Raw genomic sequence first — 55,386 nt, 5'->3', positions numbered from 1 at the left:
CCCGGATCCCCAGCCGCACGATGCCGATCACCGCATTCGACAGCCACGTCAGCAAGCGCGGCATGTCGCGCCGGCGGATATCGAGCAGCAGAACGATCCGCACTTCGTCGCTGTCGTTCCACACCTCGTGCACGAAGGTATCGTCCCACAGCAGGAAGCGACCTTCGTCGAGCCGGTATTCACGGCCGTCGACCTTCAGCACGGCGGCCGGCGTGCCGTCCGCGCGCTTCGGCATCGACAGCACCAGATAGCCGCGCAGGATGCCGCGGAACGGCCCGCGATGCGGCGGGATGTGTTTGCCGGGCGCGAGGAACGACAGCGACGCGGACAGCACGTCCGGCGAAGCCGCGACGATCGATTCGACGGTCGGGCAGCGCGACAGGTTGCGCGGGAACGGCTGGCCGTAAGCCTGCATGATGAACATCCGCCAGTCGCGCGCATCGTTGGCCGAGATGTCGTGCTGCTCGCGCATGATCTCGTGAAAGCGCGGGATGCGCGGCAGGTCGCGCGCGACGACCAGCGCTTCCGCACGGATGGCCGGCCACGCACGGACGAACCGCTCGGCGTCGGGAAACACGGCCGTGTCGAGTACGGCGCCGCCGTCGATATGGCGGTCGTACAGCGTGCGAAGCAGGCCGGCTGCATAGTCGTAAGCGACGGACATGATCGAGGGCCGATCCACAAGGTGTCGTCAGTCTGCCCCACGCGCGGTGGGGCCTGCGTTACGTCAGGTTACGCCGGCTGACGAAAGAATGACAGCGCGATGAACGTCCGGTGCACGCGGCCCGGGATTCCGGGAATAAACGACCACCCTGCGTCGTCATACGGGGTGTAGCACGTCGTCTCGTTGACTTCACAAGGAGTGGAACATGAATAAGCATTGGCTGGTGGCCGCTACGGTAGCGGCGATGTCCGTCGCGGGTGTGGCGTCGCCTGCGTCGGCACAGGCACTGACGCGCGCGCAGGTCAGGCAGCAACTGATCGACGCTGAAAACAACGGGCTGCGCTTCGTGACCGACACGTCGTATCCGGACGTGAGCCCGCTGTTCCAGCGGCAGGCCGAACAGATGCCGCAGCATCAGGCCGAGACCGCGGTCGGCAGCGATCCGGCGGGGACGTCCGACGCGGGCAGGCCGGCGGCGCAGCCGACCCGTCCGCGCCCGGCCGCGTGCGTGGGTCCCGAGAGCTTCTGCACGCCGTATTTCGGAAGCTGACGTAGCAGACCGCTGCGGCGGGCTCGACATTCACGAAGGTTGATCGGCACGAAACATTGAAGGAGTTCATGATGAAAACTTGTATCGCACTACTGATGATCGGTGTAATCTCCGGTCAGTCCGCATTCGCCCAAGCGAATGCGCCGCTTACACGTGCACAGGTTCGCGAGGAGCTGATTCGTCTGGAAGCGGCCGGGTACGACCCGTCGAAGGGTGACGACGGCGAATATCCGGCGGACATTCAGGCCGCGCAGGCAAAGCTTGCCGAGCAGGATCGGGCGAGGATGGCGGCTTCGGCCGCAGCGCCGGCGCCGGCTCCTGCCATGCCGGCACAGACTGACAACTAGGTGCCGACATGATCGTGTGTGTCTTCAGGCCGTCGTGTTCGCGGTACGGCAAACCGCATGCCGTTCGCGGCACGCGACCGGGTCGAACCGCGCGGACGGCCATGCCGTCGATCGCGCGCCGCTTCGCGCGGCGCCGCGATCATCTCGTTGCCCGATTCCGGTGGGCGGGCAGGTTGGTCGCAGGGTGAGCCGCGATGCAGACGAAATCGCGATCCGTCAATGCCGGACGCCTGCCCGCGATGGCGTGCCCGGATGCGGGTGGCCGGATTACCAGGGCATCATCCGTTGCATGACCTGGTCGCGCAGGACGAAACGATGCGCGACCGCGGCCGCGACGTGAAGGCAGATGCCGCCGAACAGTACCCACGCGAGGATGCCGTGCACGTCGCCCATCGCGTGCCCGAATCCCGAGCCGGCCGCCGACAGCGCCGGCAGCGGGACGACGCCGAACAGCGTCACGGCCCATGCACGCGACGACGCATTGATCCAGCCGAGCAACGGCACGGCGATCATCAGGGCATAGAGCCCGAAGTGCGTTGTGCCGGACACGGCGCGCATCGTGGGCGACAGTTCGTCGGCGGGCGGACGATGCGTCACGCGCCAGAGCACGCGACAAGCCATCGCGGCAAGCAGCGCGGTGCCCACGATCAGGTGCGCGGCGATCAGCCCGACCGGTTGCGTATCGCGATGGACGTCGGGCATCGTCCAGCCGATCGCATACTGCGCGACGACAAGCGCCACGATCAGCCAGTGAAGAAGGCGTGCGACTCCGTCATATCGGGCGGGTGTAGACATGAAAGCTCCTGGCAAGCGGTGGGGACCGTATCTTCCGGCGGATTCTACGGACGAATTCTTAACGAAACGTTAAGCGTGCGGTCGCGCAACGGATTTGTCCGGCAAAGCCTGCGCGCCGTCGACCCGAACGGATTCGGCCGACAGCAACGCGATCGCGACGGCGATCCTGTCGATCCGTAAGGTTGCCGGCGCGGCATGCACGGCCGCGCTCGCCCGCGGCCATGCGCGCATGACCGGGATCGATCGCCGCATGGTAGTCGTGTCATCTGATTGCGCGTAACGTCTGGGGATCATCCTTCACAGCCGGCTCGATGGAGATCGGTTCGGCCGCGTGCACGGGTGAACCCGGGCGCGCGGGGCCGGTCCCCGGCATCGCGGTCGTACGGGAAACCACAGGGGAGAAGCATGGTTTTGCTGCATGTGGTGCACGCGCTGGCGCGGGCAATGGCGCTCGTTTGCGGGCTGGGCGTGCTGCTGGGCATGGCCTACACGATCTCGGCCAGCGTGCTGGTCGGCCGGTTCTTTTCCCGCGCGGCGCCGAAGCCGCGCGATTTTCCGGGCGTCACCGTCGCGAAGCCGTTACACGGCGACGAATGGCAGCTCGGACAGCATCTCGAAAGCTTCTTCGTCCAGGATTATCCGGGGCCGGTTCAGCACCTGTTCGGCGTGCATGACGCGGACGACGCCGCGCTCGAAGCCGTCGAGACGCTGCGTGCGCGCTATCCGGATGCCAACATCACGGTCGTCGCCGATGCACGGCTGTACGGGCCCAACCGCAAGATCGCCAATCTCGTGAACATGCTCGAACACGCGGAGCATGCGGTGCTCTGCCTGGCCGACAGCGACGTGGTGGTCGACCGCGATTATCTGCGCGCCGTCGTCGGCGCGCTGCAGGAGCCGGAGGTCGGCATCGTGACGAGCGTGTACCGCGGCGTCGCGTCGCCGGGTTTCTGGCCCGGTGTCGCCGTCGCGATGACGAACTACCATTTCTTGCCGGGCGTGATTACCGGGCTCTGCATCGGTCGCGCGCGTCCGTGCTTCGGCCAGACGATCGCGATCACGCGCGCGACGCTCGAACGCATCGGCGGCCTGGCGCGTTTCGCGCATCACCTCGCCGAGGATCACGCGCTTGGCGAAGCGGTGCGGCAGATCGGGGCACGGGTCGTGGTTCCGCCGTTCGTCGTCGGGCATGCGTGTGTCGACGACACGTTCGCGACGCTGTACGCGCACGAATTGCGCTGGAGTTGCACCATCCGGGCGGCGGACCGGATCGGTCATGCCGGTTCGGTGCTGATGCATCCGGTGCCGCTGGCGCTGCTGGCGCTGCTGCTGTCAGGCGGCTCGGCCGCGGCCTGCGGGCTGACGGTGGCCGCGCTTGCCGCGCGGGCGCTGCTGATGGTGAAAACCGCGCACGCGATCGGCGCGAGCCTGCGCGGCGCGCTCTGGCTGCCGTTCGTCGATCTGCTGCAGTTCCTGATCTTCGTGTCGAGCTTCTTCTCGTCGCACGTCGTCTGGCGCGGCACGCGCTTTCGCGTCGACCGCGAGGGCTTGCTGTCGCCGGCGGGGAAACCATGACGCACGACACGCATTTCGATGACGAAGGCGCGGACCGGCTGTCCGTGCGTCGCGACGCGCGGCTCCGGCATGCGGGACGCCTGGCTGCGCTCGCCGGGCTGGCGATCGCGGTGTGGCTGATCTGGCGCGAGCATCCGCTGGAGATCCTGCACCGGCTGCAGGCCGCGGGCGTCGGGCTGCTGGTCGCGGCGCTGGCCCATGTCCTGCCGATGCTTGCCAATGCGTGGGACTGGCGGATGCTGATCCGGGGCCGGCGCCGGCCGTCGTTTGCGACGATGCTGCGGCTCGTCTGGATCCGCGAATCGATCAACGGATTGTTGCCGGTCGCGCGGATCGGCGGCGAAATCGTGTCGTTCGGCCTGCTGCGGCGGGCGGGCGTGCGGCCGGCCACCGCCGTGGCGAGCCTCGTCGCCGACATGCAGCTGACGCTGATCAGCCAGCTCGTGTTCGCGCTGGTCGCGATCGGCTACGTGCTCGAGCGCGTGTCGTCCGATGCCGCCCGCGTGGCCGCGCAGCTCGCCATCGGCATGGCGGCGCTGGTGCCGGTGCTGCTGCTGTTCGCGCTGGTGCAGCATGCGCGGCCGTTCGAGCGCGCGATGCGCGCGCTCAACCGCATCACGAGCGGGAAGGTGGTTGCGCTGGTCGGCGAATCGGCGCGCACCGATCAGTCGATCCGGATGATCTGGCGGAAGACGGGCATCGTCGTCCGCTATCTGGCGATCTGGCAGACGCTGCAGTTTGCCGGCTATGCGCTGGAAATCTGGCTCGCGCTGCATTTCCTCGGCGCCGATCCGACGTTCGCCCAGGCGCTCGCGATCGAAGCGTTGATCCAGCTGCTGAGCAGCATCACGTTCCTGATGCCGGGCGGGCTGGGCGTGCAGGAGGGCGGGTTCGTGCTGATCGGCGGGCTGCTCGGGTTCGACGCGCCGACCTGTCTGGCGCTGGCCGGTGCGCGGCGCGTGCGCGATCTGCTGTTCTATCTGCCGGGCTTGCTGGCGTGGCAGCACGCGGCCGGCGCTTCGCGCCTGCCGTCCGGCGCGAAGCGCGCGTCGCTGCCTGTCGGGGAATCCGCCGGGCAGCGCTGATGCGGCCCGACGTTGCCGGCCTGCCGGGCCGGCAGCGGCGGTGCCGACACGGCCGCTTGCCCGCCGGGCTGCGCGGCCATCAACGCCGTTCGTCGGCGATATGGTTGCGGATCACGTCCGCGAACGACGTGTCGCCCTTCAGCCCGAGTGCTTCCGCGCGCGTCGTGTCCCAGCGGCCCGGCCAGCTGCCGACGATCTTCTCGACGCGTTCGTCCGGCGCATGGCGGATCAGCTTCACGACGTCGTCGCCGGCGACCTCGCGCAGCGCCGCGATCATCTCGTCGACCGATACCGACAGGCCCGGCAGGTTGATCACGCGCTTGTTGCCGAGCTTTTCGCTGTCGAGCTCGCAACCGGCGACGAGCGCCTCGATCGCACCGCGCGGCGACAGCAGCCACAGCCGCGTCGAACCCGGCACCGGGCACACGCTTTCCTCGCCGTTCAGCGGCTCGCGGATGATGCCGCTCGCGAACGACGACGCGGCCGCGTTCGGGCGGCCCGGCCGCACGCTGATGGTCGGCAGCCGCAGCACGCGGCCGTCGACGAAGCCGCGCCGCGCGTAGTCGCACAGCAGCAGCTCGGCGATCGCCTTCTCCGCGCCGTACGACGATTGCGGATTCAGCGCGGTGTCGTCCTGCACGACGTCGGGCAGCACGCCGCCGTAGACGGCCACCGAGCTCGTGAACACGACGCGCGGACGATGGCCGCGCGCGCGGCACACTTCGAGCAGCGTGCGCGATGCGTCGAGGTTGATCCGCATGCCGAGATCGAAATCGGCCTCGGCCTGCCCACTGACGATCGCCGCGAGGTGGAAGATCGCGCCCGTCTGCGTGTCGATCGCGCTTTCGAGCACGGCACGATCGGCGATGTCGCCGACGATCGACGTCACGCGCGCATCGCCGAAATCGCTGCCCTTGACGACGTCGAGCAGCACCAACTCGTCGAACTTCTCGCTCCGGCCGTCGGGGCCGGTCAGTTCGCCGCGCTCGAGCAGCTTGCGCGCGAGACGCTGGCCGAGAAAGCCGGCGCCGCCGGTGATCAGTACTTTCATGTTGGTAGCCCTCTTGGGAATGCTTGAATCACAGGTACGGCTTGAGCCAGCCGAGGCCCTCGGACGTGCCGGCCTTCGGGCGATATTCGCAGCCGATCCAGCCGTCGTAGCCGAGCGCGTCGATCAGCGCGAACAGGTACGGGTAGTTGAGTTCGCCGATGTCCGGCTCGTGACGCTCGGGCACGCCGGCGATCTGGATGTGGCCGATGCCCGCGAAATCGCGCTTGAGCTTCATCGCGAGGTCGCCCTCGACGATCTGGCAGTGATAGCAGTCGAACTGCACCTTCAGGTTCGGCGCGCCGACTTCCGCGCAAATCGCGTGCGCGTCGTCCTGGCGGCTCAGGAAATAGCCGGGCATGTCGCGCTGGTTGATCGGCTCGATCAGGACCGTGATGCCGTGCGCGAAGGCGGCCTGCGCCGCATGCCGCAGGTTCGCCACGTAGGTGTCGCGATGGCGCGCGCGATCGGCGCCCGGCGCGACCATCCCGGCCATCACGTGCAGCTTCTTGTTGCCGAGCACGCGCGCATAGTCGAGTGCCTGGTCGATGCCGCGCCGGAATTCGTCCTCGCGGCCCGGCAGCGACGCGATCCCGCGTTCGCCGGCGGCCCAGTCGCCGGGCGGCGCGTTGAACAGCGCCTGCTCGAGATTGTGCGCGTCGAGGCGCGCGCGGATGTCCTCGGCGGCGAAGTCGTACGGGAACAGGTACTCGACGGCCTTGAAGCCGTCGTACGAGGCAGCGGCGAAGCGTTCCAGGAACGCATGCTCGGTGTACATCATCGAGAGGTTGGCGGCGAAGCGGGGCATGGCAGCGGGTCCTGTGAATGAATGGGGCGGGGCGCACGGCGCCCCGCGTCGAATGATGAATCAGCGGTTCACGAGTTTCGCGGGCGTGAGCCACACGGCGATCGCGCCGATCACGAGCATCGCCGCGAGCACGTACATGCCGGACGACGTGCTGTGCGTGGTGTCCTTCAGGTAGCCGATCACGTACGGGCTCGCGAATCCGGCGAGGTTGCCGACCGAGTTGATGATCGCGATCCCGGCAGCTGCCGCGGAGCCCGCGAGGAACGCGGTCGGCAGCGACCAGAACAGCGGCGCGCAGGTCAGCACGCCGCCCGCCGCGAGCGACAGGAACACGATCGACACCGCCGTATTGTGCGAGTACGACGCGGCGACCGCAAACCCGACCGCGCCCATCAGCGCCGGCACGATCAGGTGCCAGCGGCGTTCGCGGCGCTTGTCCGCGCTGTGGCCGAACAGGTTCATCACGACGATCGCGACGACGAACGGGATCGCCGACAGCAGGCCGATCTGGAACGTATCGGTGATGCCGGTGGACTTGACGAGCGTCGGCATCCAGAACGTGAGGCCATACTGGCCGGTGACGAACGCGAAGTAGATCAGCGACATCCACCACATGCGCGGGTCGGAGAACACGGCCTTCAGCGAATGGCCGTGCTGCTGCTGTTCCTGCGGCTGCGCGGCGATTTCGTCCTCGAGCAACTGCTTCTCGCGCGCGTCGAGCCACTTCGCGCTGCGGATGCCGTTGTCGAGATACAGGATCGTCGCGATGCCGATGAGCAGGGCCGGCACGGCTTCGATCACGAACATCCATTGCCAGCCGTGAAAGCCCGAGCCGCCGTGAAAGCGCTCCATGATCCAGCCCGACAGCGGGTTCCCGAAGATGCCCGACACCGGAATCGCGGACATGAACACAGCGATGATCTTCGCGCGGCGATGCGACGGGAACCAGTACGTGAGGTACAGGATCACGCCGGGATAGAAACCGGCTTCCGCGAGGCCGAGCAAAAAGCGCAGTACGTAGAACTGCGTCGGCGTCTTCACGAACGCGAACACCGCGGAAAGCAGTCCCCACGTGATCATGATCCGCGCGATCCAGATGCGCGCGCCGATGCGGTGCATCAGCAGGTTGCTTGGGAGTTCGAACAGGAAGTAGCCGAGGAAGAAGATGCCGGCGCCGAGGCCGAACACGGTTTCGCTGAACGCGAGATCCTGCGACATCTGCAGCTTCGCGAAGCCGACGTTCACGCGGTCGAGATACGCGACCACGTAGCAGAGCATCAGGAACGGCACGATGCGCCAGAAAACTTTCTTGTAGGTGCGGTCGAGCTCGCCCGATTGGGCGGGCGCGGCGGGCGAGCGGCTTGCGGCCGCGTCGAGAGCAGTCATCGTCGTCTCCAGGGATATTGTGTGCCGGCGGCGCGTACGCCGCCGGATCATGTGTGTGCTGACGGAAGGGCCCGCGCACACGGCGGGCATGAAAATCGGTGCGTAGTCCTGCGTGATTCGTGCGCGACGCGTTGCGTTACCAGCGCGCGCCGAAGGTCTGGCGCAGTTCGTCGAGCGCGGCGTCGGACAGCGGATCCGGCTTCGGGTTCGTCATCAGCCACAACCGCGCGGTTTCCTCGAGTTCCTCGAGCGCATACGACGCGTGCGACACCGACGGCCCCCACATCACCGGGCCGAGGCGGTCGAGCAGCACGCCGCGCACCTGGTCGGCGAGCGCCGCGACTTCGGCCGCGACGGCCGGGTCGCCGGGTCGGCGATAGCGGATCAGCGGAATGTGGCCGACCTTCATCACGTAGTACGGCGTGATCGGCGGCAGCACGTCGGTGTCGCGCCACACGCCCGCGAGCGTCAGCGCGACGAGGTGCGTCGAATGCGTATGGACGACGCCGTGCGCTTCCGCGTTGCGCGCGTAGATCCCGCGATGCAGCGCGAGCGTCTTCGACGGCTTGCCGCCCGATACCGGCTGGCCGTCGAGGCCGACCTTCGCGATGTCGTTCGGGTCGAGGCGGCCGAGGCACGCGTCGGTCGGCGTGATGAGCCAACCGTCGTTCAGACGCGCGCTGATGTTGCCGGCGCTGCCGACCGCGTGGCCGCGCGCATACAGGCTCGCGCCGACGACGCAGATCTCTTCGCGCAGTTTCGCTTCGTGGCTCATCATGCAGCTCCGTCGAGTGCGCGCAGCGCCTTGTCGAAAAAGTCCACCGTGCCGAAGTTGCCGGATTTCAGCGCGAGGCCGAGCGGCCGCGCGTCGATGGTGGCCGTTGCCGGCACGCCGGGATCGATCTGCGCGCCGATCTGCAGCGACTTCACGTCGAGCGCCTGCACGACCGCGCCGGACGTCTCGCCGCCGGCCACGACGAACTTGCGCACGCCGAGGTCGCGCAGGCCGCGAGCAATCGCCGCGAGCGTGCCTTCGACGAGGTGGCCGGCCGCTTCGACGCCGAGCGCCTGCTGGACGGCCTTCACTTCGTCAGGGGTCGCGGTCGCATAGATCAGCACGGGCTGCGGCAGGTGCGAGCGTGCGAATGCGAGTGCTTCGTCGACGACAGGTTCGCCACGCGAGGCCGCGAGCGGATCGATGCGGAAGCTCGGCCGGCTTTCGCGCCATGCGGCGACCTGTGCGTTGGTCGCCTTCGACGCGCTGCCGGCGAGCACCGCCGACAATCCGTCGATGCGCGGCAGCGAGGCCGCGTTGTCGCGCTGGGGCAGCAATTCCGCGCGACGGAAATTCTCCGGCAGGCCGAGCGCGACACCCGAGCCGCCGGTGACGAGCGGCAGGTTCGCGCACGCTTCACCGAGCACGTGGAGGTCGCGATCCGACAGCGCGTCGGCGATCGCGAAGCGTGCACCTTCCGCGCGCAGCTGCTCGATCCGCGCGCGTACGGCCGCCGCGCCGAGTGCGATCGTGTCGTAGCGGATCAGGCCGACTGGCGACTTCGTCTGCCGCTGCAGCACGCGTACCAGGTTCGCGTCCTTCATCGGCGTGAGCGGGTGGTTCTCCATCCCCGATTCGTTCAGCAGCACGTCGCCGACGAACAGGTGGCCGCGGAAGATCGTGCGGCCGTTCTCCGGGAACGCCGGGCAGGCGATCGTGAAGCCGCCGCCGGCCGCATCGAGCAGCGCGTCGGCGACGGGCCCGATGTTGCCCGCGTCGGTCGAGTCGAACGTCGAGCAGTACTTGAAGAAGAACTGGCGGCAACCCTGCGCGCGCAGCCATTCGTAGGCGGCGAGCGATTGCGCGACGGCGTCGGCGGCGGGAATCGTGCGCGACTTCAGCGCGACGACGATCGCGTCGGCGTCGACTGAGGCGCCGCCGGCGGGCACGCCGATCGTCTGCACGGTACGCATGCCGCTCTTGACGAGCATGTTCGCGAGATCGGTCGCGCCGGTGAAATCGTCGGCGATGCAGCCGAGCAGGGGACGGGAAGCGGAAGCGGTCATGGCAGGAACGTCGTTCGAATCAGCGGGCGGGCGGCAGCGTGATGCCGGGGAAAGTCTTGATCACGGCGGAATCGTCCTCGCCGCCGTGGCCGGCGCTCGATGCGCTCATGAACATCTGGTGCGCGGTGGCCGACAGCGGCAGCGGGAACTTGCTGCGGCGCGCGGTATCGAGCACGAGGCCGAGATCCTTCACGAAGATGTCGACGGCCGACAGCGGCGTGTAGTCGCCGTTCAGGATGTGCGGCACCCGGTTCTCGAACATCCACGAATTGCCGGCGCTGTGCGTGATCACGTCGTACAGCGCGTCGGCATCGACGCCTTCGCGCAGGCCAAGCGCCATCGCCTCGGCGGCCGCCGCGATATGCACGCCGGCCAGCAGCTGGTTGATGATCTTCACCTTCGAGCCGATGCCGTGCGCGTCGCCGAGCCGGTACACCTTGCCGGCGATCGCGGCGAGCACATCGTCGCAGGCCGCATACGCGGCGGCGGGGCCCGACGTCATCATCGTCATCTCGCCCGACGCCGCGCGCGCGGCGCCGCCCGACACCGGCGCGTCGAGCATCTGCAGGCCCGCGGCCTCGATGCGCGCGCCGAGCGCGACCGCGAAGTCGGGTGCGACGGTCGCGCTCGCGATCACGACGCCGCCCGGCTTCATCGCCGCGACCGCGCCGTGCTCGCCGAACAGCACCGTTTCAGTCTGTGCGGCATTGACGACGAGCGTGACGACGACGTCGCACTGCGCGCCGAGTTCGGCCGGGCTCGCGCAGGCGACGCCGCCTTCGGCCGCGAACGCCTGCAGCACGGTGTCGCGCACGTCGCATGCGTGCACGCGGAATCCCGCGCGCAGCAGCGAGCGGGCGACGCCGAGGCCCATCGCGCCGAGGCCGATGACTCCAACATTTCGTGACATGGTCAACCTTGATCGATTCGGGAAAGGTTCGGGACAACGACGGCGCCGGTTCGGCCCGGGCCGCCGCATTCAGCATTCAGCAACCGGTCATCAGCAGATGCCGGCTTCCGCGAGACGGCGGGCCGCGTTGTACATGTGCGTGCGTGCCGCGTTGCGCGCCGCCATCGGATCGCGCGCGCGGATCGCGTCGGCGATCGCCGCGTGTTCCTCCCGCACCTGCCGCGAGAAATCCTCGCGCGTCGCTTCGTTGCGCCGCGTGACCTTCACGCCGGCCTCGAGGTACTGGTTCAGGAACTGCAGCGTCTTCAGGAAATACGGGTTGCCGGTGACGGCCGCGATCGTGCGGTGGAACGCGACGTCTTCCGCGACGCCGTCGCGCCCTTCGGCCACCGCGTCGTCGATCTTGCGCAGCGCGTCGTCGATGTCGGCCATGTCGTCGGCGGTGTGGTGCAGCGCGGCTTCGGCCGCGACTTCAGCCTCGATCGCGCGGCGCACCGCGAGCAGGTGCGGCAGCGAACTCGCCTCGACGGCTTCCGCGTAGTCGATCCGCAGCGGCCGGATCGCGCCGTGCTGGTTCACGTACACGCCGCTGCCCTGGCGCGGCTCGACCACGCCTTCGTTCTTCAAGCGCGAGATCGCTTCGCGGATCACGGTACGGCTCACGCCGAATTCCTGCGCGAGCACGGCTTCCGTCGGCAGCTTGCCGGTGGCCGAGAAACTGCCGACTTCGATCTGCTTGAGCAACTGCTGCGCGACGTGGTCGCTCATCGCACGGGCGGGAATTTTCTCGAACATGGCGCTCTGGTTTGTAAGGTGATGTGGTCATCATACAAATTTGAGTGTGCGTCAGCATCCGGGATAACCCTCGATTAACGAGCGACAACATCGGTTAAGTTGGCTGGAACCGGTTCCAATCGCCGTGAAAATGTGGCGATCGTGCGGGGTTCAACGCGTGGCAGGAGGAGGGAGGCGCGCGCCGGCGGCGGCGCGCGATCGTCGTCAGTCGGCGATGTCTTCGACGGGATCGGGATCGGCCGTCACCGGCACACCGGCTTCCGTGACTTCCCCGCCGCGCTCGCGATAGGTCGCCGGCGGCACGCCGAACTGCTTGCGGAATTCGCGCCCGAGGTGCGACGCGTCGGCGAACCCGCAGCTCGACGCGATATCGGCGACGGTGCGGTCGGAGCTGGTCAGCAGCCACGCGGCCGTGCGCAGCCGCACCTGCTTCGCGAACGCCTGCGGGCTCTTGCCCGTCTCGGCCTTGAACAGCCGCTCGAGCTGGCGGGTCGACATGTCGAGCTTGCACGCGAGCTCCTCGAGCGGCAGCGCGCGCCCGACATGCTGTTCCATCAGGAGAATCGCGCGCTTGACCTTCGGGTGCGTGGCCGGCTCGAGGCCCGGCGGATGCGGCTGCGGCGCATTGCCTTTCTGCATCTCGCCGACGAGCAGGATGCGCAGTGCCTTCTGCACGGTCGCATGGTCGAAGTGGCGCAGCAGGATCGCGGCGGCGACGTCGATCGACGCGCGGCCGCCCGAGCAGGTGATCCGGCGCCGGTCGATCACGAACAGGCGATCGGCGATCAGCAGGTCGGGATCGGCGCTCGGGAAGCGTTCGATGAAATCCCAGTAGTGGAACCAGCTCACGCAGGTGCGGTAGCCGTCGAGCACGTTCGCGCGCATCAGCGTAAACACCCCCGTGCAGATCCCGACGACCGTGGCGCCGCCCGCCGCCGCGCGGCGGACGAACTCGAGCGTTTCGGGGCCGGCTTGCGGCCCCGAATGCAGCAGCCCGCCGACCACGACCACGTAGTCGAATGGTTCGGCCCCATCGAAGGTTTCCCACGGCGTGATCTGGATTCCGCAGCTCGCGCGCACCGGCGCGAGCGTCTCGCCGATCACGCTCCACGCGCAGCGCACCGGCTTGCTGTAGTCGCCGTCGTCGGCCGACAGCCGCAGCATGTCGACGAAACCCGAGAAGGCCGTGAGCGTGAAGTTCGGCAGCAGCACGATGCCGAAGCGGATGCGCCGCGGCGCCGGTTCGGCGAGGGGGGAAGCGGGTACGTCGGGTGTCATCGCGGTCAATCTCGTCACGCCGGGAAGGCGGGTATCACTCGTTTCACACTGCTTGCGGGCACGGCTGCCGGCTGGCGAGGACGCCGGCCGACTTGTGGTTTTTCGTCGCCAACCATCGTCAAAACGCACTTTCCGGCCGTCCTGCGCGGGGCTTGGCGCCGGTATCCCACGCCGATGCCGTTTTTGTTCTATCGGCCAATTTTACGCTTTGATGTACTGATGCCAACGACATTTCACGTACGCCCACCCAGAGGAAGCCAGATGAACGTCAGCGCGTTCGACCTGTTCAAGATCGGTATCGGCCCGTCCAGTTCGCATACGGTCGGCCCGATGATCGCCGCATGCCGCTTCGCGTCGCACATCGAGGACGCGAACCTGCTCGGCTTCGTGCGCCGCGTGCGGGTCGAACTATACGGCTCGCTCGGTGCAACGGGCAAGGGCCACGGCACCGACAAGGCGGTGCTGCTCGGCCTCGAGGGCCACCTGCCGGACACGATCGATCCGGACCTGATCGAGCCGCGGCTCGCCGAGATCCGCGCGGAGAAGTCGCTGACGCTGCTCGGCAAGCAGGCGATCCGCTTCGACGAGAAGGAAAACATCGGCTTCTATCGCAAGTTGATGAGCGGCACCAGCATCGTGCATCCGAACGGGATGCGCTTCCAGGCGTTCGACGAGCACGGCCAGCTGCTCGTCGAGAAAGAGTATTACTCGGTCGGCGGCGGCTTCGTCGTGAACCGCGACGGCGATCGCGTGAACGGCGTGCGCGCGGCGGTCGAGGTGCCGTATCCGTTCCGCACCGGTGACGACCTGATGCGCCAGTGCCGCGAACACGGGCTGTCGATCGCCGAACTGATGCTGCGCAACGAATGCGCGCTGCGCCCCGAGGATGAAGTGCGCGCCGGGCTGCTCGCGATCTGGCGCACGATGGCCGCGTGCGTCGAGCGCGGCTGCAAGGTCGAGGGCGAACTGCCGGGCCCGATGCGCGTGAAGCGCCGCGCGGCCGAACTGAACGGGCACCTGCGTGCGCGTTCGGAGGAGTCGCTGCGCGACCCGCTGTCGATGCTGGACTGGGTCAACCTGTATGCGATGGCCGTCAACGAAGAAAACGCGGCGGGCGGCCGGGTCGTCACCGCGCCCACCAACGGCGCGGCCGGCGTGATTCCCGCGGTGCTGCACTACTACGTGAAATTCGTGCCGGGCTCGAACGAAGCCGGCATCGTCGAATTCCTGCTGACGGCCGCGGCGATCGGGATCATCTACAAGGAAACGGCGTCGATTTCCGGCGCGGAAGTCGGCTGCCAGGGCGAGGTGGGCGTCGCGTGCTCGATGGCTGCCGCCGCACTCGCCGCGGTGATGGGCGGCACGCCCGACCAGGTCGAGAACGCGGCCGAGATCGGCATGGAACACAACCTCGGCATGACCTGCGACCCGGTCGGCGGGCTCGTGCAGATCCCGTGCATCGAACGCAACGCAATGGGCGCGATCAAGGCGCTGAACGCGTCGCGGATGGCGCTCAAGGGTAACGGCCAGCACTACGTCTCGCTTGATTCGGTGATCAAGACGATGCGCGAGACGGGTGCCGACATGAAGACGAAATACAAGGAAACGTCGCGCGGCGGTCTTGCCGTGAACGTCATCGAATGCTAACGAAGGATCACTAACATGAGCCGCTACTCGATATTCAGCCTGTTCCGCAACGGCCTCTCGTATCACGAGAACTGGGAAAAGCAGTGGAAGAGCCCGGAACCGAAGAAGGAATACGACGTCGTGATCGTCGGCGGCGGCGGCCACGGCCTCGCGACCGCCTACTACCTCGCGAAGGAGCACGGGATCACGAACGTCGCGATCCTCGAGAAGGGCTGGATCGGCGGCGGCAACACCGCTCGCAACACGACGATCGTGCGCTCGAACTACCTGTGGGACGAATCGGCCGCGCTGTACGAGAAGGCGATGAAGCTGTGGGAAGGCCTGTCGCAGGACCTGAACTACAACGTGATGTTCAGCCAGCGCGGCGTGATGAACCTCGCGCACACGCTGCAGGACGTGCGTGACACCGAGCGTCGCGTGAACGCGAACCGGCTGAACGGCGTCGACGCCGAATTCCTGACGCCCGAGCAGATCAAGGAAATCGAGCCGACGATCAACCTGAACAGCCGCTACCCGGTGCTCGGCGCATCGATCCAGCGCCGTGCGGGCGTCGCGCGTCACGACGCGGTGGCCTGGGGCTTCGCGCGCGGCGCCGACCGCGCCGGTGTCGACATCATCCAGAACTGCCAGGTGACGGGCATTCGCCGCGAAGGCGGCGCGGTGGTCGGCGTCGATACGGTGAAGGGTTTCATCAAGGCGAAGAAGGTCGCGGTGGTGGCCGCCGGCAACACGACAACGCTCGCCGACATGGCCGGCGTGCGCCTGCCGATCGAAAGCCACCCGCTGCAGGCGCTGGTGTCCGAGCCGATCAAGCCGGTGGTGAACTCGGTGATCATGTCGAACGCGGTGCACGCATACATCAGCCAGTCCGACAAGGGCGACCTCGTGATCGGCGCGGGTATCGACCAGTACACGGGCTTCGGCCAGCGCGGCAGCTTCCACATCATCGAAAGCACGCTGCAGGCGATCGTCGAGATGTTCCCGGTGTTCTCGCGCGTGCGGATGAACCGCCAGTGGGGCGGCATCGTCGACGTGTCGCCGGACGCGTGCCCGATCATTACCAAGACCGACGTGAAGGGTCTCTATTTCAACTGCGGCTGGGGTACTGGCGGCTTCAAGGCGACGCCGGGCTCGGGCTGGGTGTTCGCGCACACGATCGCCCGCGACGAACCGCATCCGCTGAACGCGCCTTTCGCGCTCGACCGCTTCTACACGGGCCACCTGATCGACGAGCACGGCGCTGCCGCCGTGGCGCACTAACCCCGCACTGAAGGAGAAAGAAACATGTTGCTGATCGAATGTCCGTGGTGCGGGCCGCGCGCCGAATCCGAGTTCACGTGCGGCGGTGAAGCCGACATCGTGCGCCCGGTTGCGAACGAGAACATGACCGACCGCGAATGGGGCGAATACGTGTTCATGCGCGAGAACAAGCGCGGTATCCACCGCGAGCAGTGGCTGCACACGCAGGGCTGCCGCCGCTGGTTCAAGGTGACGCGCGACACGGTCACCTACGATATCAAGGGCTACGAAAAGTTCGGTGGCGCGGCTGCCGGAAACGCACACGAAGAGGGTACGAGCAAATGAGCCAGAAAGACCGCCTCGGCACCGGTGGCCGCATCAATCGCGCGATTCCGCTGACGTTCACGTTCAACGGCCGCACGTATCAGGGCTTCCAGGGCGACACGCTCGCGTCCGCGCTGCTCGCGAACGGCGTGCACTTCGTTGCACGCAGCTTCAAGTACCACCGTCCGCGCGGGATCGTGACGGCGGACGTCGCGGAACCGAATGCCGTCGTGCAGCTCGAGACCGGCCCGTACACGGTGCCGAACGCGCGCGCGACCGAGATCGAGCTGTACCAGGGCCTCGTCGCGACGAGCGTGAACGCCGAGCCGTCGCTCGAGAACGACAAGTACGCGATCAACCAGAAGTTCTCGCGCTTCATGCCGGCCGGGTTCTACTACAAGACCTTCATGTGGCCGCGCAACATGTGGCCGAAGTATGAAGAGAAGATCCGCGAGGCCGCCGGCCTCGGCAAGGCGCCCGAGGTGCTCGACGCCGATCGCTACGACAAATGCTACGCGCACTGCGACGTGCTCGTGGTCGGCGGTGGCCCGTCGGGCCTCGCCGCCGCGCATGCGGCCGCGAAGGCCGGCGCACGCGTGATTCTCGTCGACGACCAGCGCGAACTCGGCGGCAGCCTGCTGTCGTGCCGCGCGGAAATCGACGCGAAGCCGGCGCTGCAGTGGGTCGAGAAGATCGAAGCCGAGCTGCGCAAGCTGCCCGACGTGACGATCCTGTCGCGCAGCACCGCGTTCGGCTACCAGGACCACAACCTCGTGACGGTCACGCAGCGCCTGACCGATCACCAGCCGGTGTCGATGCGCAAGGGCACGCGCGAGCTGCTGTGGAAGGTCCGCGCGAAGCGCGTGATCCTCGCGACCGGCGCGCACGAGCGTCCGATCGTGTTCGGCAACAACGACCTGCCGGGCGTGATGCTCGCAGGCGCGGTGTCCACCTACGTGCATCGCTACGGCGTGCTGCCGGGCCGCAACGTGGTCGTGTTCACGAACAACGACCGTGCGTACCAGACCGCGCTCGACCTGAAGGCGTGCGGTGCGAAGGTGACGGTCGTCGATTCGCGTGCGTCGTCGAACGGCGCGCTGCCCGCGGCCGCGAAGCGGCAGGGCGTGACGGTGATGAGCGGTGCGGTCGTGACGGCCGCTTCGGGCAAGTGGCGCGTATCGTCGGTCGACGTCGCGTCCTACTCGAACGGCCAGACCGGCGGCAAGATGCAGTCGCTGCCGTGCGACCTCGTCGCGATGTCGGGCGGCTTCAGCCCGGTGCTGCACCTGTTCGCGCAGTCGGGCGGCAAGGCATGCTGGAACGACGAGAAGGCGTGCTTCCTGCCGGGCAAGCCCGTGCAGGCCGAGGCCAGCATCGGTGCGGCCGCGGGCGAGTTCGGTCTCGCCCGTGCGCTGCGGCTCGCGGTCGACGCGGGCGCCGAAGCGGCGAAGGCCGCGGGCTTCACGGCCGCGCAGCGCCCCGTCGCGCCGCAGGTCGCGGAAACCGTCGAAGGTGCGCTGCAGCCGTTGTGGCTCGTCGGCAGCCGCGAGGCCGCCGCACGCGGGCCGAAGCAGTTCGTCGACTTCCAGAACGACGTGGCGGCCGCGGACATCCTGCTGGCCGCGCGCGAAGGCTTCGAGTCGGTCGAGCACGTGAAGCGCTACACCGCGATGGGCTTCGGCACCGACCAGGGCAAGCTCGGCAACATCAACGGGATGGCGATCCTCGCGCAGGCGCTCGGCAAGACGATTCCTGAAACGGGCACGACGACGTTCCGCCCGAACTACACGCCCGTGTCGTTCGGTACGTTCGCGGGCCGCGAGACGGGTGACTTCCTCGACCCGATCCGCAAGACGGCCGTGCATGAATGGCACGTCGAGCACGGCGCGATGTTCGAGGACGTCGGCAACTGGAAGCGGCCGTGGTACTTCCCGAAGAAGGGCGAGGACCTGCATGCGGCCGTGAAGCGCGAATGCCTCGCGGTGCGCAACAGCGTCGGCATCCTCGACGCGTCGACGCTCGGCAAGATCGACATCCAGGGTCCGGACGCGGTGAAGCTGCTGAACTGGATGTACACGAACCCGTGGAACAAGCTCGAGATCGGCAAGTGCCGCTACGGGCTGATGCTCGACGAAAACGGGATGGTGTTCGACGACGGCGTGACGGTGCGCCTCGCCGACCAGCATTTCATGATGACGACGACCACCGGCGGCGCGGCGCGCGTGCTCACGTGGCTTGAGCGCTGGCTGCAGACCGAATGGCCCGACATGAAGGTGCGGCTCGCGTCCGTCACCGATCACTGGGCGACGTTCGCGGTGGTCGGCCCGAAGAGCCGCAAGGTCGTGCAGAAGGTGTGCCAGGACATCGACTTCGGCAACGACGCGTTCCCGTTCATGAGCTACCGGAACGGCACCGTCGCGGGCGCGAAGGCGCGCGTGATGCGGATCAGCTTCTCGGGCGAACTCGCCTATGAAGTGAACGTGCCGGCCAACGCGGGTCGCGCGGTATGGGAAGCGCTGATGGCGGCCGGTGCCGAGTTCGACATCACGCCGTACGGCACCGAGACGATGCACGTGCTGCGCGCGGAGAAGGGCTACATCATCGTCGGTCAGGATACGGATGGCTCGATCACGCCGTACGACCTCGGGATGGGCGGGGTCGTCGCGAAGTCGAAGGACTTCCTCGGCAAGCGTTCGCTGTCGCGTTCGGACACTTCGAAGGAAGGCCGCAAGCAATTCGTCGGCCTGCTGACCGAAGACGAACAGTTCGTGCTGCCGGAAGGCGCGCAGATCATCGCGAAGGACACGCAGGTGTCGGCGGTGGATCCGACGCCGATGATCGGCCACGTGACGTCGAGTTATTACAGCCCGATCCTGAAGCGCTCGATTGCGCTGGCAGTGGTGAAGGGCGGCCTGAGCAAGATGGGCGAGAGCGTCGTGATTCCGCTGGCCAACGGCAAGCGCATCACCGCGAAGATCTCGAGCCCGGTTTTCTACGATACCGAAGGGGTGCGCCAGAATGTGGAATGAAACGAGAAACCAGGCGCCGGTGGCGGGCGCGGGCGTGACGCTTGAATCGCCGTTCGTCGGCGCGGCCGATGTGCTGAAGCCGCACCAGGCGCGCGCATCGAAGAAGTTCATGCTGCGCGAGCGGCCGTTCCTCGACCTCGTGAACGTGCGCGGCGAGCTGAGCGACCCGGCATTCGTCAGCGCGTTCGAGCGCGTGGTCGGCTGCCGGCCGCCGTCGGCGCCGAACACGGTCGCGCGCGGTGCCGAGTACGACGTGCTGTGGCTCGGTCCCGACGAGTGGCTCGTGCGCTCGAACGGGCCCGTGCCGGCGGGCGTGCTCGAGGCGCAGCTCGCGGAGGCCGTGCAGGGTTCGTATGCGGCGGCTGTCGACGTCGGCAGCGGCTACACGGTCGTCGAGGTCAGCGGCGAACGCGTGCGCGACGTGATCGCGCGCGGCTGCCCGCTCGATCTGCATCCGCGTGTGCTGAAGCCGGGCCAGTGCGTGCAGTCGCACTACTTCAAGTCGCCGATCACGCTGATTCCGACCGGCGACGATACGTACGAGATCGTCCTGCGTCGCAGCTTCGCCGACTATTTCGTGCGCATCATGCTCGACGCCGCGGCGCCGCTCGCATCATGAAGCCGTTCGACGAACCGTTCGTGGCGATCGACGCGCCGCGCCTGCGCGGGCGCGGCTGGAGCGTGTTCGTCGACGAACTGAAGGTGCCCGCGCGGATCGGGATCCACGCGCACGAGCACGAGGCGCCGCAGCCGATCGTGATCGATGCGCGCCTCGGGTATCGCTGCGAGCCGAGCGAGCAGGGCGAGTGGATCGACTACGACGGCTATTGCGCGCGCGTCGCGTCGTTCCTGTCGCACAAGCCGCATACGCGGCTGCTCGAGACGCTCGTCGCCGATCTCGCGGTGATGTCGTTTCGGGAATGGCCCGCGCTGGAGTCGCTGACGCTGTCGATGTACAAGCCGAAGATCCGGCCAGGGACGAAGCGCGTCGGCGTGTCGCTCGACTGGACGCGCGGGGATTACCTGCGGTGGACGGGGGCGGCGGGGCAGCTGTGATGGGCTGAGCGGCCTGTATCGTTTCCAAAGCGGCGCGTCATGACGAAGTCACGACGCGCCGTTTTTCTTGGCAGCGCTTATGCCGTGCCGCTCAGCGCCGGATAATCGACATAGCCGCGCGCATCGCCGCCGAAGAACGTCTCGCGCCGCGCGTCGTTCATCGGCGCGCCCGTCTTCACGCGCGTCACGAAATCCGGATTGGCGAGCACCATCTGGCCGTACGCTTCGAGATCGGCGAGACCCGATGCCACATCGGTACCGATCGCGTCGCGCGTGCGCCCCGGGCGGTTCAGGATCAACGTGCCGCGCCAGCGCGCCCGCAGGTCCGCGAGCAGCGATTCGTCGCCCTGGTGCATCACGTGCAGGTAGGCGAGGCCGAACGCATCGAGCTGCGTCGCCAGGTAGCGGTACAGCTCGGCGCTTTCCGGACCTTCGTCGATCCCCCACAGCGTGGTGCCGGGCGACAGGCGGATCGCCGTGCGATCCGCGCCGATCTCGTCGGCGATCGCGGCCGCAACTTCGATCGCGAAGCGTGCGCGATTCTCGATCGATCCGCCGTATTCGTCGGTGCGCGTGTTGGCGTTCGGCGCGAAGAACTGCTGGACCAGATACCCGTTCGCACCGTGAATCTCGACGCCGTCGGCGCCGGACTCGATCGCGCGTCGCGCGGCGAAGCGGAAGTCGTTCACCGTGTCGCGCACCTCGGCCGTCGTCAGTGCGCGCGGCGCCGGAATCTCCTGCATGCCCGTCGCCGTGAACATCGGCACGCCCGGTGCGATCGCCGACGGCGCGACGCCCTGCCTGTGATGCGGCGTGTTGTCGGGATGCGACATGCGGCCCACGTGCATCAGCTGGATGAACAGGCGGCCGCCGCGCGCATGCACGTCGGCGCTGATCGTCTTCCAGCCGGCGACATGCGTGTCGGTATAGATGCCCGGCGTCGTCAGGTAGCCCTGGCCATCGTCCGACGGCTGCGTGCCCTCGGTGACGATCAGCCCGAGGCCCGCGCGTTGCGCGTAGTACTCCGCGGCCCATGCGCCGGGCGTGCCGTCGAGCGCGGCGCGGCTGCGCGTCATCGGCGCCATCACGAGGCGGTTGTCGAGCATGTACCGGCCGACGCGGACCGGGGCGAACAGTTGCGGCGTGTCCTGGCCGGCAGGGGCCGGAACGAACAGTTGTTTCATCACGTTTTCCTCATCGAAGTTCGGGATGCGCCACCGGGGCGATGCCGCATCGGGCGGCGGCCGCGCGCGTTGCGCCGGCCTCGCCTCCACGTCTGCATCATCCATTGCTTCCTTTTCGAGATAAACCGGGTATCGTGGAGATCATTGATCCATTGGTGGAGCAGTCAGCATGGAACTGCTGAACGACATGGCGCTGTTCGTGGAGGTCGTGAAGGCGCACGGCTTTCGCAGTGCCGCCCAGACGCTGGGGATGCCGAATTCGACGCTGTCAAGGCGGATCGGCGCGCTGGAAAAGGCGATCGGCCTGCGGTTGCTGCATCGCACGACGCGCCGGATCGAGCTCACGGAAGCCGGGCAGCTGTACTTCGAGCGCTGCAAGCGCATCGTCGACGAGGCGCGGCTCGCGCACGAGCAGCTCGGCGGGCTGCTGGCCGAACCGTCCGGCGTGCTGCGCGCGTCGTTTCCGGTCGATTTCGCGGTGATCTACCTGACGCCGCTGATCGTCGAATTCGCGGAACGGTATCCGAAGCTGACGTTCGATTTCGAGCTGACGTCGCGGCGCGTCGACCTGGTGAGCGAGCCGTTCGACGTCGCGATCCGCATCGGCGAATCCGCGGACTCGCAGCTCGTCGCGCGGCGGCTCGCGACGTTCCGCGGCAACCTGTATGCGTCGCCACGCTATCTCGAACGCTCGGGCGAGCCGCTCGAACCAGGCGACCTGACGCGCCATCAGTGCCTGAGCGTGCAACGCGTCACCGCGTGGACGCTGCGTCGCGGCGAGCGCACGATCGACGTGCCGGTGGGCGGGCGGTTCGTCGTGAACAGCGTCGGCATGAACCGGCAACTGGCCGTGCACGACGCGGGGATCATCCAGTTGCCGGCGGAAGTGGTGGCCGACGACGTGGTCGCCGGCCGGCTGCGCCGCGTGCTGCCGGAATGGGAGGGCACCCCGGTGCCCATCTATGCGATGACCGAAACGCGTTTGCTGCCCGCGAAAACGCAGCATTTCATCGAATTTCTGCGCGCGCATTTCGCACGCGAGTGAGGGGTGGTGTGTGCCGTCGTGCGTCCCGCCGCTTCAGGACCCGCATGGACGCGCGGCGCGTAGCGTGCGGCGCGCTTACTTCGCGTTGCGGCTCGCGGCGGGCGCCGCGGTCGACGGATCGCTGACCGGCACCATGCGCGCGTTCGTATCGTTCGCGCCTTTCGCGCCGTCTTCGGGTTCGAGCACGAAGCGGAACGCGTCGACCCGCTGCATCACTTTCGCTGCATACGCATTCGACCCGCCATAGCTCCTCAGCCCGGCCTGCACGTTGCCGCCGGCCGCACGCACGTAGCCCGACAGGATCTTGGAGCCGGCTTCGACGTTCGCATTCGGCTCGGTCAGGTCCTTCACTTCGCGCAGCATGCCGCGGTGCGCGGAAGGCACGACCTGCATCAGCCCGGTCGCGCCATGCTGGCCGCGCGCCTTTTCCTGGAAGCGCGATTCGATCGAGATAATGGCGTAAACGAGTGCCGGAGGCAGCGAATATTTCGTCGCAGTGACGCTCACGATGTCGGCGAGCTTCGCGGCGCGCTCCTTCGCGACGCCGAATTTCTTCGTCAGGTAGGACGTGATGCGGCGGTTTTCTTCGTTTGGCTGATCGTTCGCGAGTGGCGCGGACGCTTCGATCGGTGCGGATGCGGCCGCTGCGGGCGCGGAGGCAGGCAGTGCGGGCGCCTGCTGCGCCGAGGCCTGTTGCGCAATGCCGAGCGAAAGCACGATCAGCCAGAGAAACCGTCGTCGCATGGTGGAGTGCGGGGAAATGAGAGGCGCATAGTATATCGGCCAATTATCGTGCGCGTTCGAGCGCAGGCTCGAATGAAAGCACGATGTAGGCTTGTATCGATGCGCGCGGGGCGGAGACGGGATCGTTGCACGAACACGCATCGGAGTCCGGAGGAAGCGCAGCTGGATTTTTTCTCGCGCCCCTTTTTCACCCGCGAAGCAGCGGCTGCAGGTGCGTGCTACGCCCGCCGCGCGCTCGCCACCCGCGCAAGCGCACCGATCCCATCGCTGACCAGCACCGCGAGCAGCCCGACGATCACGCCGCCCTGCAGCACGAACGCGGTGTTCGACGTCTGCAGGCCCGCGATGATCACGTCGCCGAGCCCGCGCGCGGCGACCGTCGACCCGATCGTCGCGGTGCCGAGATTGATCACGACCGCGAGCCGGATGCCGTTCACGATCACCGGGAACGCGAGCGGCAGCTCGACCGACACGAGTTGCTGCCAGCCGCTCATCCCCATCCCGCGCGCGGCGTCGACGACGTCGCGCGGCACGTCCTCGAGCCCCGCGATCGTACTCTCGAAAATCGGCAGGAGCCCGTACAGTACGAGCGCGATCAGCACGGGTTTCAACCCGAAGCCGACGGCCGGCACGGCGAGCGCGAGCACGGCGACTGGGGGAAAGGTCTGGCCGATGTCGACGACGCTGCGCGCGACCGGCAGGAAATCCGCGCCCGACGGCCGCGTGACCGCGATGCCGGCAGCGACTGCGACGATCGTGCCGATCAGGCTCGACAGCGCGACGGTGCCGAGATGCGCGAGCGTGAGGTCGAGCAGGCTCGCGCGATCGTAGATGACCGGCGCGCCGTTGTCCGCGAACGGCGCGAACACGCCCTGCAGCCACGCGGGGCGCAACAGCAGCACGAGCAGCAGCGCGAGCGCGGCCGCACGCGCGACTTGCGCGGGCAGCCGCTGCGGCAGGGGCGAACGCGCGAACCGCGTCGTCATGCGGGCTTCCTCGCATGCGCGCGGATTGCGTCGAGCGTGATACGACGCGTCGCGTCACGACCGTTGCCGTCGTCGACGGGCAATGCATCGGCCCCGCGCCACAGCAACTCGGACACCGCATCGCGCAGCGTGCGCGTCGCGGCGATCGCTTCGCCGTCGGCGTGACCGGGTTCGGCCACCGCGTCGATCGATGTCAGCGCGAGCAGGCGCAGCGGCCGGTCGACGCCGGCGACGAGCTGCTCGACGACACCTGCGGCCGGCTTGCCGAGAATCTCGGCCGGCGACGCGACCTGCAGCAGCCGGCCGGCGTCCATCACCGCGATCGTGTCGCCGAGCTTCAGCGCTTCCTCGATATCGTGGGTGACGATCACGACCGTGATGCCGAGGCGGCGCTGCAGCGCGTACAGGTCGTCCTGCGCCTTGTTGCGGATGATCGGATCGAGCGCGCCGAACGGCTCGTCCATCAGCAGCATCGCGGGCTCGGCCGCGAGCGCGCGCGCGACGCCGACGCGCTGCTGCTGGCCGCCCGACAGTTCGTGCGGCAGCTTGTCCGCGAACTCGGACGGCGCGAGATGAAACAGTTCGAGCAGTTCGCGCACGCGCGCGTCGATGCGCGCGGCCGGCCAGCCGAGCAGGCGTGGCACGGTCGCGATATTGCGCGCGACGCTCCAGTGCGGGAACAGCCCGTGCCCCTGGATCACGTAGCCGATGCGCCGCCGCAGTTGCTCGGGCGGCACGCTCGCGGTGTCGACGCCGTCGATGCGGATCGTGCCGTTGGTCGGCGCGATCAGCCGGTTGATCATGCGCAGCAGCGTCGACTTGCCGCTGCCCGACGCGCCGACGAGCGCGGTGATCGTGCCTTGCTTCATCGTCATCGATACGTCGTCGACGGCGACGACATCGCCGAAGCGTTTGCCGATGTGTTCGATCTCGATCATGCAGTACGTCCCTTCGCGAGCGCGGTCGCGGCTTCGAACACGACGGCGGCCGCCAGCGCGAGCGCGATCGTCGGGATCGCGCCGAGCAGCACGAGATCGGCGGCCGATTGCCCGATCCCCTGGAAGATGAAGGTGCCGAACCCGCCACCGCCGATCAGCGCGGCGACCGCGGTCAGGCCGATGTTCTGCACGAGCACGATGCGCACGCCGCTCAGGATCACCGGCAGCGCGAGCACGAGATCGACGCGCAGCAGCCGCTGCGCGCGCGTCATGCCCATCGCGCGGGCCGCTTCGGTCACGTGCGGCGGCACCTGCTCGAGCCCGACCACGACGCTCGACGCGATCGGCAGCAGCGAGTAGAGGAACAGCGCGAGCACGGCCGGCGCGACGCCGATCCCGCGGATGCCGAGCGCGGCCGCGAGCGGCACGTGCGCGGCGAGCAGGCCGAGCGGCGCCATCATCAGCCCGTACATCGCGATGCTCGGGATCGTCTGCACGATATTGAGCACCGGCATCACGACGGTGCGCACCGGTGCGATTCGCGCGCACGCGATGCCGAGCGGCAAGCCCGCGACGAGCGCGGCCGCGACCGAGCCGCCCGCGAGCGCGACGTGCCGGGTGGCCTCGCGCCAGAAGTCGTCGCCGCGCACCGCGTATTCGCGCATCACGGACAGGCCGTCCCACCAGCCGCTCGCGAGCGGCAGCGATATCGCTGCAATAGCGACCGCGAGCGCGACGAGGCGTCGCCACGGGCCGAATGCGAGCCGCGCGAGCGCGTCGGCGACGAGTACGGCCCACGCGAACAGCAGCAGCCAGACGCCTGCCGCGGGCGACACGCGTGCGAGCATGTCGTCGGGTGCGACGGCGTGCGTCGCGGCCGCACCGACCGCGTAGGCCAGCGTCGCGAGCCACGTGCAGCCGGCCGCGAGCCGCCACGCGGGGCGGCTCGCCGTCATCGCCCACAACGCGCCGACGATCCACAGCGCGGCGAGCGCGGCCCCCTGCACGGCGGGCAGCGCGGCGAATACGGACAACCCCGTGCCGGCCGCGATGCGGTTCGGCCGCAGCACCATGAACGGCATGCCGAACACGGCAACGATCGTCAGGACACCGATCAGGATACCGACCTTGTCGAGCGTGATGCGCCGCGCGGACGCCACCGCGCGACCCGTCACTTAACGAAGCCCTTCGACTTCAGGTAGCTCTTGGCGACGCCGGCCGCCGGCTCGCCGTTGATCTGGATCCGCGCGTTCAGCGTCTGCAGCGTCTTCAGGTCGAGGCTCGCGAACACGGGCTTCAGGAAGTCGGCGATTTGCGGATGGGCCTTCAGCACGGCTTCGCGAATCACCGGCGTCGGCGCATAGACGGGTTGCACGTGCTTGTCGTCGTCGAGCACGAAGAGGCCGCTCGATGCGATCCCGCCGTCGGTGCCGTATACCATCGCCGCGTTCACGCCGTCGGTCTGATTCGCGGCGGCCTTGATCGTCGCGGCCGTGTCGCCGCCCGACAGCACGACGAGCTGGTCGGGTTTCAGCTTGAAGCCGTATGCCTTCTCGAACGACGGCAGCGCGGAGGCGCTGTTCACGAATTCGGCCGACGCCGCGAGCTTCAGCTTGCCGCCGCCCGCGATCCACTTGCCGAAGTCGGAGAAGGTCTTCAGGTGCTGCGCTTGCGCGATCGGCGCGAGCACGGCGACGCCCCACGTGTTGTTCGCCGGCGCCGGCGTCAGCCAGACGAGATGGTTCGCCGCGTAGTCGAGCTTCTTCGCGGTGTCGTAGCCCTGGCTCGCGTTTTTCCACACGGGGTCGTCGGCCTTGTTGAAGAAGAACGCCGCGTTGCCCGTGTATTCGGGGTAGACGTCGATCTCGCCGCTCGTGAGCGCCTTGCGCACGATCGGTGTCGTGCCGAGCGCGATCTTTTCGGTGACGGGGATGCCGTGGGCCTTCAGCACCTGTGCGATGACGTTGCCGAGCAGGTTGCCTTCGGTGTCGATCTTCGACGACACCACGACGGGCGTGTCGGCGTGTGCGCCGGGTGCGACGACAGCGGCGGCGAACGCGAGGCCCAGGATCCGGGCGGGCAGGGCGAGCTTCATACGGGCCAATCTCCAGGACGGGGGCGTACGCCGAAAGTTACTTGACTGAGCCGGCTTTGGCAAACCGCGTGCGGCGCCACGTCCACAGCACGCGTGGGGGTAACCCGCACGCGTTACGCGCCGTTGTTACACTGGAATGCATTCCCGCCTGCGGACGCTTGCTGACATGAAGCCCGAGCTGCTGGTCCTTATCGCGCTGCGCGGCGACGCGCACCGCCAGATCGCCGCGTCGTACGACGTGTATTACGCCTCGACCGCCGACGCACGCGAGCGCGCGATCGCCGCACATGGCCGCACGATTCGCGCGGTGCTGACCAATGGCAGCACGGGCCTCACCGCCGCCGAGATCGATCGTCTTCCGCAGCTGACGTTCGTCAGCGCGCTCGGCGCCGGCTACGAGCACATCGACGTCGCCCATGCGAAGGCGCGCGGCATCACCGTGGTGACGGGCGCGGGCACCAACGACGATTGCGTCGCCGATCACGCATTCGCGCTGCTGCTCGCCGTGGTCCGCAACGTCGTGCAGCTCGATGCGAAGACCCGCGCGGGCGTATGGCGCGACGCGCTGCAGATGCCGCCGAACGTATCGGGCAAGCGGCTTGGCATCGTCGGGCTCGGCAAGATCGGCGAGAAGTGCGCGCGTCGCGCGGCCGGCTTCGACATCGAGATCGGTTATCACAACCGTGCGCCGAAGGATGGCGTTTCATATCGCTATTTCGACCGAATCGACGCAGTGGCGGAATGGGCGGATTTCCTGATCGTCGCGACGCCGGGCGGTGCGGGCACGCGCCACCTGATCGATCGCACGGTGCTCGATGCGCTCGGCGCCGACGGGTTTCTCGTCAACGTGTCGCGCGGCAGCGTTGTCGATACCGCTGCTCTGGCGGATGCGCTGCGCGAACGGCGCATCGCGGGCGCGGGGCTGGACGTGTACGAAGGCGAGCCGGAGCCGCCGCGCGCGTTGACGGACCTCGACAACATCGTGCTCACGCCGCACATGGGCGGCTGGTCGCCGGAGGCGCTCGATCGCTCGGTGCAGCAGTTTCTCGACAATGCCGCGCGGCATTTTGCGGGGGAGCCGGTGCTGACGCCGGTTTGACGGGCGCCGGTGTGGCACGGGGGCAAGGTATGAAAGCCGCGGCACCAAGATGAACCGGCACGTATTTATCCGCAACTGACGCGGCAAGACGAGAAAAAATTGCGCGGCGGGCGCGAATTGAGAGCCGAATTATCGATCCGGCTGAAATAACATTTCATCCCATCAAGTCCGGCGATTGGCCGGATGCGTAGCGCCCATGATGGAGACGATCGATGAATACCCCCGCCGCACCGCTGCCGGCGCTCGAGCTGGATGGAGCGCTTCTTCTCGACCAACTGCGACGACTCGGCGAGATCGGTGCCGATCCCGAAGCCGGCGGCCGGACCCGCATCGCGCTGACGGACGACGAGCGGGCCGGGCGCGACCTCGTCGTCGAATGGATGCGCGAGCTCGACCTCGACATTCAGGTCGACCGGATCGGCAACGTGTTCGGCACGTTGCGTTCCGCATCCGACGACGGCAGCGAGCGGCCGCTGATGATGGGCTCGCACATCGACACCGTGACGAACGCGGGCGCGCTCGATGGCTGTTACGGCGTACTCGCCGGTCTCGCCGTCGTGCGCGCATTTCGCCGGGCCGGCATCCGCCCGCGACGTTCGATCACGGTCGGCGTATTCACGAATGAAGAAGGCATTCGCTATCAGCCGGACATGATGGGTTCGCTCGTTCACGCCGGCGGCATGTCGGTCGACGCGGCGCTGGACACGGTGGGCATCGACGGCACGCGCTTCGGCGACGAGCTCGCGCGTATCGGTTATGCCGGCGACCTCGAGCCCGGCGCGATCGTGCCGCACGCGTATCTCGAACTGCACATCGAGCAAGGGCCGATCCTCGAAGCCGAGCAGATCCGCATCGGCGTCGTCGAGAACCTGCAGGGCATTTCATGGCAGCAGGTCACCGTGCAGGGGAATGCGAACCATGCCGGCACGACGCCGATGCATCTGCGCCATGACGCGGGCTGGACGGCGGCGGCCGTCGCGACGTTCTTGCGCGAGCTGACTGTGGCGAGCGGCACGACGCTCGCGACGATCGGCATGCTGCGCATCGAGCCGAACGTCATCAACGTGATTCCGCGCAAGGCCGTATTCACGGTAGATCTGCGCGATCCGGACGAACTGCGCCTGCAGGATGCCGAAAGACGCCTGGCCGAATTCCTCGACAGGGTGGCAGCGGAAGAGGGCGTCCGGATCACGACCGAACGGCTGGTGCGGTTCGAGCCGGTCGTATTCGATGCGGGCCTTGCCGACGAAATCGAGGCGTCGGCGAAGCGGATGGGGTTCTCGCATCGCCGTATGACGTCGGGCGCCGGTCACGACGCACAGATGATCGCACGCATCGCACCGGCCGCGATGATCTTCGTGCCGAGTCGCGGCGGGATCAGCCACAACCCGCGCGAACATACCGACGACGATCAGCTCGTCGACGGCGCGCACGTGTTGCTGGATGTCGTGCTCAGGCGTCTTGCGGCGGGTTGAGACGCGTTGCCGATGAGGAACGGCGCCGCGCGACGGTAAAGCATCGCCGCGTGGCGCCTGCGGTACGTGTTACGCGGCCCCCGGGCGCGTGCGATCGTTCACGACCGCACGCGCATGCGTCGGACAACCGCGCTCGTTTGCGCGGTCCAGGTCAGGACGACACCAGCGGCACCGTCACCGACGTGCCTGCCGGATCGAGCGCGAGACCCGTGCCCGGTGCCGGCCGCAGCGTCGCCTCGTTGTCGCTCGACAGCACGACGAGGCCGAGCTTGTGACCCGCTTCGAGCTTGTAGTCGCGCGGCATGAACGTCAGCTTGAGGTCATACGGCATCCCCGGCAACACGGGTGCCGAGAACCAGTCCGACACGCGGTTGCGCGGATCGGTCCATGCCCGCGAGACGATCGTCGCCGTGCCGTCCGGCGCGCGGTCGACCAGCAGCGCCGTCACGTTCGCGATACCGGTGAAGGTCAGCCGCACGCGGGCGGTCGCGGTGCCGGACAGGCGCGTCGCGGCCGTGAACGGCGCCGTCTCGAAGCGGCCGCGATGCTCGCCGGTCGTTGCGTTCGCCAGTGTGAGCGCGGGAATCGACGCATCGTCGGTGAAACGCGCGAGCGGGCCGCCGCTCGGCATCCGCAACAGCGTGCCGGTGCCCGTGCCATCGCCGCCCGCGAAATACGCGACCGGCGTGGCGCGCCGCGCGGCCCAGTCGGCTTCCTTCAGCAGCGTGCCGTCGGCCTGCTCGACCACCGCGCGCGGATCGCGTTCGACGCCATTGTCGACGCCGATCAGATAGCGCGTGAACCAGCGGTTCACCTCGGCGGTCCATGCGTCGGCCATCGCCGGTACGCGGGTCGGGTCGGTGTGCTTCAGGCGATGCAGCCACAGCTGCGTCGGCACGCCCTGACGCCGCATCGCGAGATACCACGACGTCGACTGGTCGACACGCACGTTGTCGTCGGTCAGCCCCTGCGCGACGAGTGCCGGCGCGACCGCGTGCGCGGTCGGGATGTCGCGCGCGGCCCAGAACGGCGAATAGTCGCCCGTCTTGCGGTCTTCCTGCTGCAGCGCTTCGTCGATCAGGTGCGTGCAGCGCTCCGGATGTGCATTCGTCAGCAGCGCCTTGATATAGACGTCGACGTCCTCGCCCTGATAGCCCTCCGGCGCGCGAACGAGGCCGCCCGAGCGGTAGTAGCCGTACATGTTCGACAGCCCGGCGATCGGCACGATCGCGTCGAGCCCGCGTGTGCGCAGGCTCGCGACCATCTTCGGCAGCGTGCCGTCGTACGACACGCCGTACATGCCGACGTGGCCCGTCGACCAGCTCGCGACGACTGCCTTGCCGTTCGCATCCTTCGCGGTTGCATCACGGCCGAGCCAGCGGATCACCGATGCCATCGCGACGGATTCGTCGCGCGTGAGGATCGTCGGGCAGCCGTCGGAGCCGGCGGTGCCGAGCGAATCCGCATAGACGATCGTGAAGCCGCGCGGCACGAAGTAGCTTTCGATCCATGAACGGCCGGCCGCGGCCGCCTCGAGCTGCTGCAGCATCCGTACTTGCGGTATCGCGGCCATGATGCGGGCGGATGCGGCGCCGGCGGCCGCTGCCGCGGGATGCGCCGTGCCGTCGAGTTCGACGTCGACGTCGTGGTTGGGGCTGTCGGCGAGCCCCGCGTAGTACGGGCTCGCGAGCACGATGACCGGCGTGCGGGCGCCGCTCGCGGTTTCGGACGGGCGCACGATGCGCACATGGATGCGGTCGTGCGTGCCGTCGCCGTCGGAATCGACCGACGTGTCGACCCACGCGTTTTCCTCGATCGTGCCGCCCGACAGCGACGGCTGTACCTGGCCGTTGCTGATCACCGGTTTGTAGCGTCCGCCGCTGGCCGGATTCGCGTACGGGACACCCGACGGCGACATGCGCGCTTGTGCGTTGGCCGCCGATTCGGCGCCGTCGTCCTGTTGATCCTGGCCCTGGGCTTGCGCGAGTGCGGATACGCCCGCGACGCTGCCGCCGTCGTCACCGCCGCATGCGGCGAGCGTCGCGGCCGCGACGAGCGCGGGCAGCCATGCGCGACGCGATCCTCTGAGATGAATTTGCATTGCCGACCTCGTTCTTTTGATTGTGTGTGGATACGACCGGTCCGCGATACGCCCCCTGCGGGCCGGGCCGATTACTGCATTCGACGAAGAGGAAACTGCACCATCAGGACAACGGCAGCGCCGCGAGTCATGAAGGACTGCAAATCAAATGTGCGCGTGCCGCGCGTCCTTCCAGATGAAACGGAACGACATCATTCGATGAGGCGGAGATGTTGCGAGCTGCGGTGCTGCGCTGCAGAAAAACACGACGCGACGCGCGTGCGGCGACGGAATGAAACGGATCGGCGGTTTCGGCCGCGCCGCGCATCGTGATGGCTTGCCGGTTCGCGTTTGCTTTCCGGAAGCTTGCGCAAAAGTTATCTCAGTGAAAACGGCGTGTCAAACTTTTTTAACCTTAGGCAAATTAAGTTTCGACGTGTTGCCGATGCGGGGGTGGGTGGTGCGATTGCGTCGCACGTGTTCGGCGGCACGCTGAGCGTTGCTTCGCGTCGCATCGCCCGATGCAAAACGGGCGATGACGAATCGCATTCGCCACCGCCCGCCGGGTGCTTTCAGTCTTCCTTCCATTCATGAACGCCTGCGCGCCGTTACCCGTCGTCGGCCTTCGCCTGCAGATCCTTCAACCCCTGAATCACGACCAGCAGCGCGCGCCCGTGCTCGTCGGAGCCGTCCCACGCGTCGACGATCGCGTCGCGCAGCAGGTCGTTGTAGCGGCGGCGCGCCGGGCCGGTATCGACACCGTAGAAACTGCATAGCTTGTTGAATGGCGCGCTGCGCCGCAGCCGATGCCCGTTCGACAGCCGCAGGCGCGACACGGTCGGCTGGCTGACCCCGGAAAGCCGCGCAATTTCGCTGGACGAGCGTGTGTCCGCCATCAGACGGCGTAACAGGTCTTGTACAGGAAAATCGTGATCCGGGGCTTCCATGCGATGCATTATACCTATACAGTTACGGTTGCTGAATGGGCTTGCTGTCACCAGCGAGGCTGTATCCCGAGAAAGTTGATGACACTGAAACACCTCCCTCCCACGTTCTGCTGGGCGAAGATCGGTACCGAGTCCGGCGAGGAACTGCCGACCGTCGTGCTCCGCAAGGAATGGGAGCGCCGGCTCGGAGGCGGGCGTTTTCTGTGGGGCATCAACCAGCCGCTCGGCAGCGGCGCGCAAGTCGCCGCGCATCGCACGGGCTCGCTGCTCGCGCTGTTTTCGCCGGTCGCGTCGCGCACGCGGCCGGGCGAGCGCAGGCGCGAGGACGCGCTGTTATGGAATGCGTGGGTCGACGCCAGCGGCCAGGTGCGGCCGCTGCCGCCGCACACGTTCATCGCGAGCCGTTCGACGCTGCCGTCGGGCCGGCGTCGCGAACAGCACTACGCGCTCGTCTGCGCATCGTCCACCGCGCTGACGGTCGGCACGCAACTGCGCGTGTTCCCCGATCACCTGCGCAGCGTGAGCACGGGCCAGCCGCTCGGCGTCGCGCAGGGCGCGGCCGTGGTCGACTGCATCGGGCGTGCGAAGGAACAAACCGGCAAGAGCTATCCGCTCGCGCTGTCGGTCGAACTCGAGGCGCCGTATTTCGTGCGGCTCGCGCAGCCGTGCGTGCTGAAGGCGCGCGATCTCGCCGAGGTGAACAAGGCGACGCGCGCCGGCGATTTCGACCGATTCGTCGAACTGGTCGCGCGATTGCGCGGAAAGTCGCCGACGGATGCCGTGCGCGGCGTCACGCGCGACCTGTTCGACGTGCCGCCGCTCGAAACGGCGGCCGCCTACGTCGCGCCCACGCATGTCGCTCGACTGCGCAGCCGGCCAGCGGCCGAGCATCCGCGCGAGCCCACCGGCGATCTGTTCGATCTGTCGCCCGGCGAAGCGGCCGCATTCGGCGGTCTCGCGCATCCGCGCATCGGGCGCGCATGACGTTCGCGCCGCTCATGCGCGGCGCGTGACGCGAAGCAGGGCAACTGAATGCGCGTGCAACGACACGCATGAGGGTTGTCGCCATCTCGGCGCGCGCAAGAATTTGTTGCAATCTCGCCATGGCGGATCGGCGAGTGTGGAGCGACAATCGCCACGAAGCGTGCCACGCGATGGCCGTGCGTCGACAAGCTGCTTGCCGTCGTTCACGCCGCCGACATGCGCACCACGCACACTGGGCGTCGGCTTGCTTCACACCGCAACCCTGAGGGAGAAGTGTCGATGTCGACCCACATCTGTTCGCGGGAAGCCCGGGCCGCGCAACGCTTCGTCGAAGCGACGCGCAACGTCGACCAGGCGTTTCGCGCCGTGCGCGGGGATAGCGACGACGACATCTCGTCGGCCGAATATGCACTTGCGATGTCGCGCCTCGATCGCGCGCTTGACGAGCTGGCGCGTGCGCAGGAATTCTTCGATCGCGTGGTGAGCGCCGACGCGGCGCACGACAACTGAATTCGCGGCTTCTGCTTTCACTTCCGCCGCTGTCGTTTTTCGTTTTGTTTTTTGCCGCGTCGCTCGACGCCCGGCGCGCCGACATACCGACGTACCGACGACGTCCCAACTTGCCGGGCGATAGCATCCGGCATGTCAGTCATTGATCCTCCGCGAACCCGCCATCGCTCCCGTCGCGTCATGCCGGCGGGCAGCGTGTATCCGGCTTCAGCAGACGAACATCACACCTTCCGCCCTTCGACCGGATAGCCGGGATCCGTATAACCGTGCGTCGACGCATGTCCCGGCGGCACCAGCGAATCGACGAAGCGCTCGTCGTCGGGGCCGAGTTCGAGCGTCAGCGCATCGATGTAGCTGTCCCAGTGCGCCTCGGTGCGCGGGCCGGCGATCGTCGAGCTGACGATCCGGTTCTTCATCACCCAGGCAAGCGCGAACGCGACCGACGTCGTGCCGCGCGCGGCCGCGTGCTCGGCCACCTGCCGCGCGATGTGCAGCGACTCGGGCCGCCATTCCGTCTGCTGGATGCGCCGGTCGCCGCGGCCCGCGCGTGAATCGGCGGGCGGTTGCGCGCCCGGCGCGTACTTGCCGGTCAGCACGCCGCGCGCGAGCGGGCTGTACGGGACGACACCGATGCCGTAATGCGCGGCCGCCGGCAACTGTTCGACTTCGGCCGTGCGATCGACGAGGTTGTACAGCGGTTCGCTCGCCACCGGACGATCGATGCCGAGCTGGTCGGCGAGGCGCACGATTTCGGCGAGGCGCCAGCCCTTGAAGTTCGACAGTCCCACATAGCGCACCTTGCCCTGCCGGATCAGGTCGGCCACCGCACGCATCCCTTCCTCGAGCGGCGCATCGGTCAGCGTGCGATGGAAATACAGGATGTCGATGTAATCGGTGCCAAGCCGTTTCAGGCTCGCGTCGACCGATTCGTAGATCCATTTGCGCGACTGGCCCTGACGATTCGGCCCGGCGTCCGGTCCGGCCGGAAAGCCGAACTTCGTCGCGACGACCCAACTGTCGCGATGCCGCGCGATCGCTCGGCCGACGATTTCTTCCGAGCGTCCGGCGTGATACACGTCGGCCGTGTCGATGAAGTTGATGCCCTGGTCGAATGCCTTGTCGATGATGCGCGTCGATGTCGCTTCGTCGGTCTCGCCGCCGAACATCATCGCGCCGAGACACAGCGGCGACACTTTCAGCGCGCTGCGCCCGAGATAGCGGTAATCCATGGTGAGGCTCCATGCGGGCGAGCGCCCGCGTCGGTTGAAGTCGATTGAATCGACGCGCGGGTCGGATGCGGCGCTCACACGCCTGCTTCGTCGAACACGCGCTTCGCGATCGGCAACGCCGAGCTCGCGGTCGGCCAGCCCGAGTAGAACGCGAGGTGCGTGATCGCTTCGATCAACTCGTCGCGCGTGATGCCGTTGTCGAGCGCCTTCTTCAGATGGAACGGCAACTCGTTCACGCGATACAGTGCAACGAGGCTCGCGACCGTGATCAGGCTGCGATCGCGCGGCGACAGGCCGGGGCGCTGCCACACGTCGCCGAACAGCACGTTGTCGGTGTAGTCGGCGAGGGCCGGCGCGATCGCGCCGAAGGCCTGGCGCGCGGCGGAAGTCGGTTCGGACATCGAGGGCTCCGGAGGACGTGGAAGACATCGACGATGGTAGCCACCGACGCGCTTATCGATAATCCCCAGGAATGCGCATGCACTTATCGAACCGGCTCATGAATGGCCGGAGTGGCGCAGCGCGTCGACGATCAGCGCGAACGCGCGCGACGATTGCCGTCGGCTCGCGTAGTACAGATGATGGCCCGGAAACGTCGGACACCAGTCGTCGAGCACGCTGACGAGCCTGCCGGCGGCGACGTGCGGCGCGGCGAGTTCGGCCGGCACGTAGGCCAGGCCGTAGCCGGCGAGCGCCGCATCGAGTATTTCGTAGGTGCCGTTGAACGTGACCTGGCCGTCGACACGCACCTGCAGCGTGTCGTCGCCGCGCGCGAGTTCCCACGCGTACAGCGCGCCGTGCGTCGGCAGGCGCAGGTTGATGCAGTCGTGCGCGACGAGATCCTGCGGCGTCGCGGGCCGTTCGCGTTCCTCGAAATACGCGGGCGCGCCGACGATCGCCATTTTCAGGTCGGGCGAGATACGGACCGCGATCATGTCCTTCGCGACCTGGTCGCCAAGCCGCACGCCGATGTCGAAGCGTTCCGCGACGATGTCCGACAGCCCGTAGTCGGTCACGAACTCGACCTTCAGGTCGCGGTAGTCGCGCAGGATCGGCGACAGCTTCGGCCACAGCAGCGTGCGGATCACGTAGTCGGTCGCGTTGATGCGCACGGTGCCGGCCGGTTTGTCGCGCAGCTCGGCGAGCGCGGACAGTTCGGCCTCGATTTCGTCGAAGCGCGGCGCGAGGTTGAGCAACAGGCGCTCGCCGGCTTCGGTCGGCGCCACACTGCGCGTCGTGCGCATGAGCAATCGCACGCCGAGACGCGTCTCGAGCGAGCGGATCGTATGGCTGAGTGCGGATTGCGACACGCCGAGCCGGGCGGCCGCACGCGTGAAGCTGCGCTCGCGCGCGACGGCGATGAAGGCCAGCAGGTCCGCAAAGTTGTCGCGCGGCATGGAGGAAGTCGGGTGGTCGATGCCTGCGCATCCTACCATCGGGCCCGTCGCGCGATGCGGCGGCGTAAGGGCCGGCAGTGCGGCGCGCGTCACGCCGGGCGCGGCGCGCGACGCGGGTGTGCGGATCCTACGCGTAGCCGCCGTGCTGGAACGACGTCGCGAAGAACTGCATCTGGTAGCGGATCGCATGCGCCCAGTAGTCCCACGTGTGACCGCCTGGACGCTCGGCATAGTCATGCGGCACACCGAGTGCGACGAGTCGTTGATGCAGCGTGCGGTTCGAGCCGACGAACGAGTCGTCGCGGCCGCAGTCGATCGTCAGGTCGAGATGCGCCCGGACGAACGCGCGCGCGCTTTCGACGATCGCGTTGCGATTCCAGAACGACGGATGGCGGCCGGGATCGCCGAACACGTGGTCGATGCCGGGCTCGTCTTCGCAGCAGCGCGGATCGACCGCGCCGCTGATGCTGCCGACCGCGCCGAACGTGTCGGGCCGGTCGAGCGCGATGCGCAGGGAGCCGAAACCGCCCATGCTGAGCCCGGTGATCGCGCGCGCGCCCTTGGCAGCGATCGTTCTGAAATGGGTGTCGACATAGGACACGACTTCGTCGCCGACGAAGGTTTCGTAGCGGCTGCCCGAGTCGAACGGGCTGTCGATGTACCAGCTTTCGTGTCCGCCGTCGGGCATCACCAGGATCACGTGATAGCGATCGGCCAGCGCGGCGATTCGCGTGTTCGCGGTCCAGTCGGTGTGGTCACCGCCGGAGCCGTGCAGCAGGTAGACGACCGGAAAGCGCTCGACGCTGCGTTCCGGGCCGTGGTGGAGGCGTGCATAGTCGTCGGGCAGCACGACGGTCGCCTTCAGCGTCTGGTTCATCGCCGCGCTCGGGATCGCGACGACCCGCGACTGAAAGGCGAGGGCCGGGCCCGCGACGGCGAGCAGCAGCAGTAGCCAGAACGTGCGTACCAGGTCCATGGAGCCTCGCATGTGTCGTTTCCGTTCGGCAGTCGGGCATCGGGAAAACCCTGTTGGTTGACTCTAGCAACCGCGCCTTTCAGCCAAATTTCGGCGAATCCTACGAGTTGTCAGGTGGCCGGCGCGCAGCCTGGCGGCCGCACGCGTCAGCCGAGACGGCGCGCGAGCGCCTCCCGGAACGCGGCGGGCTGCTCGGCCGGTATCAGATGCCCGCAGCCGCCGATCGTGTCGAAACCGGCACAGCGCGCGAGCGCCCAGTCCGGCACATGCCAGCCCGCCCGCGAGCGTTCGCCCGCGACGAGCCACACCGGATGGCGCTCGAATACTTCAGCGAGCGCTTGCAGGTAGCCGGGTTCGCCCGTCGTCGCGACGACCGAGTGTCCCATCGCGCGCAGCGTCGACGCCGGCTGATGCGCGAGCCAGCGGCGCGCGTCGTCGAGCTGGCGCGGCGACGGATCGTCGATCGCGCCGCGCAGCCAGCCGGGCGGATCGCCGCGCAGGCCGTCGAGCATCGCATCGGCTTGCGCGGGCGACATGCGGCCGATCGACGCCGACCAGAACGCATCGTCGAGCGTGAAGTTGCCTTCGACGTTGACGATCCGGCGCACGTGCGCCGGATGCGCATGGGCGAACAGCATCGCGATCGCGCCGCCGACCGAGTGACCGACGATATCGACCGGCTGCGCGCCGTAGTGCGTGTCGACGGCCTGCCGCAGATGCTCGACCTGCGCGGCGAGCGTGATTGCGTCGAACGGCGTGCCGCGATGGATGCCATAGCCGAGCAGGTCGGGGGCGAGATGCGGGCCGGGCCATTCGGGCACGTCGAACGTGCCGATGAAACCGTGGATGAAGACGACGGGGGTGGTTGACTGGCTCATTGGGCGTTCGATGAGGGAAGGGGCGGCAATTCGAGTTCGGCGAGCAGTTCGTCGAGCTCGAGCACGTGCGTGCGGTCGTGGTCGAGCAGTTCGCGCACGAGTTCGTCGAGCGACATCCGGCGGATGCCGTCGCGCAATCCGCAGCGCGAGAGTTCCGGCGGTTGCAGCGCGGCGGCCGTCGCGCACAGCGCGGCGCGTCCGGTGCGGAATGCCGCGAGCGCGTCGTCGAGCGGCTGTGCCAGATAGTCGCGCTGCGCGGCGAGCGCGGTCCCGTCGACGGACGCGATCACCGGAAGCGCGTGCGTGCGCACGACATCGATGCGTTCGGCGAACACCGCGTCGAGGTCGCGCAGGTGGCATGCATGTTCGACCAGCGAGAAGCCCGTGCCGGCCGGGCGGCGCGTGACGAGCGCGGCGGGAATCTTAGCGGCATACGCGGCGATCCGCGCAGGCACCGCGGCCAGGGCGGCGACGACGCCGGCGAACGGCAGCACCTGCGGATATGCGCTGAATACCGCGCCGTAGCTGAACAGCGCGCCGCCGATCCGGCCGCGTGCCTGCACGACGTCGTGTCCGTGGCGGCGCATCACGTCGGCGACCATCGCGCCGCAGAATTGCCGGGCGGTCGTGTCGGCTTCGATTTCGGGGAATTTGCGCGCGATCTCGTGCTGGATCGCGCCGATCGCGGCGACGCCGACACGCGACAGCGCCGCGAATTCGGCATAGCGCTCGGGCTGCGCGATCAGCGCCTCGAGCTGCGCGCCGAGCGGCGTCGCGCGAAAACGGTCGAAACGGGAATGCATGACGACAAGGCCTCGCCAAGTAACGTAGCAAAACGATACGTTACTCGGCGAGGCGCCGTCAATTCCCGTCAATCGATTTGTTCGGAGGATTCGGCCGGGGCGCCCGCGTCGATCCCGCGGCGGCGCCCCGGCCGAGCCGGCTCATGCGCCGTGCTTGCCCTCCATCTCCGCGCGCAGCCGCGCTTCCTGTTCCTGCAGCTCCGGTGTGAATGCCTCGCCGAAGTCCTCGGGCGAGAAGATCTGGCGGATCTCGATGTCCGATTCGGTCGGCATCGGATTCGGGCAGCGCTTGACCCATTCGACGGCCTCTTCCATCGAATTCACCTGCCACAACCAGTAGCCGGCGATCAGTTCCTTGGTCTCGGCGAACGGGCCGTCGATGACGGTCCGGTCCTTGCCGGAGAAATGCACGCGCTTGCCGCGCGAACTCGGGTGCAGCCCTTCGCCGGCGAGCATCACGCCGGCCTTCACGAGCTCCTCGTTGTACTGGCCCATCGCGGCCAGCAGTTCGGTATCGGGCATCGCGCCCGATTCGGAAGAGGCCGTTGCCTTGACGATCACCATGACGCGCATTGTTGCTGCTCCTTGAAAGGGAAAGAGGGCATCCGCAATCGGCCGGCCGTGCGGACGGCAAAACGATCGGTTACGACACTACGACGGGCGACGAGCGCGCGAATCGACATCGCGCGCAAAAAATCTTGACGACCGATGACGCGGCGGACGGCAGCCGCGGCCTGGCGCGCAAGACGACCGATTCCAGTGCAGATCGATCGTGCGGCGGCGCGCCGGAGCCGCCGGTCAAAACTGGTATGCTGATCAGCAATACGTTCATGTGGAGGGCGCCATGGCAACGAAGGAAGTCTCGAAGAAAAAGTACCTGAAGATTCTGAACAAGCGCCTGCGGGCCGAGCCGGATGCGCCGGCCGGCGCGTCGTTCGTGTTCTTTCCGCTCGGTGCGAAGGCGAAGCATGCGACGGGTGTCGTGTCCGGCGAGCCGCGCAGCAAGCGCGAACTCGCGGTGATGGCCGCGATCCAGAGCAAGGCGTCCGCCGAATTCGTCGTGACCGGCGTCTGACCGGCGACCGGCAGCCGGCGGCCGCACGCACCAGCGCGTGCGCTATGCCGCGGCCGCCTCGCAATGGGCGATCACACCGGCGATCACGCGCGGAATGTCGTGCGTGATCGCCGGGCCATGCATCGGCAGGATGATGTCGAGATCAAGCGCCTGGATGCGGCGCAGCGCGCTCGCCAGGTGCGCGAGCGACGGCAGGTAGTCCGAGCGCGTGATCGCGTCGAGGATCGCCGGCAGCGGGTCGTCGGTCTCCTCCCTGCCGAAGCGCATCAGGATGTCCGACGACAGCAGTGCCTTGTACGCCGGCAGATACACGACGAGCGCATCCCACTGATGCACGTGCTTCGTGTAGACCGGCACGACGTCGATGCCCGACAGTGTCGTCGGCTCGCCGTCCTTCAACGGAATCGCGCGCACGCCGAACACGTCGGCGAGCCCCCATGTACACATTGGATGTCCGTACGCGACGAGCGCCGGGTTGACCGCGAGGAAGTCGGGCAGCGCGCCCATTTCGTCGGCCTCGAAGTGCGGGACGATCACGCTGCTGACCATCGACGGCGCGATGCCGACGGTGTCGAGCGCCGCGCTCAGTTGCGTGAAATTGGAACGGGTGCCCGTTTCGACGCACAGCACGTCGCCGTGCGGCGATCGGACGAAGAACTGGCTGAAGCTCAGGTTCAGCGTGTCGACGTAGGACGTGGCGCGAAACAGGCCGTCTCGGACGGCGTCGATTCGGGAGGCGCTCATCGGGGATCCTCGCGCAGGGAAGGGGGAGCCGCGCCGCCCGCGCACCGTGGGTTGCGGTGCGGCAAACGGCAGCAGTCGATCTTCCGACTCAGTCTAGCAGCGCTGCCCCGGATCCGCGAACGGGGCGACCCCGCGGCCGAGCCGCGTCAGTTCTTCAGCTTGTAGCCGGTGCGGAATATCCACGCGACGATTGCAAGCAGGATCGCGAGGAACAGCGAGGTCGCCGCGAGGCTGATCCCCACGTGCACGTCGGCCAGCCCGTAGAACGACCAGCGGAAGCCGCTGATGAGATAGACGATCGGGTTGAACAGCGTGACGATGCGCCACGCGGGCGGCAGCATGTCGACCGAATAGAAGCTGCCGCCGAGGAACGTGAGCGGCGTGATGATCAGGAGCGGCACGAGCTGCAGCTTCTCGAAGCTGTCGGCCCAGATGCCGATCACGAAGCCGAACAGGCTGAAGGTGATCGACGTCAGCACGAGGAACAGCACCATCCAGAACGGATGCAGGATGTGCAGCGGCACGAACAGGCCGGCCGTCGCGAGGATGATGAGCCCGAGCAGCAATGACTTCGACGCGGCCGCGCCCACGTACGCGATCACGATCTCCCAGTACGACACGGGCGCGGACAATATCTCGTAGATCGTGCCCGTGAAGCGCGGGAAGTAGATGCCGAACGACGCGTTCGAGATGCTCTGCGACAGCAGCGACAGCATCACGAGGCCCGGCACGATGAACGACCCGTAACCGATCCCGTTCACGTCGCTGATGCGCGAGCCGATCGCCGAGCCGAACACGACGAAATACAGCGACGTCGAGATCACCGGCGCGATGATGCTCTGCATCAGCGTGCGGCGCGTGCGGGCCATTTCGGCGCGGTAGATCGCGCGGATGCCGTGGAAATTCCAGTTCGCCATGTGCGTTACGCCCCTTGTGCGCCGTTGCGGCGGTTGTCGATCAGGCTGACGAAAATGTCCTCGAGCGAGCTCTGCGTCGTATGCAGGTCGCGAAAGCCGATGCCGGCCGAGCCGAGCGCGTTGATCAGCTTCGCGATGCTCGCGTCGTCGCGCTGCGAGTCGTAGGTATAGACGAGCGCGGCGCCGTCGTCCGCGCGTTCGAGCCCGAACGCGGCAAGATCGGCCGGCACGGTCGCGAGTGGATGCTCGAGCTGCACGGTCAGCTGCTTCTTGCCGAGCTTGCGCATCAGCTCGCGCTTCTCTTCGACGAGCACGAGCTCGCCGCCGAGGATGATGCCGATCCGGTCGGCCATTTCCTCGGCTTCCTCGATGTAGTGCGTGGTCAGCAGGATCGTCACGCCGCTTTCGCGCAGCGAGTCGACCAGCTTCCACATGTCGCGGCGCAGTTCGACGTCGACGCCGGCCGTCGGCTCGTCGAGGAACAGGATGCGCGGCTCGTGCGACAGCGCCTTCGCGATCATCACGCGGCGCTTCATGCCGCCCGACAGCGTCATCAGCTTGTTGTCGCGCTTGTCCCACAGCGACAGCGCCTTCAGCGTCTTCTCGATGTGCGCGGGATCGGGCGCCTTGCCGAACAGGCCGCGGCTGAACGACACGGTCGCCCAGACGGTTTCGAACGCGTCGGTCGTCAGCTCCTGCGGCACGAGGCCGATCATTTCGCGGGCGGCGCGGTATTGATCGCGGATGTCGTGGCCGCCGACCGTCACGCGGCCTTCGGTTGGCGTGACGATGCCGCAGATCGAGCCGATCAGCGTGGTCTTGCCCGCGCCGTTCGGCCCGAGCAGCGCGAAGATCTCGCCGGGGCGGATGTCGAGAGTCACGTGCTTCAGCGCCTGGAAGCCGGACGCGTAAGTCTTGGAGAGGTTCGAGACGGAAAGGATCGGTTGCATGCTCACGGATGGCACGGCCGGTCGGTTCGACGCTGCGCGCCGCGCGTGCCCGGTGCGGCCGCGGCGAAGCGGTCGGTGTCGGGGGCGGCATGGCGAACGGGCGTCATGTCGAACGGCGTTGTGGTGCGGGATCGCAGGACCGCCATATTAGCAATCGGAAGATGGAAATGCATTGCGGCGGAAAGGACATGTGATGCCGGTGCGGGATTTGCGTGAAATAAGCAGGCGTCACTCAATATGGCGGCGCTTTATTTGAATCGCGTGAACAATACACGCGGTTTTCGGGCGATCGAACGGCGATCGCGCTTGCGTGCAACCGCGCGGCGGGCGGCCGGCGGACTGTGCTGCCCGATCGACGCCGCGCCGTACCGGGACGGCGTGCGGCGCGCTCGCGATAATGCGTTCCTTCCACGTTCCCGGAGCGGTGCGCATGTCTCTGATCGATTTCAAGTCCGTCGCGGCCGCCCAGGCCGCCGCGTGGAAATCCACGATCGTCGGCGAAGTCGGGCCGGCCCGGATCAAGGTGCTGCGCATGGACGCGCAGCCGTACGAAGCGGAAGTGCACGACTACAACGAAGGGCTGCTGGTGCTCGACGGCCGGCTGATACTCGAGGTCGACGCGCAGACGGTCGTGGTCGAGGCCGGACAGATGTATCTCGCGATCGCCGGCACGCGTCACGCGGTGCTGCCGGGCAGCCACGGCACGCTCGCGATCATCGACGTGTAAGGGGGCGCCGCGGCATGCGTGCGGGCGCCGGAGGCCTGTCCGCCGGGCCTCGCACGGGTTGACCGCCGTCATTCAAACGCGCGTTATACCGCCCGGGTATTTGTCTGAGCAAATAAATTGAAGGCTGTTTGAAAAATTGTCAAACACCCTGCTCGCACTAGGATCGCGCGGTTCGGCGCGTTTGGAACTCTGCATCCATTTACTTGTGCGTATCGTCCGATCATAGTCTCGACCAACGACGCATCACGATAACGAATCAAGCGTACGTATGGAGACCACACCATGAGAGGCCTATCCGAGGGGCCAGCCGGACTGCCGTTTTCCTGCTTTTCGCCGGATGCGGGCGCGACGCGAGTCGAATGCCTGCGTCATCGCATCGCGTTGTCGCTGTAGCGACGCACCCCATTCCGTTTCGATTTCACCGATGGCGCCGTGCCGCATGACGGCGCCGCCGGATAGCGCTTGCCTGCCGCGGCGATCCTGATCGCATTTGCCTGACCGGCAACGCGGCGCGCATGGCGCGCATCGTCATGCGCCGCGCGCCGTCGCGACGGCGCGATACCAACCGGCGGGCCACGCAGCCCGTCCGGACGAGACTTGTCGTACCTCAAAAGGAGGGGTTGATGTTTTGCATTCCTGAATGGCGGAAGGCGATCCTGTCGTGCGCCGTGCTGGCGCTGCCGTTCGTCGCCGGTTGCGGCGGCGGCGACGATCCGGGCCCGATCAACGTGCCGCAGTGCTCGGGCAGCGCATGCGGGCCGAGCGGCGCCGAAACGACGCCGCCCGTCGTGACGAAGCTGTGTCCTGATTCGCTCGACTACACGACGACCTACACGGGCGGCTCCGGCAGCGGCGAATACGTGAAGGTGAAGTTCGACACGACGAAGCTCACCTACCAGATGCAGTTCATCGAATCGTCGGTGCCGACGTCGGCGGGGCAGGTCAACAACACGCGCGCGGGCCTGACGATCAGCGGCGCGTTCCATCATCCGACCAACCTGCCGACCGCCGAGCAGAACCGCTGCGCGTTCGTGCTCGACAGCGGCGCGACGAGCGACGGCGCGTATGCGGTGACGATCAATCGCGCGGACCCGCCGATGCTGTTCGTCGGCAACGGGGTCGTCGGTGGCGGGATTCCGGGCGCGACGATCGCGTTCAAAGGCCTCGAACCGTTCCCCGGCTTCGTGCTCGGCGTGGTGCCGTCACGCACGTTCGATTTCTATCCGTTCATCGGCTTTACCGAAACGGAAACCGACTTCACGAAGGTCGCGGGCAACTACAACGAAGTCGGCATTCATCTGTCGCCGGTCGGCGGTACCGCGCAGGATGCGAACGGTGCCGTCGGCTGGGAGCCGGACGTCGTCAACTGGAACCAGACGTTCAATCCGGACGGGTCGTGCACGATCACGCCAGGCAGCGACTACTCGTGCCAGACGACCGGATCGCCGTGGACCCTGCGCAAGAACGCCGACGGATCGGCCGACAACGTGTTCGTGAGCAATGCGGTGGCGAACCAGTTCGGCACGATCGTGTATCCGGTTGCCGGACCGGCGCCGGGCATCGTGATCCTGACGCCGAGCCAGGCGAAGGGCATCATGATTGTCGGCAAGCTGAACGGCGTGCGGGTGCCGATCGTGATTCGTGTCGGCTACACCCATGTCGACGAGAGCAATGCACTTGCATCGGTCGCCGATGCCGAAGTCGGGATCTCGATGCTGTCGTCGACCACCGCGATCGCCGCGAATTCCCTGAAGGGCGGCTACATCGGCGCGACCAGCGCGTCGGCGTGCGGCGTCGTGACGTCCACCGGCGTCGGGAACTCCATCGCGCAGCCGGGCCCGAGCTTCAATCCGAACATCCCGCACCCGGATCTGCCCGGCACGTTCAACGGCACGTTCTTCATGCCGGAAGCGGGCAGCTGCAACGACGGCACCGCCGTATCGACGATGGCCGCGAACTACACGTCGACGCTGTTCCAGGGCGCCACCGCGGCGTTCATCGACCCGCAGACGTCGTCGGTCACGTCGCAGTTCGCGCTCGACTACACGCAGGCCACGCCCGGCAAGATCAAGGTCACCGTCTCGCAGGACTTCAACGCGAAGGGAGCGAACGGCAACGTGGCGATCTTCGGCAAGGGCGACACGGGCTGGCTCGTGACGGCCGGGAACATCTACGCGATGGTCGTCAGCAACAACAAGGTCAACCCGTTCTTCACGGTCGGCGCGTTCGTCCAGTAACGGTGGACTGAACACGGAACACCGGCGGCGCATGCGTCGCCGCCGGCGAATCGAAATTCAAGAGGAATCCTATGAATGTGAAGCATTGGATGGCCGCGGCGTCGCTCGCGCCCGTGCTGGTCGCCTGCGGCGGCGACGGCGACCCGCCGCCCGCGCCGGTGGTCCGGCTGTGCCCGCAGACCATCGACTACAACACGGTGTTCATCGGCGGCTCCGGCTCGGGCGAACTCGTGAAGGTGCAGCTCGACACGACGAAGATGACGTACCGGATGACCTACCTCGCGTCGCCGGTGCCGACGACCACCGGTACCGTCCAGCCGACGCGCGACATGGCGCCGGCCAACGTCGTCGACGGCACGCTGGCCGACGAGACCGGCCTGCCGACCGTGAAGCTGAACCAGTGCACGTTCCGGATGCGGAACGCGAGCCTCGACCCGAGCCGGCCGGCGCGCCTGTTCCTCGGCGAAGGCGTGCTGGGCGGCGCGATTCCGGGCGCGACGATCCAGTTCGATGGCGTGATCGGCGTGGGCAGGATTCCGAAGACGACGTTCCCGTACTACCCGTTCATCAGCTTCTCGTCGCTCGAAACCGATCTGTCGAAGATCGCCGGCACATACAACCAGCTCGGCTACCACCAGGTGCCGTCGCAGAACTTCCAGCCGGTGGCGCTCGACCAGCAGGTGACGATCCATGCGGACGGCAGCTACGTCGAGACCGACAACTTCGGGAAGAAGAACGGCGGCCAGCCGCTAGCGTCGAGCGCGACCGTGAACCAGCCGTTCACGCTGCGTGCCGATGCGCCGGCGTTCCAGTCGCCGAACTACCAGCCGCAGCTTCCGCCGACGCTCGCCGCACTCGATCCGGCGAAGGCCGGCAAGGGAATCATGATCGTCGGCAAGCTGCGCAACCAGCTCGTGCCGATCTTCATCCGCACCGGTGCCGCGAACGCGGACCTCACGCAGGGCCCGCCGAGCGCGGACGACGAATCGGGCATCTCGTTCCTGAGTCCGCGGACGGCGATCGCGCCGGGCTCGCAGAACGGCGAGTACACGGGCGTCGACAGCGCATTCAACTACCGCGCGACCGCACTGGTCGGCGCGCAGGCCACGCTGCTCGATCCGTTCAATGCGTCGCAGGCCGCGCTCACGCGTGCGCTGAACCTCGATTACACGCAGCAGGTGCCGGGCGTCGTGACGACCGTGCATGCGGATGCGGCGGCGGGGACGGCGACCGGCAAGTTCGTGTTCACCGGCGGCGTGTTCGGATTCCTCGACATGGCCGATACGAGCAATCCGTACTTCACGGTCGGCGCGTTCGTGCAGTGAACGTGCATGGATGGAGACACGGTGGCGTCGCGCGCGGCAGCGCGGCGCCCCGGACAGAACGAGGGGGAGACTTCATGAAGAAGCTGATTGTCGCGGGGGTCGTCGCGGGCGTGTCGACACTCGCATCGGCCCAGCAGGCGGGTGACAACGTCGCGACGCTGGGCTGGCTGCACATCATGCCGCAGGATTCGACCAACGGGCTGACGACGAATCTCGCGAGCATGCCGATCAACGGGCCGCTGCGGCTGCCCGGATCGTTCACGTCGCCGGGCACGAGCCTGACGGTCAACAATGCCGATACGGTCGGCCTCACGCTCACGCACTTCTTCACCGACCACATCGCGGTGACGTCGGTGCTCGGCGTGCCGCCCGAGTTCACGCTGACCGGGCACGGCGTGATCCGGCCGCCGGGCCCGGCCGGCTCGCTCGGCAGCGTCGACATGGACAACCCGTCGAACCAGCCGGCCGTGAAGAACGCGCGGCAGTGGAGTCCGACGATCATTCTGCAGTACTACTTCAATGCACCGACCGCGAAGTTCCGTCCGTTCGTCGGGATCGGCGTGGCCTACAGCTGGTTCAGCAACATCGAACTGAACGGCAACTTCGCGAAGGACATCAACGAGAACCTCGGCAGCGTGCTCGCGGCCGGCGCCGGCAAGCCGGGGCCGACGTCGGTGGAGGGCAAGGCGTCGTCGTCGTTCACGCCGGTCTACAACGTCGGCGCGAGCTATGCGATCGACAAGCACTGGGGGCTCACGGCAACGCTGACCTACATGCCGCTGAAGACCTACTCGTCGCTCGTGATCAAGGCCGCCGACGGGTCGACGCTCGCGACCACGCGCACGCGGCTGAAGGCGGACCCGTTGATCACGTTCGTCGGGATTTCCTACAAGTTCTGAGCCGTCCGGCGCGCAGCACGCGCGCCGGCGGCTTCCTGCGACCGAGCGGCCGGGTCACTCCGGCCGGCGTGTCGCGTTCCTGGCGGCGTGCCGCCATTTGTGAAGAGAGAGGGGGCAGTTCAAATGAGCATTCGCAAAATCGTATCGCTTGTTGCTGCAGTGGCATTCACCGCGGTGTCGGCCGCGCCTGCTTTCGCCGTGACCGTGTCGCGCGCCGACGGTCAGGCCATGAATCCGAACGGGGAGCCGTTCTCCGCGACGGGTCTCACGGTTCTGGCCAAGGGGGCGATCAACGCGAGTTGCAACGCGACGTTCAACGGCACGATCAGCTCGACCGGCATCGTCAACATCACGTCGACGACGTTCGCGGGCGGCGCGACGTGCGGCCTGATCAGCGGCAGCGCGACCAGCGCGGCGCCGTGGACGGGGCAGGCCGACAGCACGACGCAGCTGTCGATCAACAACGCGAAGGTGACCGTGACGCTGCTCGGCACCTGCGGGCCGAGCAAGGTCGTGACGACGTGGAGCGATCCGAACTCGTCGCTGACGTTCAACAACGCGGTGCTGACGCCGGACTGCACGGTCAGCGGCACGGTCGCCACGTCGCCGAAGTTCCACGTGCAATAAGCGTCGCGTGATCGAGGCCGGACGCCCGCCATGGACGAGGGCCGTGCAGGGATGCGCGGCGGGCATTCCGGTTTCGCGATGCATTCGCGTCGTCGCGCGTATCGGCGCGACGACCGGCTCGCCGCCTGCTTCGCGATCCGAGGCGGGCGGCCATGTGGGGGAGCGGTGCGACGTACTGTGCCGCCTGCTTCGGCCGACACAAAACAACCATTCCGGACCACCCATGCTCACCGACCCAGCGAAGTATGGCGATGCCCGCGGTGCGACGCCTGACCGGCTGCGCACGGCCGCGTGGCTGCAGTACCTGATCGAACACCTGGACGAAGCGGTTTGCATGGCGACGGACGATGCCGGCACAATGGCCGTCCTGCCGTCGCGCGCGGCACGCGTGCGAGCCGGTGTGAACCTGTCGCACGACGCGATCGCCGTCCTGCACGAACTCGCGCCGTGGATTGCAACGGACGGCGGCGGGTGCGCGTGCGACGTGAGCGATCCGCTCGGCGCATGCATGCACGTTCCCGACGCGCGGCAGCTCGCGCACGCCGAGCGACGCTGCCGGGGATCGCGCGCGGTATTCGAGTCGGCGCACGGCTTCGTCGACGCGTGGGCCTTCGACGATCCGAACGATGGCTGGGCCGCGCTCGAACGGATTGCCGGCGGCGTCGAGCCTGGCGGTGACGATGATGGTGTCGAGCCCACAGGACGAGAACAACGCGAGAACGGCGATGCGCCGCCCGCGAAGAACCTGAGAGAACGACGCGCGGCCGTCGCGGCGGCCTGCGTGGAGCCGTCGGCCCATCCAGGGGCGATCATCGACGCGATCGTGCTGCGCGTCTGCGGGCCGCGCGACGATGCCGCGCGCATCGACGAGATGGCCGCGCTCGCGATGTTCGGCGCGGCGCTTGCAGCCGGCAAGGGGATGTCCTTCGCCGCGTACGGCGGTCAGCACAATCTCGTTGCGCGCGCGATTCGCGAACGGCGCGCCGATCTCGCGTCGGTGGACGGTCTGCTCGCGGCGGTGTCCGTGTGCCGGCTCGACCGGCTCGTCGGCGCGGGCAGTTTCTGGGCGTATTACCTGCTGGCGGGTATCGTGATCGCCGCGCCGGACAGGGTGCGCGAATTCGCGCGCCGCTTTCACGGCGACGCATGGGGAAGGTGGCTCGATGAAGCGCTCGCATGGCCGGCGGTCGGCCGCTTCGGGTTGAAGGAGGATGTCGCGTTCGAGCGCTTGCGCGGCGCGATGAGCCTGACGTCGCGATCGAATCCGATCGTGCGGGCGAAACGCGTGAGGCCGAGGGGGTGAAGCAAGCATGGCCGGAGTTGTCTGAATCTGCGTGTTAGGGCTCGTATAAGTACGACAACCTTCGCGATTGATTGATTCAATGGGCTGAAAAACCTGGAAATCAATCTCAAAAATTGCGTGTCGATTTGAAGTTAGGTACAAGAGAAAAATTTCATTTCTCTTGCGAGGTAGGCGTCATGCGAGACGCACGGGGTCGCGACATGGTCCGTCTTGGCGACGTGACCGACCATGGCGGCAAGGTCATCGAAGCGACCGATGAACTGAAGCACCTTGGGATCGCCGTATCGCTGGACGGCCACGGCGTGATCTGCCCGAAATGCGGTGGTGTTTTCCCGCTGCTGGCGAGCGGCCCGCGTACGCACCGGGGCCGGCGCGTGGGTTATCACGGCGACAAGACCGGTTGCGGTGCGACCGTGGTCGGCGCATGAGAGACGGGAGATTGGGTATGCCGACACTCGATCAAGCCCGCACGCTGTCGATTTCGGGGGCGGCACTGCCGACCTACGGCATTGACGCTCTGCCGGTGTTTGCGCCGGTGCGGCTACAGGGCACCGAGACGATCGGCCGTCTCGACGCATGCCGCTATGTCGTCACGCTGCGCACGGACGACGCATTCGCGTTCTCGCCGAGCGTGACGGCCAATCTCGACCTGGACAAGATCGTCGGCACCGAGGTGACCGTGTCGATCCAGCTCGAAGGCAAAGGGCGGTTTATTCCTGGTCTCGCGGGCAATGCCGGAAGCGGGAATGTTGGCGCGGGCACGCGGGAGATCACGGCGCTGGTTACCGAGGCGCGCGTCGCGGGCGAGGACCGCCACTCGATCCTGTACGAACTCGAACTGCGGCCTTGGCTGTACCGCGCGATGCTCACGCAGGACAGCCGGATCTTCCAGGACATGAGTGTCGTGGAGATCACGAACGCGGTGCTTGCGAAGTACCCGTATCCCGTCGACAAGCGGCTGGCCGGCGCGTTCCGCGGCCGCTACCCGAAGCGTGACGTGCAGCGCCAGGCGTTCGAGACCGACTGGGCATCGCGGGACACTTCACGGCGACGTTGATGGGGGATCTCGAGCCGTTCGTCGTGGAGGCGAAGAACCGGCTCGCTGAACTACTGAACGAAGCGGGCAAGGAGGCCGAGAAGCGCCTGACACAGTTGGCGAACGGGCTCGATGCGTTGGCGTCGGGACGCTTGACCGATCCCAGCGAGAATCTGGCCTCTGCCCGGCAGAAGGTGGCGCGCGTGTCGGCCAGCGCGCTGCTGCACGACCCGATCGAAACACTGGACGACCTGTTTGGCGCGGTGTGGGACGTGTACAAGGCCGGCATGAACGCCGAAGCGAACGTGCTCGTATCGCTGACGCCGGCGCAAGCCAGGGCGGCGATTCGCGGGCTGGCCGCCGATATCCGCACGAGCATTCCGGAGGTCAAGCGTCGGATTCACGGCTTGTCCGGCGAAGACGTCGGCACGGTGATGTACCTGCTCAATATCCTGATTCGTGCGATTCAGGTGAAGCGCCATGCCTTCGCGACGATCGACAGCCACCGGTCGAATCAGGCGAAGCGCAAGGAAGGCGGGCAACAGATCACGAGCATCTCCGGCGAGGCAAACGCGCGCAAGCCCGGTCCGGGCTGCCGGTGCGAGACCGGCCAGCCGCCTGCACGGGTGGGCGGTGCGATCGGGCTGGCGCTCGGAGACGAATCGTTCGCGCACACCGATTTCGTGCTGCCGGGCATCGTGCCGATCGAATGGATGCGCACCTATCGCTCGAACTTCGGTGCCCATGACGAGCAGGGTCCGCTCGGTCCGCGCTGGACATCGCCATATCACGTCACGTTCGAGGCGCAAGGCGACGCGTTTGTCTATCACGATGCGTCGGGACGCAGCATCGACTATCCGGCCCTGAAACCGAGCCAGCCGCATCACGACCCGCTCGAGTCGTGCACGATCACGCGCGAGTCGGTCGATCGGCTCCGCGTCGTGCGTGACGAAAAGTTGATCGAGACCTATGAACGATGCGGCACCCGCTTCGTCCTCGCGAAGATCGAGGATCGCTCGGGCAATGCGGTGACGCTGACGTGGGCGAATGGCCTGCTCGCAACGATCGATGCGGCCGGGACTATCGCGACGGTGACGCACGACGCGGCCGGCCGCATCACGCGCATCACACTGGTCGACGATGCGGGGGCGGTGATTCGCACGCTTGCATGCTATCGCTACGATGAAGCCGGCGATCTGGTGGAAGCAGCCGATGAGAACGACGCGTCGTGGAGCTACACCTATTCTCACCACCTGATCACCCGCTACGCCGACCGAACCGGACGCGGGACGAACCTCGAATGGGACGGCAGGCACCTGGACGCGAAGGCAGTGCGCGAATGGGCGGACGACGGCACGTTCGATACGCGGCTGACGTGGCACGACCGGTTGCGGCTGACCTTCGTAACGGACGCGCTAGGTCATACGACGCAGCAGTACTACGACATCGACGGCTACGTGTACCGGATCGTGTATCCGGACGAGACTGAAGAATGGTTCTTTCGCGATGCCGCCAAGCATGTGACGCGTCACGTGTTCCCTGACGGCACCGAGGAATCTTTCACGTGGGACGACGCAGGGCATTTGACGTCGCATACACAGCAGGACGGACGCACTGCGTATTACGTCTATGACCACGGTGGCGACATGATCGGCTTGCAGGACCCGGAAGGTCATCGCTGGCAGCGGTATTACGACAGCAAGGGGCGTGTGACGGAGGCGACCGATCCGCTCGGGCGAGTGACGAAGTACGAGTACGACCGCGCAGGCCTGCCGATCGCGATTACCGACCCGAAGGGCGGGACAAAGCGGATTGCGTGGCGCGACGACGGGCAGATCGAGCGCTACACGGACTGCTCGGGCAAGACCTCGACGTGGACATATGACGCGCGCGGACGGCTCGTCCAGCAGCAGAGCCCGGCGGGCGAGGCGACGCGGTATGGCTACGAGGCTGGCCAGCTTGCGTGGGTCAGACATCCGGACGGCAGTCGCGAGACGTTCGAGCGCGACGCCGAGGGACGGCTGTTGACGCATACCGATGCACTGAACCGGCCAACGCGCTACAGCTATACGCGCGCCGGTCTGCCGGCCAGGCGGATCGATGCCAACGGCGCTGCACTGGAGTACGGCTGGGATCGGCAGGGACGGATCACACTGCTGCGCAACGAGAATGGACGAGAGTACCGGTTCGGCTACGACAGCGTCGGGCGCCTTGCCAGCGAGACGGACTTCGACGAACGCGTGACGCGGTATTTCCGCCGTTCAGGTAGCGGAGTCGTGACGAATCGCCTGTATGGCGACGTCATGCAAGCATTCGAATACGACCCGATGGGACGGCTTGCCGAACGTCAGGGCTGGCCGGCGCAATTCACTGATCGGGGGCAGGTATTCCTCAAGCCGCAGGGCGAGGTGAAGGTCGCGCGCGAGTCGTTCCAGTACGACGGGCTGGGCAGGCTGCTGCAGGCGAAGAACGGCCAGTCGACCGTTCGACGCTTCCACGACTCGGTTGGCAACCTTGAGCGCGAAACCCTGAGCCTGACGGTCGAGCGCGAACGCTACGAGTTCGCGTGGCGGCACGAGTACGACGAGGTGGGTGCGCGGATCGCAACCACGCGTCCGGATGGTCGCCGGCTCGACTGGCTGACGTATGGATCGGGGCATGTGCACGGCCTCGTTCTCGACGGCAGGAGCGTCGCGAATTTCGAGCGAGACGACGCGCACCGCGAGACGCTGCGCGAACTGGGCAACGGGCTGACGCAGGCGACGCAGTACGACGAAGCAGGCCGGCTTGCGCGACAGACGCTGCGGGGCAAGGGAGGCAAGGTGGCGGAGCGCCGCTACCAGTACGATGCGGCGAGTCAACTGACCCAGATTGCCGACATGCGGCGCGGCGTGATCCAGTATGCGTACGATCCGATCGGCCGGCTCACGCGCGCGCAGTCGTCGCTGGGTGTGGAGACGTTCGCGTTTGATCCCGCGAGCAATATCGTGGAAGCGACTGAGCGAGATGCGCACGGGATTGGCGCGCTCGGCGGGAAGCCGGCCGCGCCGCTGCTGGACAACCTGCTGAAGGAATATGCCGGCACGCACTATACATACGACAAGCAAGGGAACCTGACGACGCGCACGCGCAACGGCGAGCGCACGGAGTTCGGGTGGAATAGCCTTGGCCGGATGGTGACGGCGGCAAACCGCCACATGGAGGCGCGGTATGTGTACGACGGGCTGGGTCGGCGTATCGCGAAGCTGACGGAGCCACGGGTGCCGCATCTGATGAACGCGGGCAGTGGCTGGCGGGATGCGGAGCGGCGGCGGCTGAAGCAGGAGCACGGCTACGGCTTGACGTTGTACGGGTGGGACGGGGATACGCTGGCGTACGAGACGTCGTGGGACAAGCGCGAGACGACGCACTACGTGTATGAGCCGGGGAGTTTCACGCCGCTGGTGCGGGTGACGGGGCCGGCGGTGTTGGGGGATGGGGAGAACGAGGCAGCGGATATTGAGTCGCTGGCGTACTACCATTGTGATCAGATCGGCACGCCGCAGGAGTTGACGGACGAGGCGGGGGAGGTTGCGTGGT

General features: G+C 67.3%; 53 protein-coding genes and 1 pseudogene (1 of these 54 only partly in view). 25 read left to right on the top strand and 29 right to left on the bottom strand.

The window, feature by feature from the left end:
- On the bottom strand, positions 1-664 hold the 5' portion of the coding sequence (locus DIE23_RS31195; RefSeq protein WP_124615663.1) for an aspartyl/asparaginyl beta-hydroxylase domain-containing protein. It extends 26 nt beyond the left edge of the window; only the first 664 of its 690 coding nucleotides appear in the window; its start codon is at positions 662-664; its stop codon lies off the left edge, out of view.
- Between the two features lie 205 nt (positions 665-869).
- On the opposite strand from DIE23_RS31195, the gene DIE23_RS31190 reads away from it, so the two are divergent.
- Complete coding sequence (locus DIE23_RS31190; protein WP_124615661.1) at positions 870-1,214, top strand: DUF4148 domain-containing protein; 345 nt, start codon at positions 870-872, stop codon at positions 1,212-1,214.
- A 71-nt stretch (positions 1,215-1,285) separates the two neighbouring features.
- Complete coding sequence (locus tag DIE23_RS31185; RefSeq protein WP_124615659.1) at positions 1,286-1,561, top strand: DUF4148 domain-containing protein; 276 nt, start codon at positions 1,286-1,288, stop codon at positions 1,559-1,561.
- Positions 1,562-1,828: 267 nt separating this feature from the next.
- Here DIE23_RS31185 and DIE23_RS31180 read toward each other — a convergent pair whose 3' ends face one another.
- Positions 1,829-2,356: a cytochrome b gene (locus DIE23_RS31180; RefSeq protein WP_124615657.1), complete on the bottom strand. Its 528-nt coding sequence runs from the start codon at positions 2,354-2,356 to the stop codon at positions 1,829-1,831.
- A 405-nt stretch (positions 2,357-2,761) separates the two neighbouring features.
- Between DIE23_RS31180 and hpnI the strand changes: the two genes are divergently transcribed.
- Both hpnI and DIE23_RS31170 read left to right on the top strand, forming a co-directional pair.
- Positions 2,762-3,931: a bacteriohopanetetrol glucosamine biosynthesis glycosyltransferase HpnI gene (gene hpnI, locus DIE23_RS31175; protein WP_124615655.1), complete on the top strand. Its 1,170-nt coding sequence runs from the start codon at positions 2,762-2,764 to the stop codon at positions 3,929-3,931.
- Positions 3,928-5,016 (top strand): lysylphosphatidylglycerol synthase domain-containing protein, encoded by a 1,089-nt coding sequence (locus DIE23_RS31170; RefSeq protein WP_124615653.1) that lies wholly within the window; start codon positions 3,928-3,930, stop codon positions 5,014-5,016. Before hpnI ends, DIE23_RS31170 begins: the two co-directional genes overlap by 4 nt.
- A 79-nt stretch (positions 5,017-5,095) precedes the next feature.
- On the opposite strand, the gene denD is transcribed toward DIE23_RS31170, so the two are convergent.
- The 8 genes from denD to DIE23_RS31130 form a co-directional block, all read right to left on the bottom strand.
- Positions 5,096-6,067 (bottom strand): D-erythronate dehydrogenase, encoded by a 972-nt coding sequence (gene denD, locus DIE23_RS31165; RefSeq protein ID WP_124615651.1) that lies wholly within the window; start codon positions 6,065-6,067, stop codon positions 5,096-5,098.
- Positions 6,068-6,095: 28 nt separating this feature from the next.
- Entirely contained in the window at positions 6,096-6,872 is a 777-nt protein-coding gene (gene otnI / locus DIE23_RS31160) for a 2-oxo-tetronate isomerase (RefSeq protein WP_124615649.1), read from the bottom strand.
- Positions 6,873-6,932: 60 nt separating this feature from the next.
- Positions 6,933-8,258: an MFS transporter gene (locus DIE23_RS31155; RefSeq protein ID WP_124615647.1), complete on the bottom strand. Its 1,326-nt coding sequence runs from the start codon at positions 8,256-8,258 to the stop codon at positions 6,933-6,935.
- Between the two features lie 136 nt (positions 8,259-8,394).
- A complete protein-coding gene (locus DIE23_RS31150; protein ID WP_124615676.1) occupies positions 8,395-9,033 on the bottom strand; it encodes an aldolase in 639 nt (212 codons plus the stop codon).
- Positions 9,033-10,319: a 3-oxo-tetronate kinase gene (otnK, locus tag DIE23_RS31145; RefSeq protein WP_124615644.1), complete on the bottom strand. Its 1,287-nt coding sequence runs from the start codon at positions 10,317-10,319 to the stop codon at positions 9,033-9,035. Before otnK ends, DIE23_RS31150 begins: the two co-directional genes overlap by 1 nt.
- A gap of 19 nt (positions 10,320-10,338) precedes the next feature.
- A complete protein-coding gene (gene ltnD, locus DIE23_RS31140) occupies positions 10,339-11,229 on the bottom strand; it encodes an L-threonate dehydrogenase (protein WP_124615642.1) in 891 nt (296 codons plus the stop codon).
- A 90-nt stretch (positions 11,230-11,319) separates the two neighbouring features.
- Positions 11,320-12,024, bottom strand: a complete 705-nt coding sequence (locus tag DIE23_RS31135) for a FadR/GntR family transcriptional regulator (protein ID WP_059452152.1) — start codon at positions 12,022-12,024, stop codon at positions 11,320-11,322.
- Positions 12,025-12,228: 204 nt separating this feature from the next.
- The gene (locus DIE23_RS31130) at positions 12,229-13,302 is read right to left on the bottom strand and encodes a GlxA family transcriptional regulator (RefSeq protein WP_124615640.1); all 1,074 of its coding nucleotides are present in this window, start codon (positions 13,300-13,302) and stop codon (positions 12,229-12,231) included.
- Positions 13,303-13,563: 261 nt separating this feature from the next.
- Here DIE23_RS31130 and DIE23_RS31125 point away from each other — a divergent pair, with 261 nt between their 5' ends.
- The 6 genes from DIE23_RS31125 to DIE23_RS31100 are packed head-to-tail and all read left to right on the top strand — an operon-like array spanning position 13,564 to position 20,597.
- Positions 13,564-14,949 (top strand): L-serine ammonia-lyase, encoded by a 1,386-nt coding sequence (locus tag DIE23_RS31125; RefSeq protein WP_124615638.1) that lies wholly within the window; start codon positions 13,564-13,566, stop codon positions 14,947-14,949.
- Positions 14,950-14,964: 15 nt separating this feature from the next.
- Complete coding sequence (locus tag DIE23_RS31120; RefSeq protein WP_048242597.1) at positions 14,965-16,209, top strand: sarcosine oxidase subunit beta family protein; 1,245 nt, start codon at positions 14,965-14,967, stop codon at positions 16,207-16,209.
- Positions 16,210-16,233: 24 nt separating this feature from the next.
- Positions 16,234-16,533 carry a sarcosine oxidase subunit delta gene (locus tag DIE23_RS31115; RefSeq protein WP_059534095.1) on the top strand — a complete coding sequence of 100 codons (300 nt, stop codon included), beginning with the start codon at positions 16,234-16,236 and terminating at the stop codon, positions 16,531-16,533.
- Entirely contained in the window at positions 16,530-19,541 is a 3,012-nt protein-coding gene (locus tag DIE23_RS31110; RefSeq protein ID WP_124615636.1) for a sarcosine oxidase subunit alpha family protein, read from the top strand. Before DIE23_RS31115 ends, DIE23_RS31110 begins: the two co-directional genes overlap by 4 nt.
- The gene (locus DIE23_RS31105) at positions 19,531-20,160 is read left to right on the top strand and encodes a sarcosine oxidase subunit gamma (protein ID WP_124615634.1); all 630 of its coding nucleotides are present in this window, start codon (positions 19,531-19,533) and stop codon (positions 20,158-20,160) included. Before DIE23_RS31110 ends, DIE23_RS31105 begins: the two co-directional genes overlap by 11 nt.
- Positions 20,157-20,597, top strand: coding sequence for a dihydroneopterin aldolase (locus DIE23_RS31100; RefSeq protein WP_059452158.1), 441 nt, complete (start codon positions 20,157-20,159; stop codon positions 20,595-20,597). Before DIE23_RS31105 ends, DIE23_RS31100 begins: the two co-directional genes overlap by 4 nt.
- A 77-nt stretch (positions 20,598-20,674) precedes the next feature.
- Here the strand turns inward: DIE23_RS31100 and DIE23_RS31095 are convergent, their stop codons facing one another.
- Positions 20,675-21,781 carry an alkene reductase gene (locus DIE23_RS31095; RefSeq protein ID WP_124615632.1) on the bottom strand — a complete coding sequence of 369 codons (1,107 nt, stop codon included), beginning with the start codon at positions 21,779-21,781 and terminating at the stop codon, positions 20,675-20,677.
- Positions 21,782-21,950: 169 nt separating this feature from the next.
- Here DIE23_RS31095 and DIE23_RS31090 point away from each other — a divergent pair, with 169 nt between their 5' ends.
- The gene (locus DIE23_RS31090) at positions 21,951-22,826 is read left to right on the top strand and encodes a LysR family transcriptional regulator (RefSeq protein WP_124615631.1); all 876 of its coding nucleotides are present in this window, start codon (positions 21,951-21,953) and stop codon (positions 22,824-22,826) included.
- A 75-nt stretch (positions 22,827-22,901) separates the two neighbouring features.
- On the opposite strand, the gene DIE23_RS31085 is transcribed toward DIE23_RS31090, so the two are convergent.
- From DIE23_RS31085 to DIE23_RS31065, 5 genes are all read right to left on the bottom strand, one after another.
- The gene (locus tag DIE23_RS31085; RefSeq protein WP_124615629.1) at positions 22,902-23,570 is read right to left on the bottom strand and encodes a lytic transglycosylase domain-containing protein; all 669 of its coding nucleotides are present in this window, start codon (positions 23,568-23,570) and stop codon (positions 22,902-22,904) included.
- 218 nt (positions 23,571-23,788) lie between these two features.
- Positions 23,789-24,556, bottom strand: coding sequence for an ABC transporter permease (locus DIE23_RS31080; protein WP_124615626.1), 768 nt, complete (start codon positions 24,554-24,556; stop codon positions 23,789-23,791).
- Complete coding sequence (locus tag DIE23_RS31075) at positions 24,553-25,494, bottom strand: ABC transporter ATP-binding protein (protein ID WP_124615624.1); 942 nt, start codon at positions 25,492-25,494, stop codon at positions 24,553-24,555. The genes DIE23_RS31080 and DIE23_RS31075 overlap by 4 nt, the downstream gene beginning before the upstream one ends.
- Positions 25,491-26,669: an ABC transporter permease gene (locus DIE23_RS31070; RefSeq protein ID WP_124615622.1), complete on the bottom strand. Its 1,179-nt coding sequence runs from the start codon at positions 26,667-26,669 to the stop codon at positions 25,491-25,493. The genes DIE23_RS31075 and DIE23_RS31070 overlap by 4 nt, the downstream gene beginning before the upstream one ends.
- A complete protein-coding gene (locus DIE23_RS31065; protein ID WP_124615620.1) occupies positions 26,666-27,589 on the bottom strand; it encodes an ABC transporter substrate-binding protein in 924 nt (307 codons plus the stop codon). The genes DIE23_RS31070 and DIE23_RS31065 overlap by 4 nt, the downstream gene beginning before the upstream one ends.
- Positions 27,590-27,755: 166 nt before the next feature.
- Between DIE23_RS31065 and DIE23_RS31060 the strand changes: the two genes are divergently transcribed.
- Positions 27,756-28,688 carry a 2-hydroxyacid dehydrogenase gene (locus DIE23_RS31060; RefSeq protein WP_124615619.1) on the top strand — a complete coding sequence of 311 codons (933 nt, stop codon included), beginning with the start codon at positions 27,756-27,758 and terminating at the stop codon, positions 28,686-28,688.
- 212 nt (positions 28,689-28,900) lie between these two features.
- Positions 28,901-30,163: a Zn-dependent hydrolase gene (locus DIE23_RS31055; RefSeq protein WP_124615618.1), complete on the top strand. Its 1,263-nt coding sequence runs from the start codon at positions 28,901-28,903 to the stop codon at positions 30,161-30,163.
- 151 nt (positions 30,164-30,314) lie between these two features.
- Here the strand turns inward: DIE23_RS31055 and DIE23_RS31050 are convergent, their stop codons facing one another.
- The 3 genes from DIE23_RS31050 to DIE23_RS31040 form a co-directional block, all read right to left on the bottom strand.
- Positions 30,315-32,264 carry a Xaa-Pro dipeptidyl-peptidase gene (locus tag DIE23_RS31050; protein WP_124615617.1) on the bottom strand — a complete coding sequence of 650 codons (1,950 nt, stop codon included), beginning with the start codon at positions 32,262-32,264 and terminating at the stop codon, positions 30,315-30,317.
- A 378-nt stretch (positions 32,265-32,642) separates the two neighbouring features.
- Positions 32,643-32,831 carry a hypothetical protein gene (locus tag DIE23_RS31045; protein ID WP_124615616.1) on the bottom strand — a complete coding sequence of 63 codons (189 nt, stop codon included), beginning with the start codon at positions 32,829-32,831 and terminating at the stop codon, positions 32,643-32,645.
- A 20-nt stretch (positions 32,832-32,851) separates the two neighbouring features.
- On the bottom strand, positions 32,852-33,190 hold the full coding sequence (locus tag DIE23_RS31040; RefSeq protein ID WP_044844401.1) for a helix-turn-helix transcriptional regulator: 339 nt from the start codon (positions 33,188-33,190) through the stop codon (positions 32,852-32,854).
- Positions 33,191-33,268: 78 nt separating this feature from the next.
- On the opposite strand from DIE23_RS31040, the gene DIE23_RS31035 reads away from it, so the two are divergent.
- A complete protein-coding gene (locus DIE23_RS31035; protein WP_124615615.1) occupies positions 33,269-34,174 on the top strand; it encodes a hypothetical protein in 906 nt (301 codons plus the stop codon).
- A gap of 279 nt (positions 34,175-34,453) precedes the next feature.
- Complete coding sequence (locus tag DIE23_RS31025) at positions 34,454-34,684, top strand: hypothetical protein (protein ID WP_124615613.1); 231 nt, start codon at positions 34,454-34,456, stop codon at positions 34,682-34,684.
- A gap of 221 nt (positions 34,685-34,905) precedes the next feature.
- Here DIE23_RS31025 and DIE23_RS31020 read toward each other — a convergent pair whose 3' ends face one another.
- The 7 genes from DIE23_RS31020 to DIE23_RS30990 all read right to left on the bottom strand — a co-directional run bounded on the left by DIE23_RS31020 (position 34,906) and on the right by DIE23_RS30990 (position 40,540).
- The gene (locus tag DIE23_RS31020) at positions 34,906-35,913 is read right to left on the bottom strand and encodes an aldo/keto reductase (RefSeq protein ID WP_124615612.1); all 1,008 of its coding nucleotides are present in this window, start codon (positions 35,911-35,913) and stop codon (positions 34,906-34,908) included.
- Between the two features lie 74 nt (positions 35,914-35,987).
- Positions 35,988-36,314, bottom strand: a complete 327-nt coding sequence (locus tag DIE23_RS31015; protein ID WP_059466882.1) for a carboxymuconolactone decarboxylase family protein — start codon at positions 36,312-36,314, stop codon at positions 35,988-35,990.
- A 96-nt stretch (positions 36,315-36,410) separates the two neighbouring features.
- Positions 36,411-37,310, bottom strand: coding sequence for a LysR family transcriptional regulator (locus DIE23_RS31010; RefSeq protein ID WP_124615611.1), 900 nt, complete (start codon positions 37,308-37,310; stop codon positions 36,411-36,413).
- A 127-nt stretch (positions 37,311-37,437) separates the two neighbouring features.
- Positions 37,438-38,286 carry an alpha/beta hydrolase family protein gene (locus DIE23_RS31005; protein WP_185646572.1) on the bottom strand — a complete coding sequence of 283 codons (849 nt, stop codon included), beginning with the start codon at positions 38,284-38,286 and terminating at the stop codon, positions 37,438-37,440.
- Positions 38,287-38,432: 146 nt separating this feature from the next.
- On the bottom strand, positions 38,433-39,164 hold the full coding sequence (locus DIE23_RS31000; RefSeq protein WP_124615609.1) for an alpha/beta fold hydrolase: 732 nt from the start codon (positions 39,162-39,164) through the stop codon (positions 38,433-38,435).
- A complete protein-coding gene (locus tag DIE23_RS30995) occupies positions 39,161-39,967 on the bottom strand; it encodes a DinB family protein (RefSeq protein ID WP_124615608.1) in 807 nt (268 codons plus the stop codon). Before DIE23_RS30995 ends, DIE23_RS31000 begins: the two co-directional genes overlap by 4 nt.
- 141 nt (positions 39,968-40,108) lie before the next feature.
- A complete protein-coding gene (locus DIE23_RS30990) occupies positions 40,109-40,540 on the bottom strand; it encodes a YciI family protein (RefSeq protein WP_124615607.1) in 432 nt (143 codons plus the stop codon).
- A gap of 271 nt (positions 40,541-40,811) precedes the next feature.
- On the opposite strand from DIE23_RS30990, the gene DIE23_RS30980 reads away from it, so the two are divergent.
- Positions 40,812-41,042 (top strand): hypothetical protein, encoded by a 231-nt coding sequence (locus DIE23_RS30980; protein ID WP_124615605.1) that lies wholly within the window; start codon positions 40,812-40,814, stop codon positions 41,040-41,042.
- Between the two features lie 42 nt (positions 41,043-41,084).
- Here the strand turns inward: DIE23_RS30980 and DIE23_RS30975 are convergent, their stop codons facing one another.
- The 3 genes from DIE23_RS30975 to DIE23_RS30965 form a co-directional block, all read right to left on the bottom strand.
- Entirely contained in the window at positions 41,085-41,786 is a 702-nt protein-coding gene (locus DIE23_RS30975; RefSeq protein ID WP_124615604.1) for an MBL fold metallo-hydrolase, read from the bottom strand.
- A gap of 146 nt (positions 41,787-41,932) precedes the next feature.
- A complete protein-coding gene (locus tag DIE23_RS30970) occupies positions 41,933-42,703 on the bottom strand; it encodes an ABC transporter permease (RefSeq protein WP_124615603.1) in 771 nt (256 codons plus the stop codon).
- A gap of 5 nt (positions 42,704-42,708) precedes the next feature.
- On the bottom strand, positions 42,709-43,653 hold the full coding sequence (locus DIE23_RS30965; protein ID WP_124615602.1) for an ABC transporter ATP-binding protein: 945 nt from the start codon (positions 43,651-43,653) through the stop codon (positions 42,709-42,711).
- Between the two features lie 430 nt (positions 43,654-44,083).
- On the opposite strand from DIE23_RS30965, the gene DIE23_RS30955 reads away from it, so the two are divergent.
- The 9 genes and pseudogenes from DIE23_RS30955 to DIE23_RS30915 form a co-directional block, all read left to right on the top strand.
- On the top strand, positions 44,084-44,380 hold the full coding sequence (locus tag DIE23_RS30955) for a cupin domain-containing protein (protein WP_124615601.1): 297 nt from the start codon (positions 44,084-44,086) through the stop codon (positions 44,378-44,380).
- A 623-nt stretch (positions 44,381-45,003) separates the two neighbouring features.
- Positions 45,004-46,617, top strand: coding sequence for a DUF2957 domain-containing protein (locus DIE23_RS30950; RefSeq protein ID WP_124615600.1), 1,614 nt, complete (start codon positions 45,004-45,006; stop codon positions 46,615-46,617).
- Between the two features lie 71 nt (positions 46,618-46,688).
- On the top strand, positions 46,689-47,942 hold the full coding sequence (locus DIE23_RS30945) for a DUF2957 domain-containing protein (protein ID WP_124615599.1): 1,254 nt from the start codon (positions 46,689-46,691) through the stop codon (positions 47,940-47,942).
- Positions 47,943-48,016: 74 nt separating this feature from the next.
- The gene (locus tag DIE23_RS30940; RefSeq protein WP_124615598.1) at positions 48,017-48,841 is read left to right on the top strand and encodes an OmpW family protein; all 825 of its coding nucleotides are present in this window, start codon (positions 48,017-48,019) and stop codon (positions 48,839-48,841) included.
- Positions 48,842-48,964: 123 nt separating this feature from the next.
- On the top strand, positions 48,965-49,468 hold the full coding sequence (locus DIE23_RS30935) for an activator protein (RefSeq protein ID WP_124615597.1): 504 nt from the start codon (positions 48,965-48,967) through the stop codon (positions 49,466-49,468).
- Positions 49,469-49,691: 223 nt separating this feature from the next.
- A complete protein-coding gene (locus tag DIE23_RS30930; protein WP_124615596.1) occupies positions 49,692-50,771 on the top strand; it encodes a hypothetical protein in 1,080 nt (359 codons plus the stop codon).
- Between the two features lie 176 nt (positions 50,772-50,947).
- Entirely contained in the window at positions 50,948-51,199 is a 252-nt protein-coding gene (locus DIE23_RS30925; protein ID WP_124615674.1) for a PAAR domain-containing protein, read from the top strand.
- A gap of 17 nt (positions 51,200-51,216) precedes the next feature.
- A pseudogene (locus tag DIE23_RS30920) lies at positions 51,217-51,801 on the top strand (contractile injection system protein, VgrG/Pvc8 family); the annotation flags it as partial.
- Between the two features lie 26 nt (positions 51,802-51,827).
- On the top strand, positions 51,828-55,386 hold a 3,559-nt coding region (locus DIE23_RS30915; RefSeq protein ID WP_148093480.1), incomplete at its 3' end, for a DUF6531 domain-containing protein.

This window comes from Burkholderia sp. Bp9143, from assembly GCF_003853645.1.
Classification (GTDB): domain Bacteria; phylum Pseudomonadota; class Gammaproteobacteria; order Burkholderiales; family Burkholderiaceae; genus Burkholderia.
This window is presented reverse-complemented; position numbering and strand designations above follow the sequence as displayed.

What these genes read in the sequence shown, in the direction of transcription:
- DIE23_RS31190 (WP_124615661.1), top strand. Translation starts at nt 870, where the DNA reads ATGAATAAGCATTGGCTGGTGGCCGCTACGGTAGCGGCGATGTCCGTC.
- DIE23_RS31185 (WP_124615659.1), top strand. Translation starts at nt 1,286, where the DNA reads ATGAAAACTTGTATCGCACTACTGATGATCGGTGTAATCTCCGGTCAG.
- DIE23_RS31180 (WP_124615657.1), bottom strand. Translation starts at nt 2,356, where the DNA reads ATGTCTACACCCGCCCGATATGACGGAGTCGCACGCCTTCTTCACTGG.
- hpnI (WP_124615655.1), top strand. Translation starts at nt 2,762, where the DNA reads ATGGTTTTGCTGCATGTGGTGCACGCGCTGGCGCGGGCAATGGCGCTC.
- DIE23_RS31170 (WP_124615653.1), top strand. Translation starts at nt 3,928, where the DNA reads ATGACGCACGACACGCATTTCGATGACGAAGGCGCGGACCGGCTGTCC.
- denD (WP_124615651.1), bottom strand. Translation starts at nt 6,067, where the DNA reads ATGAAAGTACTGATCACCGGCGGCGCCGGCTTTCTCGGCCAGCGTCTC.
- otnI (WP_124615649.1), bottom strand. Translation starts at nt 6,872, where the DNA reads ATGCCCCGCTTCGCCGCCAACCTCTCGATGATGTACACCGAGCATGCG.
- DIE23_RS31155 (WP_124615647.1), bottom strand. Translation starts at nt 8,258, where the DNA reads ATGACTGCTCTCGACGCGGCCGCAAGCCGCTCGCCCGCCGCGCCCGCC.
- DIE23_RS31150 (WP_124615676.1), bottom strand. Translation starts at nt 9,033, where the DNA reads ATGAGCCACGAAGCGAAACTGCGCGAAGAGATCTGCGTCGTCGGCGCG.
- otnK (WP_124615644.1), bottom strand. Translation starts at nt 10,319, where the DNA reads ATGACCGCTTCCGCTTCCCGTCCCCTGCTCGGCTGCATCGCCGACGAT.
- ltnD (WP_124615642.1), bottom strand. Translation starts at nt 11,229, where the DNA reads ATGTCACGAAATGTTGGAGTCATCGGCCTCGGCGCGATGGGCCTCGGC.
- DIE23_RS31135 (WP_059452152.1), bottom strand. Translation starts at nt 12,024, where the DNA reads ATGTTCGAGAAAATTCCCGCCCGTGCGATGAGCGACCACGTCGCGCAG.
- DIE23_RS31130 (WP_124615640.1), bottom strand. Translation starts at nt 13,302, where the DNA reads ATGACACCCGACGTACCCGCTTCCCCCCTCGCCGAACCGGCGCCGCGG.
- DIE23_RS31125 (WP_124615638.1), top strand. Translation starts at nt 13,564, where the DNA reads ATGAACGTCAGCGCGTTCGACCTGTTCAAGATCGGTATCGGCCCGTCC.
- DIE23_RS31120 (WP_048242597.1), top strand. Translation starts at nt 14,965, where the DNA reads ATGAGCCGCTACTCGATATTCAGCCTGTTCCGCAACGGCCTCTCGTAT.
- DIE23_RS31115 (WP_059534095.1), top strand. Translation starts at nt 16,234, where the DNA reads ATGTTGCTGATCGAATGTCCGTGGTGCGGGCCGCGCGCCGAATCCGAG.
- DIE23_RS31110 (WP_124615636.1), top strand. Translation starts at nt 16,530, where the DNA reads ATGAGCCAGAAAGACCGCCTCGGCACCGGTGGCCGCATCAATCGCGCG.
- DIE23_RS31105 (WP_124615634.1), top strand. Translation starts at nt 19,531, where the DNA reads ATGTGGAATGAAACGAGAAACCAGGCGCCGGTGGCGGGCGCGGGCGTG.
- DIE23_RS31100 (WP_059452158.1), top strand. Translation starts at nt 20,157, where the DNA reads ATGAAGCCGTTCGACGAACCGTTCGTGGCGATCGACGCGCCGCGCCTG.
- DIE23_RS31095 (WP_124615632.1), bottom strand. Translation starts at nt 21,781, where the DNA reads ATGAAACAACTGTTCGTTCCGGCCCCTGCCGGCCAGGACACGCCGCAA.
- DIE23_RS31090 (WP_124615631.1), top strand. Translation starts at nt 21,951, where the DNA reads ATGGAACTGCTGAACGACATGGCGCTGTTCGTGGAGGTCGTGAAGGCG.
- DIE23_RS31085 (WP_124615629.1), bottom strand. Translation starts at nt 23,570, where the DNA reads ATGCGACGACGGTTTCTCTGGCTGATCGTGCTTTCGCTCGGCATTGCG.
- DIE23_RS31080 (WP_124615626.1), bottom strand. Translation starts at nt 24,556, where the DNA reads ATGACGACGCGGTTCGCGCGTTCGCCCCTGCCGCAGCGGCTGCCCGCG.
- DIE23_RS31075 (WP_124615624.1), bottom strand. Translation starts at nt 25,494, where the DNA reads ATGATCGAGATCGAACACATCGGCAAACGCTTCGGCGATGTCGTCGCC.
- DIE23_RS31065 (WP_124615620.1), bottom strand. Translation starts at nt 27,589, where the DNA reads ATGAAGCTCGCCCTGCCCGCCCGGATCCTGGGCCTCGCGTTCGCCGCC.
- DIE23_RS31060 (WP_124615619.1), top strand. Translation starts at nt 27,756, where the DNA reads ATGAAGCCCGAGCTGCTGGTCCTTATCGCGCTGCGCGGCGACGCGCAC.
- DIE23_RS31055 (WP_124615618.1), top strand. Translation starts at nt 28,901, where the DNA reads ATGAATACCCCCGCCGCACCGCTGCCGGCGCTCGAGCTGGATGGAGCG.
- DIE23_RS31050 (WP_124615617.1), bottom strand. Translation starts at nt 32,264, where the DNA reads ATGCAAATTCATCTCAGAGGATCGCGTCGCGCATGGCTGCCCGCGCTC.
- DIE23_RS31045 (WP_124615616.1), bottom strand. Translation starts at nt 32,831, where the DNA reads ATGGAAGGAAGACTGAAAGCACCCGGCGGGCGGTGGCGAATGCGATTC.
- DIE23_RS31040 (WP_044844401.1), bottom strand. Translation starts at nt 33,190, where the DNA reads ATGGAAGCCCCGGATCACGATTTTCCTGTACAAGACCTGTTACGCCGT.
- DIE23_RS31035 (WP_124615615.1), top strand. Translation starts at nt 33,269, where the DNA reads ATGACACTGAAACACCTCCCTCCCACGTTCTGCTGGGCGAAGATCGGT.
- DIE23_RS31025 (WP_124615613.1), top strand. Translation starts at nt 34,454, where the DNA reads ATGTCGACCCACATCTGTTCGCGGGAAGCCCGGGCCGCGCAACGCTTC.
- DIE23_RS31020 (WP_124615612.1), bottom strand. Translation starts at nt 35,913, where the DNA reads ATGGATTACCGCTATCTCGGGCGCAGCGCGCTGAAAGTGTCGCCGCTG.
- DIE23_RS31015 (WP_059466882.1), bottom strand. Translation starts at nt 36,314, where the DNA reads ATGTCCGAACCGACTTCCGCCGCGCGCCAGGCCTTCGGCGCGATCGCG.
- DIE23_RS31010 (WP_124615611.1), bottom strand. Translation starts at nt 37,310, where the DNA reads ATGCCGCGCGACAACTTTGCGGACCTGCTGGCCTTCATCGCCGTCGCG.
- DIE23_RS31005 (WP_185646572.1), bottom strand. Translation starts at nt 38,286, where the DNA reads ATGGACCTGGTACGCACGTTCTGGCTACTGCTGCTGCTCGCCGTCGCG.
- DIE23_RS31000 (WP_124615609.1), bottom strand. Translation starts at nt 39,164, where the DNA reads ATGAGCCAGTCAACCACCCCCGTCGTCTTCATCCACGGTTTCATCGGC.
- DIE23_RS30995 (WP_124615608.1), bottom strand. Translation starts at nt 39,967, where the DNA reads ATGCATTCCCGTTTCGACCGTTTTCGCGCGACGCCGCTCGGCGCGCAG.
- DIE23_RS30990 (WP_124615607.1), bottom strand. Translation starts at nt 40,540, where the DNA reads ATGCGCGTCATGGTGATCGTCAAGGCAACGGCCTCTTCCGAATCGGGC.
- DIE23_RS30980 (WP_124615605.1), top strand. Translation starts at nt 40,812, where the DNA reads ATGGCAACGAAGGAAGTCTCGAAGAAAAAGTACCTGAAGATTCTGAAC.
- DIE23_RS30975 (WP_124615604.1), bottom strand. Translation starts at nt 41,786, where the DNA reads ATGAGCGCCTCCCGAATCGACGCCGTCCGAGACGGCCTGTTTCGCGCC.
- DIE23_RS30970 (WP_124615603.1), bottom strand. Translation starts at nt 42,703, where the DNA reads ATGGCGAACTGGAATTTCCACGGCATCCGCGCGATCTACCGCGCCGAA.
- DIE23_RS30965 (WP_124615602.1), bottom strand. Translation starts at nt 43,653, where the DNA reads ATGCAACCGATCCTTTCCGTCTCGAACCTCTCCAAGACTTACGCGTCC.
- DIE23_RS30955 (WP_124615601.1), top strand. Translation starts at nt 44,084, where the DNA reads ATGTCTCTGATCGATTTCAAGTCCGTCGCGGCCGCCCAGGCCGCCGCG.
- DIE23_RS30950 (WP_124615600.1), top strand. Translation starts at nt 45,004, where the DNA reads ATGTTTTGCATTCCTGAATGGCGGAAGGCGATCCTGTCGTGCGCCGTG.
- DIE23_RS30945 (WP_124615599.1), top strand. Translation starts at nt 46,689, where the DNA reads ATGAATGTGAAGCATTGGATGGCCGCGGCGTCGCTCGCGCCCGTGCTG.
- DIE23_RS30940 (WP_124615598.1), top strand. Translation starts at nt 48,017, where the DNA reads ATGAAGAAGCTGATTGTCGCGGGGGTCGTCGCGGGCGTGTCGACACTC.
- DIE23_RS30935 (WP_124615597.1), top strand. Translation starts at nt 48,965, where the DNA reads ATGAGCATTCGCAAAATCGTATCGCTTGTTGCTGCAGTGGCATTCACC.
- DIE23_RS30930 (WP_124615596.1), top strand. Translation starts at nt 49,692, where the DNA reads ATGCTCACCGACCCAGCGAAGTATGGCGATGCCCGCGGTGCGACGCCT.
- DIE23_RS30925 (WP_124615674.1), top strand. Translation starts at nt 50,948, where the DNA reads ATGCGAGACGCACGGGGTCGCGACATGGTCCGTCTTGGCGACGTGACC.